At 65.7% G+C, this 55,078-nt stretch carries 60 protein-coding genes, 1 tRNA gene and 2 pseudogenes (1 of these 63 cut by a window edge); 56 read left to right on the top strand and 7 right to left on the bottom strand.

Annotated elements, in window-relative coordinates; genetic code table 11:
* From rplN to EDC62_RS08495, 19 genes are all read left to right on the top strand, one after another.
* On the top strand, window positions 1-229 hold the 3' portion of the coding sequence (gene rplN, locus EDC62_RS08585; protein WP_124222635.1) for a 50S ribosomal protein L14. The gene continues 140 nt to the left of window position 1, outside the view; the window shows 229 of its 369 coding nt (coding positions 141-369); its start codon lies beyond the left edge, outside the window; the stop codon is at window positions 227-229.
* 9 nt (window positions 230-238) lie between these two features.
* Window positions 239-559 (top strand): 50S ribosomal protein L24, encoded by a 321-nt coding sequence (gene rplX / locus EDC62_RS08580; RefSeq protein WP_124222634.1) that lies wholly within the window; start codon window positions 239-241, stop codon window positions 557-559.
* A 2-nt stretch (window positions 560-561) separates the two neighbouring features.
* Window positions 562-1,101 (top strand): 50S ribosomal protein L5, encoded by a 540-nt coding sequence (gene rplE / locus EDC62_RS08575; RefSeq protein ID WP_124222633.1) that lies wholly within the window; start codon window positions 562-564, stop codon window positions 1,099-1,101.
* Window positions 1,102-1,109: 8 nt separating this feature from the next.
* Window positions 1,110-1,415, top strand: a complete 306-nt coding sequence (rpsN, locus tag EDC62_RS08570; protein WP_124222632.1) for a 30S ribosomal protein S14 — start codon at window positions 1,110-1,112, stop codon at window positions 1,413-1,415.
* A gap of 17 nt (window positions 1,416-1,432) precedes the next feature.
* The gene (rpsH, locus tag EDC62_RS08565) at window positions 1,433-1,828 is read left to right on the top strand and encodes a 30S ribosomal protein S8 (RefSeq protein ID WP_124222631.1); all 396 of its coding nucleotides are present in this window, start codon (window positions 1,433-1,435) and stop codon (window positions 1,826-1,828) included.
* Window positions 1,829-1,853: 25 nt separating this feature from the next.
* On the top strand, window positions 1,854-2,387 hold the full coding sequence (rplF, locus tag EDC62_RS08560) for a 50S ribosomal protein L6 (protein ID WP_124222630.1): 534 nt from the start codon (window positions 1,854-1,856) through the stop codon (window positions 2,385-2,387).
* An 11-nt stretch (window positions 2,388-2,398) separates the two neighbouring features.
* Window positions 2,399-2,764 carry a 50S ribosomal protein L18 gene (gene rplR, locus EDC62_RS08555; RefSeq protein WP_124222629.1) on the top strand — a complete coding sequence of 122 codons (366 nt, stop codon included), beginning with the start codon at window positions 2,399-2,401 and terminating at the stop codon, window positions 2,762-2,764.
* Between the two features lie 16 nt (window positions 2,765-2,780).
* Window positions 2,781-3,302, top strand: a complete 522-nt coding sequence (gene rpsE, locus EDC62_RS08550; protein ID WP_124222628.1) for a 30S ribosomal protein S5 — start codon at window positions 2,781-2,783, stop codon at window positions 3,300-3,302.
* Between the two features lie 19 nt (window positions 3,303-3,321).
* A complete protein-coding gene (gene rpmD / locus EDC62_RS08545; protein WP_124222627.1) occupies window positions 3,322-3,507 on the top strand; it encodes a 50S ribosomal protein L30 in 186 nt (61 codons plus the stop codon).
* A gap of 10 nt (window positions 3,508-3,517) precedes the next feature.
* On the top strand, window positions 3,518-3,949 hold the full coding sequence (rplO, locus tag EDC62_RS08540) for a 50S ribosomal protein L15 (RefSeq protein WP_124222626.1): 432 nt from the start codon (window positions 3,518-3,520) through the stop codon (window positions 3,947-3,949).
* A gap of 17 nt (window positions 3,950-3,966) precedes the next feature.
* Window positions 3,967-5,286, top strand: coding sequence for a preprotein translocase subunit SecY (gene secY / locus EDC62_RS08535; RefSeq protein ID WP_124222625.1), 1,320 nt, complete (start codon window positions 3,967-3,969; stop codon window positions 5,284-5,286).
* A gap of 7 nt (window positions 5,287-5,293) precedes the next feature.
* A complete protein-coding gene (gene infA / locus EDC62_RS08530) occupies window positions 5,294-5,512 on the top strand; it encodes a translation initiation factor IF-1 (RefSeq protein WP_124222623.1) in 219 nt (72 codons plus the stop codon).
* Between the two features lie 39 nt (window positions 5,513-5,551).
* Window positions 5,552-5,665: a 50S ribosomal protein L36 gene (rpmJ, locus tag EDC62_RS08525; protein ID WP_124222621.1), complete on the top strand. Its 114-nt coding sequence runs from the start codon at window positions 5,552-5,554 to the stop codon at window positions 5,663-5,665.
* Between the two features lie 23 nt (window positions 5,666-5,688).
* Window positions 5,689-6,054 carry a 30S ribosomal protein S13 gene (gene rpsM, locus EDC62_RS08520; protein ID WP_124222618.1) on the top strand — a complete coding sequence of 122 codons (366 nt, stop codon included), beginning with the start codon at window positions 5,689-5,691 and terminating at the stop codon, window positions 6,052-6,054.
* Window positions 6,055-6,073: 19 nt separating this feature from the next.
* On the top strand, window positions 6,074-6,478 hold the full coding sequence (gene rpsK, locus EDC62_RS08515) for a 30S ribosomal protein S11 (protein ID WP_124222616.1): 405 nt from the start codon (window positions 6,074-6,076) through the stop codon (window positions 6,476-6,478).
* A gap of 83 nt (window positions 6,479-6,561) precedes the next feature.
* Entirely contained in the window at window positions 6,562-7,185 is a 624-nt protein-coding gene (gene rpsD, locus EDC62_RS08510; RefSeq protein WP_124222615.1) for a 30S ribosomal protein S4, read from the top strand.
* Window positions 7,186-7,297: 112 nt separating this feature from the next.
* Complete coding sequence (locus tag EDC62_RS08505; protein ID WP_124222613.1) at window positions 7,298-8,290, top strand: DNA-directed RNA polymerase subunit alpha; 993 nt, start codon at window positions 7,298-7,300, stop codon at window positions 8,288-8,290.
* A 92-nt stretch (window positions 8,291-8,382) separates the two neighbouring features.
* The gene (rplQ, locus tag EDC62_RS08500; protein WP_124222610.1) at window positions 8,383-8,778 is read left to right on the top strand and encodes a 50S ribosomal protein L17; all 396 of its coding nucleotides are present in this window, start codon (window positions 8,383-8,385) and stop codon (window positions 8,776-8,778) included.
* 16 nt (window positions 8,779-8,794) lie between these two features.
* Window positions 8,795-8,871: transfer RNA gene (locus tag EDC62_RS08495), tRNA-Met, on the top strand.
* 30 nt (window positions 8,872-8,901) lie between these two features.
* Here EDC62_RS08495 and EDC62_RS08490 read toward each other — a convergent pair.
* From EDC62_RS08490 to EDC62_RS08480, 3 genes are all read right to left on the bottom strand, one after another.
* Window positions 8,902-9,657, bottom strand: a complete 756-nt coding sequence (locus EDC62_RS08490) for an FFLEELY motif protein (protein ID WP_124222608.1) — start codon at window positions 9,655-9,657, stop codon at window positions 8,902-8,904.
* A gap of 57 nt (window positions 9,658-9,714) precedes the next feature.
* On the bottom strand, window positions 9,715-10,866 hold the full coding sequence (hppD, locus tag EDC62_RS08485; protein ID WP_124222606.1) for a 4-hydroxyphenylpyruvate dioxygenase: 1,152 nt from the start codon (window positions 10,864-10,866) through the stop codon (window positions 9,715-9,717).
* A 134-nt stretch (window positions 10,867-11,000) separates the two neighbouring features.
* Window positions 11,001-11,390 carry a lipase secretion chaperone gene (locus EDC62_RS08480; protein WP_245968814.1) on the bottom strand — a complete coding sequence of 130 codons (390 nt, stop codon included), beginning with the start codon at window positions 11,388-11,390 and terminating at the stop codon, window positions 11,001-11,003.
* Window positions 11,391-11,548: 158 nt separating this feature from the next.
* Between EDC62_RS08480 and EDC62_RS08475 the strand changes: the two genes are divergently transcribed.
* The 11 genes from EDC62_RS08475 to EDC62_RS08425 all read left to right on the top strand — a co-directional run bounded on the left by EDC62_RS08475 (window position 11,549) and on the right by EDC62_RS08425 (window position 21,904).
* Window positions 11,549-12,052, top strand: a complete 504-nt coding sequence (locus EDC62_RS08475) for an Lrp/AsnC family transcriptional regulator (RefSeq protein WP_124222604.1) — start codon at window positions 11,549-11,551, stop codon at window positions 12,050-12,052.
* A gap of 36 nt (window positions 12,053-12,088) precedes the next feature.
* The gene (locus tag EDC62_RS08470; protein ID WP_124222602.1) at window positions 12,089-12,733 is read left to right on the top strand and encodes a GNAT family N-acetyltransferase; all 645 of its coding nucleotides are present in this window, start codon (window positions 12,089-12,091) and stop codon (window positions 12,731-12,733) included.
* 93 nt (window positions 12,734-12,826) lie between these two features.
* Window positions 12,827-13,735 carry a CorC family transporter gene (locus EDC62_RS08465; RefSeq protein ID WP_124222600.1) on the top strand — a complete coding sequence of 303 codons (909 nt, stop codon included), beginning with the start codon at window positions 12,827-12,829 and terminating at the stop codon, window positions 13,733-13,735.
* On the top strand, window positions 13,710-15,335 hold the full coding sequence (gene lnt / locus EDC62_RS08460) for an apolipoprotein N-acyltransferase (protein ID WP_124222598.1): 1,626 nt from the start codon (window positions 13,710-13,712) through the stop codon (window positions 15,333-15,335). The genes EDC62_RS08465 and lnt overlap by 26 nt, the downstream gene beginning before the upstream one ends.
* A gap of 101 nt (window positions 15,336-15,436) precedes the next feature.
* Entirely contained in the window at window positions 15,437-16,363 is a 927-nt protein-coding gene (gene glyQ, locus EDC62_RS08455; protein WP_124222596.1) for a glycine--tRNA ligase subunit alpha, read from the top strand.
* 18 nt (window positions 16,364-16,381) lie between these two features.
* Window positions 16,382-18,529, top strand: a complete 2,148-nt coding sequence (gene glyS, locus EDC62_RS08450) for a glycine--tRNA ligase subunit beta (RefSeq protein WP_124222594.1) — start codon at window positions 16,382-16,384, stop codon at window positions 18,527-18,529.
* Complete coding sequence (locus EDC62_RS08445; protein ID WP_124222592.1) at window positions 18,526-19,152, top strand: hypothetical protein; 627 nt, start codon at window positions 18,526-18,528, stop codon at window positions 19,150-19,152. Before glyS ends, EDC62_RS08445 begins: the two co-directional genes overlap by 4 nt.
* 8 nt (window positions 19,153-19,160) lie before the next feature.
* Window positions 19,161-19,685 carry an HAD-IIIA family hydrolase gene (locus EDC62_RS08440; RefSeq protein WP_124222590.1) on the top strand — a complete coding sequence of 175 codons (525 nt, stop codon included), beginning with the start codon at window positions 19,161-19,163 and terminating at the stop codon, window positions 19,683-19,685.
* A gap of 28 nt (window positions 19,686-19,713) precedes the next feature.
* Entirely contained in the window at window positions 19,714-20,469 is a 756-nt protein-coding gene (locus EDC62_RS08435; protein ID WP_124222588.1) for a lysophospholipid acyltransferase family protein, read from the top strand.
* A 2-nt stretch (window positions 20,470-20,471) separates the two neighbouring features.
* A complete protein-coding gene (locus tag EDC62_RS08430; protein ID WP_124222586.1) occupies window positions 20,472-21,431 on the top strand; it encodes a M48 family metallopeptidase in 960 nt (319 codons plus the stop codon).
* A 122-nt stretch (window positions 21,432-21,553) separates the two neighbouring features.
* Window positions 21,554-21,904: a DUF3147 family protein gene (locus EDC62_RS08425; RefSeq protein ID WP_124222584.1), complete on the top strand. Its 351-nt coding sequence runs from the start codon at window positions 21,554-21,556 to the stop codon at window positions 21,902-21,904.
* Window positions 21,905-21,961: 57 nt separating this feature from the next.
* On the opposite strand, the gene EDC62_RS08420 is transcribed toward EDC62_RS08425, so the two are convergent.
* On the bottom strand, window positions 21,962-23,026 hold the full coding sequence (locus tag EDC62_RS08420; RefSeq protein WP_124222582.1) for an MBL fold metallo-hydrolase: 1,065 nt from the start codon (window positions 23,024-23,026) through the stop codon (window positions 21,962-21,964).
* A 199-nt stretch (window positions 23,027-23,225) separates the two neighbouring features.
* Between EDC62_RS08420 and EDC62_RS08415 the strand changes: the two genes are divergently transcribed.
* From EDC62_RS08415 to mgtA, 8 genes are all read left to right on the top strand, one after another.
* A complete protein-coding gene (locus EDC62_RS08415; protein WP_124222580.1) occupies window positions 23,226-23,681 on the top strand; it encodes a MerR family transcriptional regulator in 456 nt (151 codons plus the stop codon).
* Between the two features lie 14 nt (window positions 23,682-23,695).
* Entirely contained in the window at window positions 23,696-24,880 is a 1,185-nt protein-coding gene (locus EDC62_RS08410) for an isovaleryl-CoA dehydrogenase (protein ID WP_124222578.1), read from the top strand.
* A 23-nt stretch (window positions 24,881-24,903) separates the two neighbouring features.
* Entirely contained in the window at window positions 24,904-25,581 is a 678-nt protein-coding gene (gene can / locus EDC62_RS08405; RefSeq protein ID WP_124222576.1) for a carbonate dehydratase, read from the top strand.
* A 2-nt stretch (window positions 25,582-25,583) separates the two neighbouring features.
* A complete protein-coding gene (aceK, locus tag EDC62_RS08400; protein ID WP_124222574.1) occupies window positions 25,584-27,419 on the top strand; it encodes a bifunctional isocitrate dehydrogenase kinase/phosphatase in 1,836 nt (611 codons plus the stop codon).
* A gap of 80 nt (window positions 27,420-27,499) precedes the next feature.
* The gene (locus EDC62_RS08395; RefSeq protein WP_124222698.1) at window positions 27,500-28,681 is read left to right on the top strand and encodes an acetyl-CoA C-acyltransferase; all 1,182 of its coding nucleotides are present in this window, start codon (window positions 27,500-27,502) and stop codon (window positions 28,679-28,681) included.
* Between the two features lie 56 nt (window positions 28,682-28,737).
* Window positions 28,738-29,406: an SDR family oxidoreductase gene (locus EDC62_RS08390; protein ID WP_124222572.1), complete on the top strand. Its 669-nt coding sequence runs from the start codon at window positions 28,738-28,740 to the stop codon at window positions 29,404-29,406.
* A gap of 4 nt (window positions 29,407-29,410) precedes the next feature.
* The gene (locus EDC62_RS08385) at window positions 29,411-30,538 is read left to right on the top strand and encodes an acyl-CoA dehydrogenase family protein (RefSeq protein ID WP_124222570.1); all 1,128 of its coding nucleotides are present in this window, start codon (window positions 29,411-29,413) and stop codon (window positions 30,536-30,538) included.
* A 160-nt stretch (window positions 30,539-30,698) separates the two neighbouring features.
* Entirely contained in the window at window positions 30,699-33,464 is a 2,766-nt protein-coding gene (gene mgtA, locus EDC62_RS08380; protein WP_124222568.1) for a magnesium-translocating P-type ATPase, read from the top strand.
* 13 nt (window positions 33,465-33,477) lie between these two features.
* Here the strand turns inward: mgtA and EDC62_RS08375 are convergent, their stop codons facing one another.
* The gene (locus EDC62_RS08375; RefSeq protein WP_124222566.1) at window positions 33,478-34,188 is read right to left on the bottom strand and encodes a glutathione binding-like protein; all 711 of its coding nucleotides are present in this window, start codon (window positions 34,186-34,188) and stop codon (window positions 33,478-33,480) included.
* Between the two features lie 87 nt (window positions 34,189-34,275).
* On the opposite strand from EDC62_RS08375, the gene EDC62_RS13175 reads away from it, so the two are divergent.
* On the top strand, window positions 34,276-34,671 hold the full coding sequence (locus EDC62_RS13175) for a YchJ family protein (protein ID WP_124222564.1): 396 nt from the start codon (window positions 34,276-34,278) through the stop codon (window positions 34,669-34,671).
* A 97-nt stretch (window positions 34,672-34,768) separates the two neighbouring features.
* Here the strand turns inward: EDC62_RS13175 and EDC62_RS13305 are convergent.
* Window positions 34,769-35,005, bottom strand: a pseudogene (locus EDC62_RS13305) (phage integrase N-terminal SAM-like domain-containing protein); the annotation flags it as partial.
* Between the two features lie 155 nt (window positions 35,006-35,160).
* Here EDC62_RS13305 and EDC62_RS08360 point away from each other — a divergent pair.
* The 4 genes and pseudogenes from EDC62_RS08360 to EDC62_RS13240 all read left to right on the top strand — a co-directional run.
* The gene (locus EDC62_RS08360) at window positions 35,161-35,556 is read left to right on the top strand and encodes a VOC family protein (protein WP_124222562.1); all 396 of its coding nucleotides are present in this window, start codon (window positions 35,161-35,163) and stop codon (window positions 35,554-35,556) included.
* Window positions 35,557-35,656: 100 nt separating this feature from the next.
* Window positions 35,657-36,103, top strand: a complete 447-nt coding sequence (locus tag EDC62_RS13075) for a hypothetical protein (protein ID WP_211330962.1) — start codon at window positions 35,657-35,659, stop codon at window positions 36,101-36,103.
* On the top strand, window positions 36,100-36,984 hold the full coding sequence (locus tag EDC62_RS08355; protein WP_211330961.1) for a hypothetical protein: 885 nt from the start codon (window positions 36,100-36,102) through the stop codon (window positions 36,982-36,984). Before EDC62_RS13075 ends, EDC62_RS08355 begins: the two co-directional genes overlap by 4 nt.
* Before the next feature lie 91 nt (window positions 36,985-37,075).
* Window positions 37,076-37,195: pseudogene (locus EDC62_RS13240) on the top strand (YchJ family metal-binding protein); the annotation flags it as partial.
* Here EDC62_RS13240 and EDC62_RS08350 read toward each other — a convergent pair.
* Window positions 37,168-38,259, bottom strand: a complete 1,092-nt coding sequence (locus tag EDC62_RS08350; RefSeq protein ID WP_124222560.1) for an AraC family transcriptional regulator — start codon at window positions 38,257-38,259, stop codon at window positions 37,168-37,170. The pseudogene EDC62_RS13240 and the gene EDC62_RS08350 overlap by 28 nt on opposite strands.
* Before the next feature lie 103 nt (window positions 38,260-38,362).
* On the opposite strand from EDC62_RS08350, the gene EDC62_RS08345 reads away from it, so the two are divergent.
* From EDC62_RS08345 to EDC62_RS08285, 13 genes are all read left to right on the top strand, one after another.
* Entirely contained in the window at window positions 38,363-39,970 is a 1,608-nt protein-coding gene (locus EDC62_RS08345; RefSeq protein ID WP_124222558.1) for a carboxyl transferase domain-containing protein, read from the top strand.
* Window positions 39,971-40,034: 64 nt separating this feature from the next.
* Window positions 40,035-40,826, top strand: a complete 792-nt coding sequence (locus EDC62_RS08340) for an enoyl-CoA hydratase/isomerase family protein (protein ID WP_124222556.1) — start codon at window positions 40,035-40,037, stop codon at window positions 40,824-40,826.
* 53 nt (window positions 40,827-40,879) lie between these two features.
* Complete coding sequence (locus EDC62_RS08335; protein ID WP_124222554.1) at window positions 40,880-42,988, top strand: acetyl/propionyl/methylcrotonyl-CoA carboxylase subunit alpha; 2,109 nt, start codon at window positions 40,880-40,882, stop codon at window positions 42,986-42,988.
* Between the two features lie 16 nt (window positions 42,989-43,004).
* Window positions 43,005-43,913, top strand: a complete 909-nt coding sequence (locus tag EDC62_RS08330) for a hydroxymethylglutaryl-CoA lyase (RefSeq protein ID WP_124222552.1) — start codon at window positions 43,005-43,007, stop codon at window positions 43,911-43,913.
* A gap of 2 nt (window positions 43,914-43,915) precedes the next feature.
* Window positions 43,916-44,569: a LysE family transporter gene (locus EDC62_RS08325; RefSeq protein WP_124222550.1), complete on the top strand. Its 654-nt coding sequence runs from the start codon at window positions 43,916-43,918 to the stop codon at window positions 44,567-44,569.
* 138 nt (window positions 44,570-44,707) lie between these two features.
* Window positions 44,708-45,226, top strand: a complete 519-nt coding sequence (locus EDC62_RS13070) for a restriction endonuclease subunit S domain-containing protein (protein ID WP_211330959.1) — start codon at window positions 44,708-44,710, stop codon at window positions 45,224-45,226.
* Window positions 45,216-45,752, top strand: coding sequence for a hypothetical protein (locus EDC62_RS08315; protein WP_124222548.1), 537 nt, complete (start codon window positions 45,216-45,218; stop codon window positions 45,750-45,752). Before EDC62_RS13070 ends, EDC62_RS08315 begins: the two co-directional genes overlap by 11 nt.
* A 14-nt stretch (window positions 45,753-45,766) precedes the next feature.
* Window positions 45,767-46,636 (top strand): GIY-YIG nuclease family protein, encoded by an 870-nt coding sequence (locus tag EDC62_RS08310; protein ID WP_124222546.1) that lies wholly within the window; start codon window positions 45,767-45,769, stop codon window positions 46,634-46,636.
* Window positions 46,637-46,989: 353 nt separating this feature from the next.
* Window positions 46,990-47,496 (top strand): YbaK/EbsC family protein, encoded by a 507-nt coding sequence (locus EDC62_RS08305; RefSeq protein WP_124222544.1) that lies wholly within the window; start codon window positions 46,990-46,992, stop codon window positions 47,494-47,496.
* On the top strand, window positions 47,493-47,765 hold the full coding sequence (locus tag EDC62_RS08300; protein WP_124222542.1) for a DUF1289 domain-containing protein: 273 nt from the start codon (window positions 47,493-47,495) through the stop codon (window positions 47,763-47,765). The genes EDC62_RS08305 and EDC62_RS08300 overlap by 4 nt, the downstream gene beginning before the upstream one ends.
* Before the next feature lie 7 nt (window positions 47,766-47,772).
* A complete protein-coding gene (locus EDC62_RS08295) occupies window positions 47,773-48,429 on the top strand; it encodes a 2-hydroxychromene-2-carboxylate isomerase (RefSeq protein ID WP_124222540.1) in 657 nt (218 codons plus the stop codon).
* Between the two features lie 169 nt (window positions 48,430-48,598).
* Window positions 48,599-54,448 carry an excinuclease ABC subunit UvrA gene (gene uvrA / locus EDC62_RS08290; RefSeq protein WP_124222538.1) on the top strand — a complete coding sequence of 1,950 codons (5,850 nt, stop codon included), beginning with the start codon at window positions 48,599-48,601 and terminating at the stop codon, window positions 54,446-54,448.
* A 360-nt stretch (window positions 54,449-54,808) separates the two neighbouring features.
* Window positions 54,809-55,069, top strand: coding sequence for a DUF4212 domain-containing protein (locus EDC62_RS08285; RefSeq protein WP_124222536.1), 261 nt, complete (start codon window positions 54,809-54,811; stop codon window positions 55,067-55,069).
* Window positions 55,070-55,078: the final 9 nt, after the last annotated feature.

Raw genomic sequence — 55,078 nt, 5'->3', positions numbered from 1 at the left:
TCCGCGTGGGCGCGTCAAAAAAGGCGAGATCTACAACGCCGTCGTGGTGCGCACCGCCAAGGGCATCCGTCGCAACGACGGCTCCCTGGTGAAATTCGACGGCAACGCAGCTGTGTTGCTCAATGCCAAACTCGAGCCTATCGGAACCCGCATCTTCGGCCCGGTCACGCGTGAACTGCGGACCGAGAAGTTCATGAAGATCGTCTCCCTGGCTCCCGAAGTTCTGTAAGGGCGCACCATGAACAAGATTCGTAAGGGCGACCAGGTGATCGTCATCGCCGGGCGCGACAAGGGCAAGCGTGGAACCGTGACGTCCCGCGTCGACGACTCGCATCTGCTGATCGAGGGTGTGAACCTCGTCAAGAAGCACGTCAAGCCGAACCCGCTCAAGGGCACGGTTGGCGGCATCGTCGAAAAAGCCATGCCGATCCACCAGTCCAATGTGGCGATCTACAACGCTGCCACGGGCAAGGCTGACCGTGTCGGTATCAAGACTCTGCCCGACGGCTCGCGTGTGCGTGTCTTCAAGTCCACGGGCGAAGAAATCAAGGCGGCATGATCATGGCACGACTGCAAAAGCTCTATCGCGAAAAAATCGCTCCGGAACTGATGGCTAAGTTTGGCTACAAGTCCCCGATGGAAGTGCCTCGCATCACCAAGATCACGCTCAACATGGGTGTGGGTGAAGCGGTTGCCGACAAGAAGGTCATGGACAACGCGGTCAACGATCTGGCAAAGATCGCCGGTCAAAAGCCCGTCGTGACCAAGGCGCGCAAGGCCATCGCCGGCTTCAAGATCCGCGAAGGTCAGCCGATCGGCTGTATGGTGACCCTGCGTGGCGTGCGCATGTATGAATTCCTCGACCGCTTCGTCACGATTGCGCTGCCGCGTGTGCGTGACTTCCGTGGTATTTCCGGCCGTGCTTTCGACGGTCGGGGCAACTACAACATCGGGGTCAAAGAGCAGATCATCTTCCCCGAGATCGAATACGACAAGGTCGACGCGCTGCGCGGGCTGAACATCAGCATCACGACTACCGCGAAAAGCGACGACGAGTGCAAGGCGCTGTTGTCTGGCTTCCGTTTCCCGTTCAAGAACTGAGGTGACCCGTGGCAAAGAAAGCACTGATTGAGCGCGAGCTCAAACGAGAAAAACTGGTCGCCAAGTACGCCAAAAAGTACGCGGAACTCAAAGCCATTGCCGGCGACGCCAAGCGCAGCGAAGAAGAGCGTGCCGCCGCACGTCTCGAGCTGCAGAAGCTCCCGCGCAACGCCAACCCGACGCGTCAGCGCAATCGTTGCGCCATCACCGGCCGGCCGCGCGGCACCTTCCGCCAGTTTGGTCTTGCCCGCACCAAGATCCGTGAGCTCGCGTTCGCGGGCGACATCCCGGGCGTCATCAAGGCTAGCTGGTAAACGGCAGGAGATTTGACATGAGCATGAGTGATCCCATTGCCGACCTGTTGACCCGCATCCGCAATGCGCAGATGGTGTCGAAGGCGACGGTCCAGATTCCTTCTTCCAAAGTGAAAGTGGCGATTGCCAAGGTTCTCAAGGACGAAGGCTATATCGAGGACTACAAGGTCAAGAGCGAAGGCGGCAAAGCCGAGCTCGAAATCGCCCTCAAGTACTACGACGGCAAGCCCGTCATCGAGCGCATCGAGCGCGTCAGCCGTCCTGGGCTGCGCGTTTACAAAGGCCGCGACGAGATCCCCTCCGTGATGAACGGTCTGGGTGTTGCCATCGTCACGACCCCCAAAGGCGTCATGACCGATCGCAAAGCGCGCGCCACCGGCGTCGGCGGCGAAGTTCTTTGTTACGTCGCCTGATCGCGGACTCCCGGAAGGAATAGAAATGTCCCGTGTAGCAAAAATGCCGGTCACCGTTCCCGCAGGTGTGGACGTGACCGTGAACCCGGAGGTCGTCAGCGTCAAGGGCGCTGGCGGCACCCTGAGCCTGGCCTGCCATCCGCTGGTTCGTATCCAGCTCGAGGCCGGAAAGATCACCTTCGCGCCGGCGAATGCTTCGCGCGAAGCCGATGCGATGAGCGGCACGATGCGTCAGCTCGTCAACAACATGGTCGTCGGCGTCAGCAAAGGCTTCGAGAAAAAGCTCAGCCTCGTGGGCGTGGGCTACAAGGCGCAGGCGCAAGGCAACAAGCTCAACCTGTCCGTGGGCTTCTCGCACCCGGTCGACAAGCTGATGCCCGAGGGCATCACGGTGGCGACGCCGGCTCCGACCGAGATCGTGATCAAGGGCGCGGACCGTCAACGCGTCGGCCAAATTGCCGCCGAGATTCGCGCGATCCGTCCCCCCGAGCCCTACAAGGGCAAGGGCATCCGTTACGCGGATGAGAAGATCGTCATCAAAGAGACGAAGAAGAAATAAGGAGCGGCACCATGTTGACCAAAAAAGAGCAACGTCTTCGCCGTGCGCGTCAGACCCGCATCCGCATTGCGGAGCAGGGTGTGGCTCGACTGACCGTCAATCGGACCAATCTGCACATGTACGCCAGCGTCATCTCCGGCGACGGCAAGCGTGTCCTGGCTTCGGCATCCACCGTCGAGCCGGAAGTTCGCGCCGAAATCGGAGCCGGCGGCAAGGGTGCAACCACCAACGCAGCCGCCTTGATTGGCAAGCGCATCGCCGAGAAGGCCAAGGCCGCCGGGATCGAAAAGGTTGCCTTCGACCGCAGCGGCTTTGCCTATCACGGTCGCGTGAAGGCTTTGGCTGAAGCGGCTCGCGAAGCCGGTCTGCAGTTCTAACGGATGGGATACAGCAATGGCTACTAAATTTCAGGCGAGAACCCAAGGCGACGGTCCCGAGGATGGGTTGCGCGAGAAGATGATCGCGGTCAACCGCGTCACCAAAGTCGTCAAGGGCGGCCGTATTCTCGGCTTCGCGGCCTTGACCGTCGTGGGTGATGGCGATGGCGGCGTCGGCATGGGCAAAGGCAAGTCGAAGGAAGTGCCTGTCGCCGTGCAGAAAGCGATGGAAGAGGCGCGCCGCAACCTCAAGAAGATCGAGCTTCGCAACGGGACGATCCATCACACGGTGTTTGGCCAGCACGGCGCTGCCAAAGTCATGATGGTGCCGGCCCCCAAGGGTACGGGCATCATCGCGGGCGGCCCGATGCGCGCCGTCTTCGAAGTGATGGGGATTACCGACATCGTGGCCAAGAGCCACGGCTCTTCCAACCCTTACAACATGGTTCGCGCCACGCTCGACGCGCTCCGCCACTGCAGCACCCCGTCCAAGGTGGCGGCCAAGCGCGGCAAGTCGGTCGAAGACCTGTTCGCCTGAACACGAGGGGATACGAAAAATGACGACGACACAACAAACCGTGAAGGTGCAGCTCGTGCGCAGCCCCATCGGCTGCAAAGAGTCGCACCGCGCGACGGTTCGGGGTCTGGGTCTGCGCCGCCTCAACAGCGTTCGCGAGCTCAAGGACACCCCCGAAGTGCGCGGGATGATCAACAAGATCAGCTATCTGGTCAAGGTTCTTTGAGAGGCTGAACATGGAACTCAATAGCATCAAGCCCGCCGAGGGCGCGCGTCACGCCAAGCGTCGCGTGGGCCGCGGTATCGGCTCCGGCCTGGGCAAGACCGCTGGCCGCGGCCACAAGGGGCAAAAGTCCCGCGCGGGCGGCTATCACAAAGTCGGCTTCGAAGGCGGTCAGATGCCGCTGCAGCGTCGGCTCCCCAAGCGTGGCTTCAAGTCGCAATCGCTGAAGTTCAATGCCGAGGTCACGCTCACGACGCTCGAGCGACTCGGCCTGGCCGAGGTGGACATGCTCGCCCTCAAGCAGGCAGGTGCCGTCAACGCCATCGCCAAGGTCGTTAAGGTGATCAAGTCCGGCACGCTCACTCGTCCGGTGAAATTGATCGGTATCGGCGCCACTGCGGGTGCCAAGGCGGCAATCGAAGCTGCCGGCGGTCAGGTCGCCTAATCGGGATCGGCTCCATCGTGGCGACTTCTTCCGCACAGCTCGCGAAAACCGGCAAGTACGGCGATCTTCGTCGTCGTTTGGTTTTCCTGTTGCTGGCCCTCGTGGTCTACCGGATCGGTGCGCACATTCCGGTCCCGGGGATCAATCCCGATCAGCTGGCGCAGCTGTTCAAGGGGCAGCAGGGCGGCATCCTGAGCCTGTTCAACATGTTCTCGGGTGGCGCGCTGTCGCGTTTCACGGTGTTCGCGTTGGGGATCATGCCGTACATCTCGGCATCGATCATCATGCAGCTGTTGACCTATGTCGTGCCCACGTTCGAGCAGCTCAAGAAAGAAGGCGAGGCCGGCCGTCGCAAGATCACGCAGTACACCCGCTACGGCACGCTCGCGTTGGCGCTGTTTCAGTCCTTTGGGATTGCGGTCGCGCTCGAGGCTTCGCCTGGCTTGGTGATCGACCCGGGGCTCGGGTTCCGGTTGACGGCGGTGGTCAGCCTGACGGCGGGGACCATGTTCCTGATGTGGCTGGGCGAGCAGATTACCGAGCGCGGGTTGGGCAACGGGATCTCGATCCTGATCTTCGCTGGCATCGCTGCGGGCTTGCCGAACGCGATCGGGGGCTTGCTGGAATTGGTCCGAACCGGTGCGATGAGCATCCTTGCGGCCATCTTCATTGTCGCGATCGTTTTCCTGGTGACTTGGTTCGTGGTGTTCGTTGAGCGCGGCCAGCGCAAGATCCTCGTGAACTACGCACGCCGCCAGGTGGGCAATCGTGTTTATGGGGGGCAGGCGTCTCACCTACCGCTGAAGCTCAACATGGCCGGTGTGATTCCGCCGATTTTTGCGTCGTCGATCATTTTGTTGCCGGCCACGGTGGTGAACTGGTTCAGCGCGGGCGAGTCGATGCGGTGGCTGAAAGATATCGCAGCGGCCCTGGCGCCCGGGCAGCCGGTGTATGTGACGCTCTATGCGGCCGCGATCGTGTTCTTCTGCTTCTTCTACACGGCGTTGGTGTTCAACAGCCGCGAGACCGCAGACAACCTCAAGAAGAGCGGCGCCTTCGTTCCTGGGATTCGGCCGGGCGAGCAAACGGCCAAGTACATCGACAAGATCCTGGCCCGATTGACGCTGGCGGGGGCGATTTACATCACCTTCGTCTGCCTGTTGCCAGAGTTTCTGATCCTCAAGTACAACGTGCCGTTCTATTTTGGCGGGACTTCGCTCCTGATCATCGTCGTGGTGACGATGGACTTCATGGCCCAAGTTCAAAACTACCTGATGTCGCAGCAGTACGAGTCCTTGCTCAAGAAGGCTAATTTCAAAACATCGCTCGGTGGTTGAAGCGCGTATGGCGAAGGACGACGTCATCCAGATGCAGGGGGAGGTCATCGAGAACCTCCCGAACGCCACGTTCCGAGTGAAGTTGGAAAATGGCCATGTGGTGCTGGCGCACATTTCGGGCAAGATGCGGATGCACTACATCCGCATCCTTCCGGGAGACAAGGTCACCGTGGAGCTCACGCCATATGACTTGTCGCGGGCGCGCATCGTGTTCAGGGCCCGTTGAGGTGCCGCAGATTCAATTTGAAGGTTCTAGGAGAAGAAAATGAGAGTTTCGGCTTCGGTGAAGAAAATTTGCCGCAACTGCAAGATCATCAAGCGCAAAGGCGTGGTGCGAGTCATCTGCTCGGATCCGCGTCATAAGCAGCGCCAAGGCTGATCATTAGGCATTGAAGGACGAACATGGCACGTATTGCTGGTATCAACATCCCGCCGCACAAGCACGCCGAAATCGGTCTGACGGCCATCTATGGCATCGGCCGCACCCGTGCGCGGAAAATCTGCGACGCCGCCGGCGTCGCCTACTCGAAGAAGATCAAAGATCTGACCGACGCTGAAATCGAGAAGATCCGCGATCAGGTTTCGCAGTTCACCATCGAAGGGGATCTGCGCCGCGAAACGACGATGAACATCAAGCGTTTGATGGACATCGGCTGCTATCGCGGTTTCCGTCATCGCCGCGGCCTGCCGGTTCGCGGCCAGCGCACGCGCACCAACGCCCGGACGCGCAAGGGTCCGCGCAAGGGCGCCGCTGCACTCAAGAAGTAATTCGGTTTGAAAGGCAATCATGGCTAAATCCCCCTCCAGCAGCGCGGCGGCTCGGGTTCGCAAAAAGGTTCGCAAGAACGTTGCGGATGGCATCGCGCACGTGCACGCATCCTTCAACAACACGATCATCACCATCACCGATCGCCAGGGCAACGCTTTGTCCTGGGCATCCTCCGGTGGTCAGGGCTTCAAAGGGTCGCGGAAGTCCACGCCCTTTGCCGCCCAGGTGGCATCGGAAGTGGCTGGACGCGCCGCGATGGAGCAGGGCATCAAGAATCTCGACGTCGAGATCAAGGGTCCCGGTCCTGGCCGCGAGTCTTCGGTTCGCGCCCTGGCCGCACTCGGGATCCGGATTTCCTCGATTTCCGACGTGACGCCGATCCCGCACAACGGCTGCCGTCCGCAGAAGCGGCGCCGGATTTGATTCTTCACACAAGTCCACCGCCAGGTCCGATCGGGCCTGGCTCCCGCGGCTGTCGTCGCGGCAGATGAACAAAGGAAAAGCAAGTGGCACGTTTCATTGGTCCTAAGGGCAAACTTTCCCGGCGCGAAGGCGCCGATCTGTTCCTCAAGAGCGCGCGTCGCTCGATCGGGGATAAGTGCAAGTTCGATTCCAAGCCCGGTCAGCACGGCCGTACCTCCGGGCAGCGGACTTCGGACTTCGGGCGGCAGTTGCGCGAGAAGCAAAAAGTCAAGCGCATGTATGGCGTCCTGGAACGGCAGTTCCGCCGCTATTTCGCCGAAGCCGACCGCCGTCGGGGCAACACGGGTTCGAACCTGTTGCAGCTGCTCGAGAGCCGTCTCGACAACGTCGTCTACCGCATGGGCTTTGGCTCGACGCGAGCCGAGGCTCGGCAGCTGGTCTCGCACAAGGCCATTTCGGTCAACGGTCAGACGGTCAACATCCCGTCGTACATGGTCAAGCCCGGCGACGTGATTGCGGTGCGCGAAAAAGCCGCCAAGCAGACGCGTGTCGTCGAGGCACTGCAGCTCGCGCAGCAGGTCGGTCTCCCGGCCTGGGTGGAAGTCGATGTCGCGAAGGCCCAAGGTGTTTTCAAGAAGGTGCCGGACCGCGATGAGTTCGGCGCCGACATCAACGAATCGCTGATCGTCGAGTTGTATTCGCGTTGATCCTCGCGTTCAACCGATCCGGTTGCACAGGGCCCTGGCGCATGCCTTGGCCCTGTGCGTGTTAGTCAGCCTTACCGGTGTAACGAGCCGGGGGTATTGAGAGGAAGATTGAATGCAAACCAATTTGCTGAAGCCCAAAACGATCAACGTCGAGCAGCTCGGCGGCCATCGCGCCAAAGTCACGCTCGAACCTTTCGAGCGGGGCTATGGCCACACGCTGGGCAATGCCTTGCGTCGCGTGTTGCTGTCGTCGATGGTGGGCTACGCCCCGACCGAAGTGACGATCGCGGGCGTGCTGCACGAGTACTCGTCGATCGACGGCGTGCAAGAGGATGTGGTCAACATCCTGTTGAACCTCAAAGGCGTGGTGTTCAAGCTCCACAACCGCGATGAGGTGACCTTGAGTCTGCGCAAGGACACCGAAGGCGTGGTGACCGCAGCCGACATCCAAACCCCGCACGACGTCGAAATCGTCAATCCCGATCAGGTCATTGCGACCCTGTCGCAGGGCGGCAAACTCGACATGCAGATCAAGGTCGAGAAGGGCCGCGGCTACGTCCCCGGCAACCTGCGTCGCTACGGCGATGAAGCGCCGAAGGTCATGGGGCGCCTGTTGTTGGATGCCTCGTTTTCGCCGGTCAAGCGGGTCAGCTACACCGTCGAGAGTGCGCGCGTCGAGCAACGTACCGATCTCGATCGTCTGGTGCTGGAAATCGAGACGAACGGCGCGATCAGTGCAGAGGACGCTGTGCGCGCGTCGGCCAAGATTCTGGTCGAGCAACTCGCGGTGTTTGCACAGCTCGAGGGCGGCGCTCTCAGCGCCTTCGAAGCGCCGGCTCAGCGCAGCGCTTCGGCCGCATTCGACCCAATTCTGCTGCGTCCGGTCGACGAACTGGAACTGACGGTACGCTCGGCGAACTGCCTCAAGGCCGAGAACATTTATTACATCGGGGATTTGATTCAGCGCACCGAGAATGAGCTGCTCAAGACCCCGAACCTTGGGCGCAAGTCGCTCAACGAAATCAAGGAAGTGCTCGCCTCACGCGGGCTGACCTTGGGGATGAAGCTGGAAAACTGGCCGCCTGCGGGTCTGGACCGGCGTTGATGTCGAAATCGTCCGGGCCGTAGGCCCGGGCGCGTCGCGGTACCTGATACGGCCGCGGTGAAAATAAAACCACTCGATTGAAAGGATCAAACATGCGTCACGGACACGGACTCCGAAAACTCAACCGCACTTCCGAGCACCGCCAAGCGATGCTGCGGAACATGATGAACTCGCTGCTGGAGCACGAAGTCATCAAAACGACCGTGCCGAAGGCTAAAGAACTGCGCCGCGTCGTCGAGCCGCTGATCACCTTGGCCAAGGAATCGAGCGTTGCGAACCGCCGCTTGGCCTTCAGCCGGCTTCGGAACCGCGAAATGGTCACCAAGCTGTTCGATGAACTGGGCCCGCGCTACAAGGCTCGTCCGGGTGGTTACACCCGCATCCTGAAGATGGGCTTCCGCGTCGGTGACAACGCGCCGATGGCCTTGGTGGAACTGGTGGATCGTCCCGAAACCGCCGCCGGGTCTGCCGAGAACGCCAGCGCGTGATATAATATTAGCCTATCGCGCGATGGAGCAGTCTGGTAGCTCGTTGGGCTCATAACCCAAAGGTCGGAGGTTCAAATCCTCCTCGCGCAACCAAATTCAAAAACCGACTTCGAGTCGGCTTTTTCAATTCTGGGTTGGCGCTTCGGTCGCCTGGATCGCGGGCGTGAGCACGGCAATGGCCTCGGTCTTCGGCCACTCGAACAAACGGGTGAGCCATTCCCGTTCCCGGTGCTCGATGACGTCGAGGAAGCGCTCGGCGCGGCCCCGCACCAATGCGAGGTCTTTGAAGGTGTGAAAGCCGGTTTCCAGAAAGCTTTGCAAGGCAGCCAGACCAGCCATTTTCGCGGGGCCGCGCATCGCTTTGAGCAGCAACAGGAGGCCCGGCGTCTGGGTGAGGCCGATGAGTTCGCGACCCAGCGCGAGTACCAGTTCGAGCTGGTGCCCGCGCTCGTGGGGTGCGCTGACGCGGCGCCAGGCTTCGACGTAGCGTTCCGCGGCCGGGGTGGTGTCCGATTGTTGTAACCACGCCAGGGCCATTTCGTGGTCGAGTCGCTCGCTGAGGCCATGGAGTTCGGCCAGTGCGACGGCGGTTTCGGTGGCCGCGGGCGGCAGCCACCGCTCCAGCGCGCCGGCGATGCGCCCGAACTGGAGATCACGCTCCCGGAAGTCCCGGTCGGCGTAGAGCTCGGTCAAGAAAAATGAGACTGCGGGCGCGTAGACAGGGTCGGCGGCAAGGTCGGCATAGGTGTGGGCAAAACGCCGGGCCTGCAGGCCTTTGATGGCGTGGATGGCCTCCCCGAGCGCCGGGGACAGGACGTGCGCCTCGCGCAGGCTCATGACGCCCGCGATGGCGGCGCGGATCTGCTCAGCGGCATGCATGGACCTGGAGTGTACGGCCCCCCGAGACGAGCCTGGCCCGCCAGCGGTGGCCATCGCTCAGGACGAAGGGGTGTCTGGTGCCAGCACACCGCGGCGGATTTGGTCGAGTTCCATGGTTTCGAAAAGGGCTTTGAAGTTTCCTTCGCCGAAGCCCTCGTTGCCTTTGCGCTGGATGAACTCGAAGAAGATCGGGCCGAGCAGGTTTTCGCTGAAGATCTGCAACAAAAGGGCGCCGCGTTTCCCGTCGACGAGGATGTTGCGCTGGCGCAGGGCTTGCAGGTCCTCGCCGTGGTTCGGGATGCGCCGCTCGAGGAGTTCGTAATAGGTTTCGCTCGTCTCGAGCAGCCGGATGCCCTGCATTTGCAGCGCATCGACCGAGGCATAGAGGTCGTCGCTGGCCAGCGCGACATGTTGGATGCCTTCGCCGTGGTAACGGTCGAGGTATTCCTGCACCTGCCCCGGGGTGTCGTTCCCTTCCTCATTGATGGGGATGCGGATCTTGCCGCAGGGGCTGGTCATCGCGCGGCTCTTGATTCCGGTCTTTTGACCCTCGAGATCGAAATAGCGGACTTCCCGGAAATTGAAAATCCGCTCGTAGAACTCGGCCCATTCGGCCATGCGGCCGCGATGGACGTTGTGGGTGAGGTGGTCGATGTGCGTGAGGCCGTGGCCGCGCGGCGACAGCGTTTGCGCGCCGTGCGTCCTGGGCAGGGGCTCGAAATCGACGTCGTAAAAGCCGATGTTGCCGATGTCGCCCGGTTGGGCGCCACCTTTGCCGCGCCAGCGATCGACGAGGTAGATCAGGCTGTCACCGATGCCCTTGATGGCGGGGATGTTGAGTTCGCCCGGCCCGGCTTGGCCCGCGTAGCCCCAGGCGCCGAGGTCGAGGGCTCTTTCGTAGGCCCGCTTGGCGTCTTCGACTCGGAACGCGATGGCGCAGATGCTGGGCCCGTGCAGGCGGGCGAAGCGCTGGGCGAAGGAGTCTGCTTCGGCGTTGATGATGAAGTTGATGTCACCCTGCCGGTAGAGCGTGACGTTCTTATGGCGGTGTCGCGCGACCGGTGCGAAACCCATGCGCTCGAACAACTGACCCATCGCCAGCGGGTCGGGCGCCGCGAACTCGATGAATTCGAAGCCGGCGGTTCCCATGGGGTTGTCCCAGGACGCGTCGGTGCGGGGGGCAGGGGCAAGGGGTGTGGCGGAATTCATGGCGACTCCTCAGTGTGTGGCGCAGCGTACGCCTCGTACTGTAGGCGGCAGTGCGAACAGGATGGCGGCGTCTGTGTGGCTTGTCGCGCGTCGTGACGCAGGAAAGCTGCGCGTCCCCTGCAGCAAGCGCGCGGTCAATGTTGGCTGCGCGCTGAGAGCGCCGCTTCCAGACGCAGCCGTTCCTCGGGCGTAAACCAATGTTCCTGCAGTCGGGCGCGTTCCTGCTCGGTGCGCGCGGACGGCAGGGCGGCTGCGTAGGCATCGAGCCGCCGGTTCCAGTCCTGCTCTTCTTCGTCCAGGCGCATCAATCGGGTCGCGACCTCGACGCCAAACCTTGCCGCGCGTTGCTCGAAGCGCTCTTGCGGACTGGCCCGCTGCGCGCGCAGCGATTGTTCGAGTGACAGCACCTCCAGATGCCGTACCGACTCGGCGCGGCCTGCACGCAGCGGCTCGGGAAGATCGGCTTCGAGCTCTGCGAGCGCGCGCTGCCGAGCTTCGGGCTCGAGATTGGGGTGTCGCAGCAGTTCCAGCCGTGCGAGCAGGTTGGCGTCGAGCTCCTCCTGGTGCGCGAACAGTGTCGCCGAGATGCGTGCCCAGGCGAGCCGAGCATGTCGGTACCAGCCCGTCGTTGGCTTCGCCGAAGACCTGCCCGCAGCGCCGCGCTTCCCGTAAGATGGATTGCATGAGCGAGTTTCAACCGCCGGACCGACTGGACCGGGCCATCCTGGAGTGGCTCCAGCGCGACGGACGCGCCACCTTTGAAACCCTCGGCACGCGCGTGGGTTTGTCGGCCAGTGCGGTCTTGCGCCGTGTGCACCGCCTCGAGGCGATGGGGGTGATCGAGCGCTACGCGGCCCTCCTGCGGGCCGAGCGGCTCGGCTTGGGCTTGACGGCGTACGTGCAGGTGCGTCTCGAAAAACAGGCGGTGCCCGCGGCCCACACGCCGATGGAGGCTTTCCGGGCCAGCGTCGCGGCTTGGCCCGAGGTCGTCGAGTGCGTGGCTTTGGCGGGGGAAGTCGATGTCTTGCTCAAACTCGTGGTGCCGGACATGGCGGCGTACTCGCGGTTCATGATGGACGCGCTGTTGCGACATCCGAGCGTCCAGGACTGCAAGACGGGCTTCGTCATCGACCGGATCAAAGGGCCTGCCGAAATCCCCCTCTCCGGCCTTGGATTCGGGAATTAGGCCGCGCTGCCTAGGGTTTTCCCTTATTCTTGCGCCATGTCCGATCCTTTGCTTTCCGCAGCTCCCCACGTCGCCGATGCTCTGGCCCCGGCGGCTTCGCGCGCGGCTTGGCCGATCCGGGCGCTCCATGAAGAAGATCGACCGGCGCTGCTGCGGCACTTGCTGGCCCTCGGCGCGCAGGATCGGTATCTGCGCTTCGGGTATCCGGCGACCGACGCGCATATCGGTGCGTATGTGGCGGGCCTTGATTTCGGGCGTGACGAGGTCTATGGCGTCGAAGGGCCCGACCTCGAAATCATCGCGATGGCGCACTTGGCGTATCTGTACCAGCGCTCGGGTGGGCTCGCGGTCGAATACGGCGTGTCGGTGGCCGCCGAGGCGCGAGGGCAGGGGCTGGGCAAGCGGCTGTTCGAGCGCGCGGTCGTCCATGCGCGCACGCAAGGGGCCCAGCGGATGTTGATCCACGCGCTGTCGGAAAACGCGCCCATGCTGCACATTGCCCGAAGTGCGGGCGCACGGGTGGTGCGCGACGGCTCCGAGAGCGAGGCCATGCTCGAGTTGCCACCGGCCCGTTTCGAGGACGAGTTTGCCGACCGCGTCGCCGAGCAGCGGGGCCGACTGCGGCATTGGTGGGCCGCGGCTTGGAGCGCGGTGCGCCGGCGATTCCCTCTCAGCCTCTGAGGCGTCTCCCCGGCTGCGCGCCCCGTGGCACCGGTCGGTGATTGCGCTATCCTAAGCGCCGTCGCAACAACCGCAGGTCCTGCACCCCCATCCGTGTCCGATCCGCACCCCGAGCGCTCGCCCCAACGGGAAGACAAGCGCTCGTTTCTGCAGCGTTTGGCTGAATTCATCCACCCGGGCCCGGACTCTCCTGAGGAACTGATCGAGACCTTGGCCGAGGCCGAGGAGAACCGCGTGATCAACGCCGAGAGTCGGGCCATGCTCGAAGGCGTGATCCGCATGGCGTCGATGACGGCGGGCGAGGTGATGGTGGCTGCGCCGCGGATGGATTTGCTCGACATCGACGCGCCGTTCGATGAACTGTTGCATCAGGTGATCGACACGGGGCATTCGCGCTTCCCGGTTTTCGAGGGCGAGCGTGAAAACATCATCGGCATCTTGATGGCCAAAGACCTGCTGAAGCTGCAGCGCGCGCCAGAGCTCAGCTTGCGGGCGCTGCTGCGGCCCGCGCTGTTCATCCCGGAAACCAAGGGGCTCAACGACTTGCTGCGGGATTTTCGGCACAACCGCAACCACTTGGCGATGGTGGTCGACGAGTTTGGCCGCACTTCGGGCTTGATCACGATCGAGGACGTGCTCGAGCAGATCGTCGGCGAGATCGAGGATGAATTCGACGAGGCCGACGACGAGACGGTCGACATCTACGCGATGGCCGACGGCAGTTCGCGCGTCAACGGAGACACGCCGGTCGAGCGCGTCGAGGAGGCCTTTGGCGTGACGTTGCAAGATCCCGATGCGGATGACCGTTTCGAGACGATCGGGGGGCTGATCGCGCATGAAATGGGCCACGTTCCACGTCGCGGGGAGCGGTTTGAGCGTTCAGGCCTGCGCTTTACCGTGCTGCACACGCGCGGCGGTGCGGTGCGGTGGTTCAAGGTCAGCCCGGTGACCTCTGCCGCGGGTGCGGCTGCGAGCCATGAGCACCGGCGGGCGGGTCGCTGAAGGCGCCGTCGGCCGCGGGCTGAGCCCCGGCGTTCTGGCGTGGGCAGCCGGTGCCGGCTGCTTGCATGCGTGGTCGCTTGCGGTGCCGGGGCTCGGTCAGCCGGTTTGGGGCTTGCAGCTCGTCGCCCTCGGTTGGCTCGTCGATCGCTTGCGCGGCGTGTCGACGCCGGATGCGGACCAGGCCCCGGCGGGGTGGGTGCGGGCCGCGGCGCGGGGGGCGCTGCTTGCCTGGGTGTTTGCCACTTCGGCGCTGGCAGCGACTTTCTGGTGGCTGTTCATCTCCATGCATGTGTATGGTGGCCTTGCGGCGCCGCTGGCGGTCGCCGCCGTTGGGGCGCTCGCGGGCGGCCTGGCGCTGTATTACGCGCTCGCCGGCGCGGTCGTTTCCGTGTGTTTTTGGCGGTTTCCCGGCATGAAATGGAGCGGTGCTGCTCTCATTTTTGCGGCCGCCTGGACCTTGGCCGAACTCGCCCGCGGGCGGCTGTTGACGGGTTTTCCTTGGGGCGCGGGTGGCTATGCGCATGTGGATGGGCCGCTGGCCGGCTATGCGCCGTGGCTTGGGGTTTACGGCATGGGCGCGCTCGCGGCGGTGGTGGCGACGCTCTTGGCGGGCGCGATCCGCGCGGGCCGGGGGGGCGGCGTGGGCACGGCGGTTCGGCTGCTGGCCGGGGTCGCCGCGGTGGCGCTGCTGCCGATGGCAAGCCCGGCGTTCACGCGTTCGGCGGGCGAGATGTCGGTCGCGCTGCTGCAAGGCAACATCGAGCAGGGTGAGAAGTTCGAGCCCGCGCGCGGCATTGTCGATGCCTTGCAGTGGTACGGCGAGCGGCTGCGCGACAGCCGCGCGTCGCTGGTGGTGGCGCCCGAGACGGCCCTCCCGCTCTTGCCGGAGCAGTTGCCGCCGGGCTACTTCGACGCGCTCGAGCGGCGCTTTGCCGAGGGCGAGCAGGCCGCGCTGATCGGGCTCCCGCTGGGCAATCCGGTCGAGGGTTATACGAACTCGGCGCTGGGTCTTGCTCCCGGCCGGGCGCAGCCTTACCGCTACGACAAGCATCACCTGGTGCCGTTTGGCGAGTTCATCCCGCCGATGTTCCGCTGGTTCGTCGATCTCATGCACATCCCGCTGGGTGACTTCCGGCGCGGGCCCTTGCAGGCGAGCGCCTTCGAGTGGGAGGGTCAGAGACTCGCGCCCAACATTTGTTACGAGGATTTGTTTGGTGAGGAACTCGCGGTGCGCTTTGCGCGCGCGGACGCGGCCCCGACGGCGCTCGTGAACCTCAGCAACATCGCCTGGTTTGGCGACACCGTGGCGCTGGCCCAGCATCTGCAGATTTCGCGGCTGCGCGCGCTCGAACTCGAGCGTCCCATGTTGCGCGCGACGAATACCGGCGTCACGGCCGTCATCGACCACCGCGGGCGCGTGCAGGCGATGCTCGAGCCGCTGACCCGCGGCGTGCTCGAGGCGCGCTTCGACGGCCGCGTGGGGCGCACGCCCTATGCGCGCTGGGTTGCGGCCTGGGGTTTGTGGCCGCTGGCGCTGGTGTGCTTCGGGGTGTTGCTCGCGGTCGCCCTGTGGAGCCGCCGCCCCCGGGGTGTCGCCTAAAATTCGAGCCTTCGACCGCCGCGATGTCGGGCGCTGGCGGATTCCAACGGATCATCTCCCCAATTGAGACGGCCCCTGCGCGGGGTGCGTCCTTCGTCACCATGCTCACCTTCCAGCAACTCATCTTGAAACTGCAGTCCTACTGGGGCGAGCAGGGCTGCGCGCTGCTGCAGCCGTACGACATGGAAGTCGGCGCGGGCACGAGCCACACCGCGACTTTCTTGCGCGCGATCGGACCCGAGCCCTGGCGCGCGGCCTATGTGCAGCCGAGCCGTCGCCCGAAAGACGGCCGCTATGGCGAGAACCCCAACCGGCTGCAGCATTACTACCAATATCAAGTGGTGCTCAAGCCCGCGCCGTCCAACATTCTCGAGCTCTACCTGGGCTCGCTCGAGGCGCTGGGTTTCGATCTGAAGAAGAACGACATCCGCTTCGTCGAGGACGACTGGGAGAACCCCACGCTCGGCGCCTGGGGTCTGGGCTGGGAGGTCTGGCTCAACGGCATGGAGGTCACCCAGTTCACCTATTTCCAGCAAGTGGGCGGCATCGATTGCCGGCCCATCACGGGTGAGATCACCTACGGCCTCGAGCGGCTCGCGATGTATCTGCAGGGCGTGGACAATGTCTACGACCTGGTGTGGACCGAGGGTCCGGACGGACGGCGTCTGACCTATGGCGACGTTTACCTCCAAAACGAGCAGGAACAGTCGGCCTACAACTTCGAGCACTCCGACGTCGACTTCCTGTTTTCGGCCTTTGCCGCGCACGAGAAGCAGGCCAAGTACCTGATGGAACAGCGCCTGGCGTTGCCCGCCTACGAGCAGGTGCTCAAAGCCGCGCACACCTTCAACTTGCTCGACGCCCGCGGCGCGATTTCGGTGACCGAACGCGCCGCCTACATCGGCCGTATCCGCAACCTGGCGCGCAGCGTGGCGCAGAGCTACTACGAGAGCCGAGAGCGCCTGGACTTCCCGATGGCGCCGCGCGAATGGGTGGCGCAGCTGCCCAAAAAAGAACACGCCGCCTGAGCGGCAGGACCGAACACCATGACCACCGAAAACCTACTCGTCGAGTTGTTCGTCGAAGAACTCCCACCGAAGGCCCTGCGCCGGCTGGGCGTAGCCTTTGCCGCAGGGTTGCGCGACGCGCTGGGCAAGCAAGGGCTGCTGGCCGAAGACTCGGTCACCACGCCCTTCGCGTCGCCGCGCCGGCTGGCCGCGCACATCACGCATGTCTTTCGCAAGGCGGCCGACCAGCCCGTGCAGCAAAAGCTCATGCCCGTCTCGGTCGGGCTCGATGCTGCGGGTCGGCCGACGCCCGCGCTGCTGAAAAAGCTCGCCGCACTCGGCGTCGATGTCAGCGAGCCCGAGCGCGTGCTGAACCTGCTGCGGCGTGCCAGCGACGGCAAGGCCGAGGCGCTGTATTACGACAGCCTCGTCACCGGCGCCTCGCTCGACGTCGGTTTGCAAAAGGCGCTCAACGAGGCCATCGCGAATTTGCCGATCCCTAAAGTCATGAGCTATCAGCTCGAGCGCGACTGCGCCTTGCCGGGCTGGAGCACGGTGCATTTCGTTCGCCCCGCGCACGGACTCGTCGCCCTGCACGGCGATGCGGTCGTGCCCGTGCAGGCGCTGGGCCTGACGGCGGGGCGGCACACGCACGGGCACCGCTTCGAGGCGGCGGTCGATCCGGTCGAACTGCCCCATGCCGACGCTTATGCCGAAACCCTGTTGCGCGACGGGGCGGTGATCGCCCGCTTCGACGACCGGCGCTTTGCCATCACGCAGCAGCTCGCCCGCGCGGCCGAGCAGCTCGGGCCGAACTTTGAGGTGTTGATGGACGAAGCCCTGCTCGAAGAAGTGACCGGTTTGGTCGAGCGGCCCAACGTGCTCGTCTGCGGCTTCGATGAGGCCTTCCTCGAAGTGCCGCAAGAGTGCCTCATCCTCACGATGAAGGCGAACCAGAAATACTTTCCGTTGGTCGACGGGGAGCAGCGCCTGACGAACCGTTTTCTGGTGGTCAGCAACATCACGCCCGACGATCCGAGCGCCGTCATCGGCGGCAACGAGCGGGTCGTTCGGCCGCGGCTGGCAGACGCCAAGTTCTTCTTCGAGCAGGACCGTCGCATGCCGCTGGCGGCCCGGGTGCCGGGCCTGGCCAAGGTGGTCTACCACAACCAGCTCGGCACGCAGGGGCAGCGGGTGGAGCGCGTGCGCGCGATTGCCGCAGGAGTGGCGGCGCAGCTCGGCCTCGACGCCGACACCACCGGCGCGATCGACACCGCCGCCCAACTGGCCAAGGCCGATTTGTTGACCGACATGGTCGGCGAGTTCCCCGAGTTGCAAGGCACGATGGGCCGCTACTACGCGCTCGCCGATGGGCTGGGTGAGACGGTGGCCGACGCGATCGAGGACCATTACCGCCCGCGGTTTGCGGGCGACGCCTTGCCGCGCAACACCGTGGGCACTGTGGTGGCGCTGGCCGACAAGCTCGAGACGCTCTCGGGCATGTTTGGCATCGGCAATCTGCCCACGGGCGAGAAAGACCCCTACGCCTTGCGGCGCCATGCGCTCGGCGTCGTGCGGATGCTGACCGAGAAGGCGCTGCCGCTGGCGCTCGACGCCTTGCTGGATGCGGCGGCGCGCGTGTTCGCCGGCATCGAAGGGTTTGACCGCAGCCGGGCCACGGTCGAGCTCGAGACCTTCATCTTCGAGCGCATCGCCGGGTTGCTGCGCGAGCAGGGCTACCGCAGCAGCGAAGTGGATGCGGTGCTGGCGCTGCGGCCCCAGCGGCTGGCCGAGATTCCGGGGCGGCTCGCTGCGGTGCGGGCGTTTGCCGCCATGCCCGAGGCAGCGGCGCTGGCAGCGGCCAACAAGCGCATCGCCAACATCCTCAAGAAGGCGGGCGATGTCGATCCGCATGTGAACCCGGCCTTGCTGCAGGAGGACGCCGAGCGCGCGCTCTACGAGGTGATGCTGCGGCTCGAGCCCGAAGCACGCGCTCTGTTCGAAGCGGGCGACTACACCGGCGCCTTGCGCACGCTCGCGGCGCTGCGCGGGCCGGTCGACGCCTTCTTCGACGATGTGATGGTCAACGCCGAGGCCTTGGACTTGCGGCTCAACCGGCAGGGGCTGCTCAAGCGGCTGCATCAGGCGATGAACCAGGTCGCCGATCTCTCCCGTTTGGCCGCGTGAGCGCCGACGCACGGGGCGGGGAAGGGCTGCGTTCGCGCGCCCTGTGGCTGGCTCTGTTGCCGCCGCTGGTGTTCATGGCGGTGCGCTGGGGTCTGCGTGTCGACGATGGCGCGGCGGCGGCCGAGCCGCTGTGGCCGCTCGAGCCCGCGCCCGTCGTCGAAAGGGTTGCGGACGTCTGGGCTTACTTCGCGCCGTGGCTGCTCACGCCCGTAGGCTTGATCGCGCTGGCCTGGATCGCCAAGCGACGTGGCTGGCTGGCGCGTGGGTTGGCTGGGATTTGGGTGGTGCTGTGGCTAGGCGGCGCCGCGGCGATGGCGGCGCGCGAGTTCAACCGGGCGCAGCTCGAACCCGTGCCGGCGGTGCAGGCGGAACTGCTGGCCGCGCGGCCGGTGGCGCCGAGCACGCGCAGCGCCGGTGGCGTCGACTGGTATCTGCGGCTTGCCGGCGAGTCGCGGCCCTACCGGATGCGGGTTGATGACCCGGCCGCTGCCGGCGTGCCGGTGGGTGCGCAGCTGTCGCTGCAGCGGGTGCGCGGGCGGTGGTGGGGCGTGTTCGTGCGCGGCTACACGGTGGAGCGCTTGCCTCTGCCTGGCCCGGCTGCAGCGGCGGCGGGGTTGCCATAATCAGCGGCATGAAGCTCATCGTTCTCGAGCGCGACGGGGTCTTGTGCTCGCCGGTCGAGGAACCGACCGGGGGCGTTGCGGCGTGGCAGGCCTTGCCGGGGGCGCTCGAAGCGGCGGCCCGGCTGCACCATGCCGGCTATCGGGTGGCGCTGGCGCTCGAGCTCTCAGGCCTCGGGCGCGGCCTGTTCGACATGGGCAGCGTGCAGGCGATGCATGCGCAGATCCTGGGCCGGTTGGCCGCTTTGGGCGGGCGGATCGACGCCATTTTCTTTTGCCCGCACGCCCCAGAGGACGATTGCGATTGCGCCTTCCCGTCGGGCGGTCTGTTTCGCGACCTCGTCGAGCGCTATGCGCTCGAGCCCGAGGACGTCAACGTCGTCTCGTCGACCGAGCGCCACGCGCAGGCGGCGGCTGCCGCGGGCTTGCGGGTCCACGGCGTGTGGCACGCGGACGGAGCGGCGCCGATCGACGCGACACGTTTCGACAGCCTCGAGGCGGTGGTCAATCATTTGCTGGCGGCCACTGGCCGCTGAGCGTTCCCGGTTTTGAGGAGTTTTCGGCATGGCTTTGATACGTTCCTTGATCCACGCCGTTTGGATGTTCGTGACCGTGATTCCGTATGCGCTCGTGATCCTTGCGGGCGCGGCCGTGGGCGTGCGGGGCCTGCCGCTGTACCGGGTGGCTCGCGCGTGGTTGCGGCTGGTGATCGTCGGGGCGCGGGTGATCTGCGGCATCCGCTGGCGCGTGCACGGCATGGAACACCTGCCCACGGGCGAGACGAGCCCGGCGATCCTGCTGGTCAAGCACCAGTCGACTTATGAGACCTTTTTGTTGCCGGTCATCATGCCCCACCCGCTGGCCTTCGTGTTCAAGAAGGAACTGCTCTACGTACCGTTCTTCGGCTGGGCGATCGGCCGGCTCGACATGATTCACATCGATCGTGGACAGCGTGCGCAGGCCTTCCGCAAGGTGGTCGAACAGGGGCAGAAGCTGCTCGCGCAAGGCATCTGGATCATCATGTTCCCCGAGGGCACCCGCATCCCCCGCGGCCAGAAGGGCCAGTACAAGAGCGGCGGCACGCGGCTGGCGGTGGCCACGGGCGCGCCGGTGATTCCGATCGCGGTCAACTCGGCGAAGGTGTGGCCGCGCAAGGCGTTCATCAAACGGCCCGGCCTCGTCGATGTCTCCATCGGCGCGCCGATCCCGAGCGTCGGCCGCGACCCGGAGGAGCTGCTGCAGGAGGTCGAGACCTGGATCGAGACCGAGATGCGCCGCATTGACCCCGAAGCCTACGGCCTGCCGCCGGCTCAAGCCTGACGATGCACAACCCGCTGCAACGCGCGCTGGACTGGCTCGTGGGCGAACCGCTGGCGGCGCCTCGGGGGCTGCCGGATTTTGGGGAAAAACCGCAGGATGCCGGCGTCAAAACCTCGTTTCTTGCTCCTGAAAAAGAAGCGTTGATTGCGTCCGAAGCGCTCGTGCCGGGCGCGCGCCTGGTGCTGCTCGAAGGGCGCCCCGTGGCCTATGTGCTCGAGCGCGCGCGGCGGCGCAGCATCGGCTTGAGCCTGAGCCCGCAGGGTCTGCGCGTGCGCGCGCCGATTGGGGTGTCGCTGGCGCAGGTCGAAGCGGTGTTGCAGGACAAGGCGCACTGGATTTTGCGCAAGCAGGTCGAGGTGCAGGCTCGCCAGACCGAGCGCAACGCCGCGCGACAAACATGGTGCGATGGCGCACCGCTGCCGCTGTTGGGCGATGCAGTCGCGCTCGACTGCGACCGGCGCGCGTCCGTGGGCGCGCGGCGCGTGCCGGTGTGGCTCGCCGCCCCTGGAGGCTGCCCGCCCACGGCGGGGCTGGCGGCGACGCTAGAGACGGCCCGCGCCCACGGCGAGCGCGCCCGCTTGTGCGTGGGGCTGCCGCCCGAAGTCGAGCCCGCGCGGCTGCAAGCCGTGGTGCAGCGCTGGCTGCAGCAACAGGCGCGGCTGCATTTCACCGAGCGGCTGGCGCACTTCGCGCCGCAGCTGGGCGTGCGGCCGACGCGCCTGGCGCTATCGAATGCCGCCACGCGCTGGGGCAGCGCGAGCGCCGACGGCAGCATCCGGCTGCATTGGCGCCTCATCCAACTGCGGCCCGCGCTGATCGACTATGTGGTGGTGCATGAACTCAGCCACCTGCGGCACATGGATCACAGCCCGCGCTTCTGGGCGGTCGTCGCTTCGGTGCTGCCCGAGCACCGCGCTTTGCGCGCCGAACTGCGGCGGCAGGCGGTGGTGATGGAAGATTGAGGCAGCCGATTGCTCCGGCACGAACCAGTTTCAAGCCGCATCGCGCACGATGGGGTCTGGGAAACCCGACATTGCGTTCGAGAGGGACGGGTTTCGCGTTGCCTTACACCTTTGGAGGAGTCGTGGCCTGGATCATCACAAAATATCTGCTTTCGGCCGCAGTCGTTGTGCTCGTCTCAGAGCTTGCGAAGCGCAGCGACAAACTCGGTGGCTTGGTCGCGGCGCTGCCGCTTGTGACGATTCTTGCGCTGATCTGGCTGTACCTTGAAGGCCAGCCCCAAGAAAAAATCGCCAACCATGCGTGGTACACGTTTTGGTATGTCGTCCCGACATTGCCCATGTTCCTCGCATTTCCGGTACTCCTGCCGCGCATCGGTTTCTGGCCCTCGTTGTTGGCCTGCGTCATCATCACCGTGGTTTGCTTCGGCTTGTTCGCGCTCGCGGTTCGCCGCTTTGGCGTGGAGTTGCTCTAGCGAGCAGGTTTGAGGCAAGGTTGAACGAGTCGCTCGCGCGCCATCGCTGGAACTGATTCAGCTCGCGCCGGTGGCATGAAAGCGCCACACGCCGTCGGCTCCGCGCACGCGCTGCAGGTCGCCGGCGAACCACAGCGCATGCAGATGCGCGATCGCCTCGCCCATCGCGAAGGTGGTCTGGTGCAGGTCGAGGGTGCGGGGGAACAGCACCGGGAGGATGTCGGCGGCGCTCATAGCGCCTTGCGCGCAGGCGGCCCGCACTTCGGCCAATCGGGCATGGTGGTGGGTGTGCAACTGGTCGATGCGGGTGTGCAGGCCGATGAAGGGTTTGCCGTGCGAGGGCAGCGTGAGCGTGTCCGCGGGCAGGGCGCGGAACTTGTCGATGGAGGCGAGGAACAGCGGCAGCGGGTTGGCCTCGGGTTCGAGGTCGTAGACGGCGACGTTGGTGGAGATGCGTGGCAGCACCATGTCGCCCGAGATCAGTAGGCCGCGGGCTTCGCAGTAGAGCGCCATGTGCTCGGGCGCGTGACCGTAGCCGCTGATGCAGCGCCAACGGTGCCCCCCAATCGAGAGCGACTGGCCGTCGAGCAAGCGGTGGTAGCTCGGCGGCACCTGCGGCACGAGGTTCGGGTAATAGTGGCTGCGGGCGCGGATCTGGGCCTGGGCCTCGGGGTCGCGCAGGCCATGCTGGGTGAAGAACTGCGCCGCGCGGTCGCCGCCGAAGCCCGTGGTTTGCTGCGAGGCCAGCCGCCCCATGCAGTAGTCGGCGGCGCTGATCCACAGCTCGCAGCCAAAGCGTTCGCACAACCACCAGGCCATGCCCAGGTGATCGGGGTGCATGTGGGTGGCGACGACGCGCACGATGGGCAGGCCGTCGAGTTCGTGCGCGATGACCGCTTCCCACTGCGCTCTTGTCTCGTCGCGGCTGATGCAGCAGTCCACCACGGTCCAGCCCTCGCGGCCGTCGAGCGCATCGCGCAACAGCCAGAGGTTGATGTGATCGAGCGCGAACGGCAGCCCCATGCGCACCCATTTCACGCCGGGTTGCAGCTCGATGGCGCGGCCCGGCGCGGGCAGAGTGTCGCCCAGTGGGTAGTGGAGCTGGCGTTCGAGTTCGTTCATCGGTGGGCGGCGGGTCAGGGTGAGGATGCGGCCAGGGACTCGGCAGCGGCGGTGTTGTGGGTCATAATTGACGTTTACGTAAACGTCAACGCAACGAGAACGCGGATTCTAGGAGTGTTCGGCTGCGGGGACTGTCCCGCGTTTGCCTCGTCCCGCGGGGCAACCCGACGTTCCTGACAGCCGGTTTTGCACAGCGATCATGGCCACGAACCCGAACACCTACAGCATCAGCGATCTCGCGCGCGAGTTCGACCTGACCACGCGCGCCATCCGCTTCTATGAAGACATGGGCCTGCTGCGGCCCAGCCGCAGCGGCCCCGGCGGGCGCAACCGCGTCTACTCGGCGCGCGACCGCACGCGGCTCAAGCTCACGCTGCGCGCCAAGCGCCTGGGCCTGTCGCTGACCGAGGCCAAAGAAATCATCGACATGTACGACAGCCCGCGCGACACCGGGCCGCAGCTGCGCAAGTTCCTCGCGGTGCTCGCCGAGCACAAGCGCCAGCTGGAGGAGCAACTCGCCGAGGTGCAAGCCAACCTCGACGAGGTCAAGGCGCACGAGAAAGAGGCGCGTGCTTTGCTCGCGCGGCTCGAAAAAAACCCCTTGCCCCAAGAGCTGGGCTCCAACGCCATGCCTGCCTTGGAATCACGACCCTGAGAGGAGACCTTCCCATGACCACCCCAATGCCCGGCCTCAATTTTCAACTCGGTGAGGACATCGACGCCCTGCGCGACGCGGTGCGCGACTTCGCACAGGCCGAGATCGCCCCGCGCGCCGCCGAGATCGACCGCAGCGACCAGTTTCCGATGGACCTCTGGCCCAAGATGGGCGAACTCGGCCTGCTCGGCATCACCGTGCCCGAAGCCTACGGCGGCGCGGGCATGGGCTACCTCGCGCACATGGTGGCGATGGAGGAAATCAGCCGGGCGAGCGCTTCGGTGGGCCTGAGCTACGGCGCGCACAGCAACCTGTGCGTGAACCAGATCAACCGCAACGGCAACGAGGCGCAGAAGGCCAAGTACCTGCCCAAGCTGATTTCCGGCGAACACGTGGGCGCGCTGGCCATGAGCGAGCCGGGCGCCGGCTCCGACGTCATGGGCATGAAGTTGCGCGCCGAGGACAAAGGCGGCTATTACCTGCTCAACGGCAGCAAGATGTGGATCACCAACGGGCCCGATGCCGACACGCTGGTGGTCTACGCCAAGACCGAGCCCGAACTCGGCGCGCGGGGCGTCACCGCCTTCCTGATCGAAAAGGGCATGAAGGGGTTTTCGGTGGCGCAAAAGCTCGACAAGCTCGGGATGCGCGGCAGCCACACGGGCGAGCTGGTGTTCCAAGACGTCGAAGTGCCGGCCGAGAACGTGCTCGGCGGCGTGAACAACGGCGCCCGGGTGCTCATGAGCGGGCTGGACTATGAGCGCGCCGTGCTCTCGGGCGGGCCGCTCGGGATCATGCAGGCGGTGATGGACAACGTCATTCCCTACATCCACGAGCGCAAGCAGTTCGGCCAGAGCATCGGCGAATTCCAGCTCATCCAGGGCAAGGTGGCCGACATGTACACCGTGCTGCAGGCCGCGCGCAGTTTCGCCTATACGGTGGCGAAGAACCTCGACCTGCTGGGCAGCCAGCATGTGCGCCAGGTGCGCAAGGACTGCGCGAGCGTCATCCTTTGGACGGCCGAAAAAGCCACCTGGATGGCGGGCGAAGGCATCCAGATTTTTGGCGGCAACGGCTACATCAACGACTACCCGATGGGTCGGCTGTGGCGCGACGCGAAGCTGTATGAAATCGGCGCCGGCACCAGCGAAATCCGCCGCATGCTCATCGGCCGCGAGCTGTTTGCGGAGACGATGTGAGGTGCCGCGGCTAGACTGTCGGCATGACTTCCGATCTTTCCACGCTGTTCCAAAACAACCGGGCCTGGGCCGAGCGCATCGAGCGCGAGCGCCCGGGGTTTTTTGCGCGCTTGGCGCGTCAGCAAAGCCCGAAATACCTCTGGATCGGCTGCTCCGATAGCCGCGTGCCGGCCAATGAAATCATCGGGCTCGACCCGGGCGAGGTGTTCGTGCACCGCAACGTCGCCAACGTGGTGGTGCACTCGGACCTCAACGCGCTGTCGGTGATCCAGTTCGCGGTCGACCATTTGCGGGTCGAGCACATCATGGTCGTCGGCCACTATGGCTGTGGCGGCGTGCGCGCGACGCTCCAGGGCACGCGCTTGGGGCTGGTCGACAACTGGCTGCGCCATGTGCACGACGTCAAGCTGCGCCATCGGCGCCGGCTCGACCATCTGGCGCCCGCGCAGCAGGAAGATGCGCTCATCGAGATGAACGTGATCGAGCAAGTCGGCAACGTGGCCTTGTCGAACGTGCTGCAGGACGCCTGGGCGCGCGGCCAGCGGGTGGCCGTGCATGGGCTGGTCTACGGCCTGGCCGATGGACGCCTCAAAGACCTCGGCGTGAGCATGCAGCATGCGGGCGAAGTGGTCGATGTGTTCCGTGCCGCCATCAAGCGCTACCCGCGCGGCGAGGCGCTGACCCTGACGGCGGGGGGGTGAAGATGTTGCTGAAGAAACTCGACTCGCCGCTCGCCTTCGACATCGCCAAGGCGATGATCGACGGCTTTAACCGCCACTACACGCTGTTTCGCACCGAGAGCGCACGCGCCAAGCACCGCTTCGAGACGCAGGACTGGCACGGCCAGCAGCGCGCGCAGCGCGAACGCATCGAGTTCTACGATCTGCGCGTGCGCGAGTGTTCACGTCGGCTCGAGCGCGAATTCAAGGCGCATGAGCAGCCGATGGAAGTGTGGGAGCAGGTCAAGCTGCTCTACATCGGCCTCTTGGTCAACCACCGCCAGCCCGAGCTGGCCGAGACCTTCTTCAACTCGGTCACCACCAAGATCCTGCACCGCAGCTACTTCCAGAACGACTTCATCTTCGTGCGCCCGGCGATCAGCACCGAGTACATCGAGAGCGAAGACCCACGCCGCACCGACACCACCTTCCGCTCTTACTACCCGCAGCGCGAAACCATCGTCTCCGAGCTGCGCCGCATGATCGAGGACTTCGGGCTGCGGGTGCCGTTCGAGGATCTCGACCGCGACATCCATTTCGTGTTCGAGGCGATCCGCCCGCTGTTCGACCATGTGCATCTGCGCGCGAATTTTCAGGTTCAGGTGCTTTCGAGCCTGTTCTACCGGAACAAAGGCGCGTATGTGGTCGGCAAAGTCATCAACGGCTTTCAGGAGCTGCCGTTTGCGCTGCCCATCCTGCACAACGCGCAGGGCCAGCTCGTGATCGACGCGCTGCTGCACGGCGAGGACGACCTGCTCATGCTGTTCTCCTTCGCCCGCGCCTACTTCATGGTGGACATGGAAATCCCCTCGGCCTATGTGCAGTTCCTGCGCAGCATGATGCCGCGAAAGCCGCGCGCCGAGTTCTACAACGCGCTGGGTCTGGCCAAGCAGGGCAAAACGCTGTTCTACCGCGACTTCCTCTACCACATGCGGCACAGCACCGACCGCTTCCGCATCGCGCCGGGCATCAAGGGCATGGTGATGCTGGTGTTCGACCTGCCGAGCTTTCCCTTCGTGTTCAAGCTCATCAAGGACTATTACCCGCCGCAGAAAGACACCACGCGCGAGCAGATCCGCGGCAAATACCTGCTGGTCAAGCAACACGACCGCGTGGGCCGCATGGCCGACACGCTGGAGTTCTCCGAGGTGGCCTTCCCGCGCGAGCGCTTCACCGATGAGCTGATCGCCGAGATCGAAAAATTCGCGCCCAGCCAGCTCGAAATCTCCGACCGCGACGGTGACGGACGCACCGAAGTCATCCTGAAACACGTCTACATCGAGCGGCGCATGATCCCGCTCAACATCTACCTGCAAGAAGCCTTCGACGCGCTGCAAAAAGACCCGAACGACGCGCGCGCGCGGCGCCAGCTCGAACACGCCGTCATCGACTACGGCAATGCCATCAAAGACCTGGTCGCGGCCAACATCTTCCCCGGCGACATGCTGTGGAAGAACTTCGGCATCACGCGGCACGGCAAGGTGGTGTTCTACGACTACGACGAAATCGAGTACGTCACCGACTGCAACTTCCGCCGCGTGCCGCCGCCGCGCAACGAAGACGACGAGATGAGCGGCGAAATCTGGTACAGCGTCGGCCCGCACGATGTGTTCCCCGAGACCTTCGGGCCCTTTCTGCTGGGCAACCCGCTCGTGCGCGAGGTGTTCATGAAGCACCACGCCGACCTGCTCGACGTGGAGTTCTGGCAAAGCCACAAGGAACGCATCCTCGAGGGCCATGTGTACGACGTCTTCCCTTACGACCCAGAGCGACGCTTCCGCCGCGAGGCCACCGACGCGCGCGTGAGTACCTCGATATAACTCCTTTGTCGATAGCAAGAAAGTACCGTTTCACGCCGGCAAACGCCGATTTTTATCTATAGACCATGAAAGGAACCGCCATGAACGACCCCATCGTCATCGTCAGCGCTGCCCGCACCCCCATGGGCAGCTTCCAGGGCGACTTTGCCAGCCTCGCCGCGCACGACCTCGGCGGCGCGGCCATTGCCGCGGCGGTTGCGCGCGCGGGCATCGCGCCCGAGCTCGTCGAGGAAGTCATCTTCGGCAACTGCCTCATGGCCGGCCAGGGCCAGGCGCCGGCGCGTCAAGCGCTGCTCAAGGGCGGGCTGCCCGAGAGCACGGGCGCGGTCACGATGAGCAAGATGTGCGGCTCGGGCATGCGCGCAGCGATGTTCGCGCACGACATGCTGCTCGCCGGCAGCGCCGAAGTCATGGTCGCCGGCGGCATGGAGAGCATGACCAACGCGCCCTACTTGCTGCAAAAAGCCCGCGGCGGCTACCGCATCGGCCATGACCGCATCTACGACCACATGATGCTCGACGGGCTGGAAGACGCCTACGAGCCCGGCCGCGCCATGGGCACCTTTGGCGAAGACTGCGCGGCCAAGTACGGCTTCACGCGCGAGCAGCAGGACGCTTTTGCGATGGAAAGCGTGCGCCGCGCCAAGGCGGCCACCGAGTCGGGTGCCTTCGCTGCCGAGATCACGCCGGTCACCGTCAAAGACCGCAGCGGTGAGCGCGTGGTCAGCATCGACGAAGGCCCGGGCCGCGTGAAGATCGACAAAATCCCCACGCTCAAGCCTGCGTTCAAGAAAGACGGCACCATCACCGCCGCCAGCAGCTCGAGCATCAACGACGGCGCCGCCGCGCTCGTGATGATGCGCGCCTCGATGGCCGAAAAGCTCGGCTGCCAGCCGCTCGCGCGGCTGGTGAGTCACGCGGTGCACGCCCAGGCGCCGGGCTGGTTCACCACCGCGCCGATCGGCGCGACGCAAAAGGCGCTGGCCAAAGCGGGCTGGACGGTGGCTGACGTCGACCTCTGGGAAGTCAACGAGGCCTTCGCCGTCGTGCCCATGGCGCTCATGCACGACCTTGGCGTGCCGCATGAAAAACTCAACGTCCACGGCGGCGCTTGCGCGCTCGGACACCCGATCGGCTGCAGCGGCGCGCGCATCATGGTCACGCTGATGTATGCGCTCAAGCAACGCGGCTTGAAGCGCGGCGTCGCCACGCTGTGCATCGGCGGCGGCGAGGGCACCGCCGTCGCTCTCGAGATGCTCTAACTTATATAGCGTCATATGACCATTTCACGCTGGGGTACAGGCAGAAAGGCTGCAAAGTGGCGACGGTACTGATCCTCGGCGCCTCGCGTGGCATTGGGGCGGCGCTGGTGGCGCGCCACCTCGACCAGGGCGACCGCGTCATCGCCACCGCGCGCGACGACGCCGCGCTCGCGCGGCTGCGTGCCGCCGGCGCCGAGGCGCTGCCGCTCGATGTGGCCGATCCGCAGAGCGTGAGCGCGCTGGCCTGGCGGCTCGATGGCGAAAAGCTCGACATCGCCTGGTACGTCGCGGGCGTGATGGACCGCGCCGATGCCCACACGCCACCCACGCGCGAGGCCTTCGACCGCGTGATGCACACCAATGTGCTGGGCGCGATGCAGGTCATCCCGCAGGTCGCGCCGCTGGTGGCGGCGGCGCGTGGGCGCATGGCCTTCCTCTCCAGCGTCATGGGGCGCATCGCCGAGGTGTCGGGCAGCAACGCCTGGCTTTACCGCGTCAGCAAGGCGGCGCTCAACATGGCGGTGGCTTCGGCGCAAACCGCCTACCCCGACGCGATCCTGGTCGCGGTGCATCCCGGCTGGGTGCAGACCGACATGGGGGGTGCTGCCGCGCCGCTGTCGGTCGAACAAAGCGCGGCCGACCTCGTCGCGCTCGCCGGGCGGCTCGGCCCGGCCGACCGCGGCGCTTTTCTCAACCACGATGGAACCCGCTTCGCGGGCTGGTAACCCCATGCTCTTGACCGCCGAACAGGAAATGATCCGCGACGCCGTGCGCGCCTACGCCCAGCAGGAGCTCTGGCCCCACGCCGCGCGCTGGGACCGCGAGCACATCTTCCCGCGCGAGGCGCACCGCGGGCTCGCCGCACTGGGGGCCTACGGCATCTGCGTGCCCGAGTCGCTCGGCGGCGCGGGGCTCGACTACCTCACGCTCGCGCTGGTGCTCGAGGAAATCGCCGCGGGCGACGGCGGCACCAGCACCGCGATCTCGGTCACCAACTGCCCGTACAACGCGATTCTGATGATGTACGGCACGCCCGAGCAGCAGCAGCGCTTCCTTGCGCCCGCCGCGCGCGGCGACATCCTCGGCGCGTTCTGCCTCACCGAGCCGCATGTGGGCAGCGACGCCTCGGCCCTGCGCACCACCGCCGTGCGCGAGGGCGACCAATACGTGCTCAACGGCGTCAAGCAGTTCATCACCAGCGGCAAGAACGGCCAGGTGGCCATCGTCATTGCCGTCACCGACAAGAGCGCGGGCAAGCGCGGCATGAGCGCCTTTCTCGTGCCCACCGACACGCCGGGCTACATCGTCGCACGGCTCGAGGACAAGGTGGGCCAGCACAGCAGCGACACCGCGCAGATTCAGCTCGAGAACTGCCGCATTCCGGTGGAGAACCGCATCGGCGAAGAGGGCGAGGGCTACCGCATCGCGCTCTCGGCGCTCGAGGGCGGGCGCATTGGCATCGCCGCGCAAAGCGTGGGCATGGCGCGCAGCGCGCTCGAGGTGGCGATTGCCTACGCCAAGGAACGCGAGAGCTTCGGCCAGCCGATCTTCAACCACCAGGCGGTGGGCTTTCGCCTCGCCGACTGCGCCACCCGGCTCGAAGCCGCGCGCCAGCTCGTCTGGCATGCCGCCGCGCTGCGCGATGCTGGCCGGCCGTGTCTGAAGGAAGCGGCGATGGCCAAACTGTTCGCCAGCGAAACCGCCGAAGCGGTCTGCAGCGCCGCCATCCAGACACTCGGCGGCTACGGCTACGTCAGCGACTTCCCGGTCGAACGCATCTGGCGCGACGTGCGCGTCTGCCAGATTTATGAAGGCACGAGCGACGTGCAGAAAATCCTGATTCAACGCGCGCTTTGAGCGTCCTCGAGCGCCGGGCTGCCGCGCGGGACCGACGCGGTAAGCCGCTGCTTGTTTGCACGCGCTGGCCGTCATGGCCGTCACGGAAGTCGGGTAAACGTTGCCTGGCTGAGCGCGGCTTCATCGGGTTGAAGCGCTCGGGCGAGGGCTGGAGAACCCATTGGACATCACACTGCTGAAAGAACGATTCGCCGCCTTCCTGCGCAGCCGTCACCTGGGCCGGCATTTCCGTCGCCTGGCTTTGCTGGACACCCTGGCCCAGACCGGCGTGAGCCGCGAAGTGCCGCCGACGCTGACCCAAACCCTGGTCCGCGCCGCCACCGCGGACCCGGATGATTTGCTGCGCCAGTTGGGCAGTCATCGCGATGGTTTGACCGAGGCCGAAGCAGCCGCCATTCGCGCCCGTGTCGGCCTCAACGAGGTCGAGCACGAGAAGCCGCTGCCCTGGTGGGCGCACCTGTGGCACTGCTACAAGAATCCCTTCAACCTGCTGCTGACGCTGCTGGCCGTCATCTCCTATCTCACCGAGGACATGAAGGCCACGGTCGTGATCGGCACGATGGTGCTGCTGTCCACCCTGCTGCGCTTCTGGCAGGAAGCGAAGTCCAACAAGGCCGCCGACGCACTCAAGGCGATGGTCAGCAACACGGCCACCGTCCTCCGGCGTGACCTGTCCGAGGAGGCCGCACCGATCTTCGAGCAGTACTACGGCGCGCATCTGCATGTGAAGCACGGCAAGCCGGTTGAAGTGCCGATCAAGCTGCTGGTGCCCGGCGATGTGATCGTGCTGTCGGCGGGCGACATGATCCCGGCCGACTGCCGAGTGCTCAGCGCCAAAGACCTGTTCGTGGCCCAGGCGGCGATGACCGGCGAGTCGATGCCGGTGGAGAAGTTCGCCGTCCAGCGCTTGGCCTCGGCGATCAACCCGCTGGAGCTCGACAACATCCTGTTCATGGGCACCAACGTGGTGTCTGGTTCGGCGACCGCCGTGGTCCTCGCCACCGGCAATGCCACCTATTTCGGTGCGCTGGCCAGCCGCGTCACCGCCACCGACCGCGCGCCCACGGCCTTCCAGGCCGGTGTGAACAAGGTGAGCTGGCTGCTGATCCGTTTCATGGCGGTCATGGTCCCGCTGGTGCTGCTGATCAATGGCTTCACCAAGGGCGACTGGCTGGAGGCACTGCTGTTTGCGCTGTCTATCGCCGTGGGCCTGACACCCGAGATGCTGCCGATGATCGTCACCTCGACGCTGGCCAAAGGCGCGGTGTTCCTTTCGCGCAAAAAGGTCATCGTCAAGCGGCTGGATGCCATCCAGAACTTCGGCGCGATGGACGTGCTGTGCACCGACAAGACCGGCACGCTGACGCAGGACAAGATTTTCCTCGCGCGCCATGTCGATGTCTGGGGTGAAGAGTCCGACGAGGTGCTGGCGATGGCCTACCTCAACAGCTACTACCAGACCGGCCTGAAAAACCTGCTGGACGTGGCGGTGCTCGAACACGTGGATGTCCACCAGAAACTGAACCCGGCCAACAACTACCGCAAGGTCGATGAGATCCCGTTCGACTTCAACCGCCGCCGCATGTCGGTGGTGGTGAGTGAGCGCGAGGACCACCACGAGCTGATCTGCAAGGGCGCGGTCGAGGAAGTCCTCGCCGTCTGCTCGCGCGTGCGCCACGGTGACGCCATCGAGCCGCTGACGCCGGAACTGCTGGCCCGCATCCGCGAAGTGACCGCCGAGCTGAACGAAGAGGGCCTGCGCGTGGTGGCCGTGGCCGCCAAGGAAGTGCCGCCGAGCAAGGAGGTCTACAGCGTGGCCGACGAGTCGGACCTGACGCTGATCGGCTACGTCGCCTTCCTCGACCCGCCCAAGGAGTCCACCGCGCCCGCCCTCAAGGCGCTGGCCGAGCACGGTGTGGCGGTCAAGGTGCTCACCGGCGACAACGAGCGGGTGACGGCCAAGATCTGCCGCGAAGTCGGGCTCGAACAGCAAGGTGTGCTTCTGGGTGGCGATGTCGAACGGATGAGCGACCCCGAGCTGGCCCAGGCGGTGGAACACCACAACGTCTTTGCCAAGCTCACCCCCGCGCACAAGGAGCGCATCGTGCGCCTCTTGAAGGCCAACGGTCACGTGGTCGGCTTCATGGGCGATGGCATCAACGACGCCCCGGCACTGCGCACCGCGGACATCGGCATCTCGGTCGATACGGCGGTGGACATCGCCAAGGAAGCCGCCGACATCATCCTGCTGGAAAAGAGCCTGATGGTGCTGGACGAGGGGGTGCAGGAGGGCCGCCGCACCTTCGCCAACATGCTCAAGTACATCAAGATGACGGCCAGCTCCAACTTCGGCAATGTGTTCTCGGTGCTGGTGGCCTCGGCCTTCATCCCCTTCCTGCCGATGCTGCCGATGCATCTGCTGGTGCAGAACCTGCTGTACGACGTGTCGCAAACCGCCATTCCCTTCGACAACGTCGATGAAGAACTGCTCAAACAACCGCAGCGCTGGAACCCCGCCGACATCGGCCGCTTCATGGCGTTCTTCGGCCCCATCAGCTCGGTTTTCGACATCCTGACCTATGCGCTGATGTGGTTCGTGTTCGGCGCCAACACCGTGGCCCAGCAAACCCTTTTCCAGTCGGGCTGGTTCGTCGAGGGGCTGCTGACGCAGACCCTCATCGTGCACATGATCCGCACGCCGAAGATTCCCTTCATTCAAAGCCGCGCCGCCGCGCCCCTCATGGCGATGACGGTGGCCATCATCGCGATCGGCATCTTCCTGCCGATGGGGCCGCTGGCGCACTACTTCAAGCTGCAGCCACTGCCGCCGCTGTATTTCGTTTTCCTGCCGCTGATCCTGCTGGCGTATATGGCCTTGACGCAGGCGGTCAAGGGCTACTACGTCCGCCGCTGGGGCTGGCAGTGAAGAGGCGCAGCGTTCAGGGCAACGCGGAATCAGGGACTGCGATGCCGCGTTGCACCGCGGGCCGCGCCATGAAGGCGGTCAGCACCCGCTGCACTTCGGGGAAGTCGGCCCAGCCCACGAGGTCGGCGGCGCGGTAGCGCTCGATGAGGTTGCGCACCCAGGGAAAGATGGCGATGTCCGCAATGCTGTAGTCCTCCCCCATCACCCAGGCGCGGCCCGAGAGGCGCTGGTTGAGCACGCCAAGCAGCCGGCGCGACTCAGCCGCATAGCGATCGCGCGGGCGTTTGTCCTCATAGTCCTTGCCGGCGAAGATCGTGAAAAAGCCGAGCTGCCCGAACATCGGACCGATGCCGCCCATCTGGAACATCAGCCACTGCAGGGTTTCGTAACGGCGTGCAGGCACCGTGGGCAGGAAGCGCCCGGTCTTCTCCGCCAGGTAGATGAGGATGGCGCCAGACTCCCACAGCGGCAGCGGCTCGCCACCCGGGCCGTTCGCGTCGAGGATGGCGGGGATCTTGTTGTTCGGGTTGAGCGAAAGAAACTCGGGCGTGAATTGGTCGTTCGTCTCGAAATTCACGCGATGCGCCTCGTAGGGCAGGCCGCATTCCTCCAGCATGATCGACACCTTCAAGCCGTTGGGCGTGGGCAGGCTGTAGAGCTGCAGCCGGTCCGGATGTCGTGCGGGCCAGCGGCGGGTGATGGGAAAGGCGGACAGGTCGGTCATCAGGCGCTCCTTGGATGCACAGGTTTCGCTACCATAACCCCTTTCCGCGGCCAGCCCGTGGCCGCGCGCCCCGCCACGCCAGACCCCATGAGCCTGACTTGCCCTTGCGGCCGCACCGATGCGCGCGGCCGGCCCCGAATGTTGGCCGATTGTTGCGGGCGCTATCTCGGCACCGGCCTGCCCGCGCCCGACGCCGAATCGCTCATGCGTTCGCGCTACAGCGCCTATGCGCTCGGCCACACCGAGCATCTGCGCGCCACCTGGCACCCCAGCACCCGCCCCGACGATCTGAGCCTGGAGCCCGGCCTGAAGTGGCTCGGCCTCGAGGTCAAGCACGCGCGCCCCATCGACGCCGACCACGCGGAAGTCGAATTCGTCGCCCGCTCCCGTCTCGCCGGTCGCGGGCAGCGCCTGCACGAACGCAGCCGCTTCGTGCGCGAGGAGGGGCACTGGTTCTACGTCGATGGGGATCTGCTGGCTTGAGGGCTGGCCGCTTCGCCCGCGTCCACTCGGAAAGCCAGGGCAGATCGACGCCCAGGACCTCCTTATACAGGAACAGCAAAGCCGACAAGGCCTGCGTCTGCGTCGAAGCGGCGACATGACGTTCGACGGCCAAGTGGGTCAAAAAGGCCTCCACCTCCGCCTTGCCCATCTCGGCAGGGTGGCGTTTGCCGTGGAACAGGATGTATCGTTTCACCCAGTGGACATAAGCCTGCTCGGTGCGTAGGCTGTAATGCCTGAGCGGGAAACGGTCACGCAACTGGGCCAACAACCTGGGCGGCTGTGCAGCAGAGACGATCTGGAAGGGGGAGGACATGCGGTTGACGAGGTTATCGGACAGGTTGAGCCTTGTGAAACATGGGGTTAGCACGGGTTTCCGGATTATTGGGCATGGCCTATAAAGCATTTACGGAGACACTTGGTGTCGAATTTACGTTGGGCGGACTGATACATCACGGGAGGAACCCTTTCATGAGCGACTCTGTGACAGCCAACTTTGGGCTGGTTCAAATCGGGCAAATTGCCGTCCCGGTCAGCGATATCGAGCGAGCAGTCGCCTTCTACCGCGATACTCTGGGAATGCGTTTCCTTTTTCAGGCGCCACCAGGTCTCGGCTTCTTCGACTGCGCCGGTGTCCGGCTTATGCTGGATGCTCCTGCCAAGGCCCAGGCCGAAAACTACAGTTCAGTCATCTACTACAAGGTCCCGGACCTGCACGCGGCTTTCGAAACGTTGTCGGCACGGGGCGTTCTTTTCGAAGCAAAGCCTCATCTCATCGCGAAGCTACCCGACCATGAATTGTGGATGGCGTTTTTCCGCGATCCGGACCGAAACCTTCTTGCCCTCATGAGCGAGGTTCGGCCGTGATGTTCAATGGTGCCGCCCAACAACCGGTTGCAGCGGACGGCGCTGCGCGCCGCCGCTGAACCGGAACGTTAGCTCTATCCAATTGCCATTGAGGCCATCCATGCCGAAGAAAACAGATCTAGCCGTAACCTTCCCTAACGATCATGGTGACTTGATGTCGCCTGAGGAAGCATCGTTGGTTTCGAAGGAAATCGTAAATGTCCGGGAAGAAGTGCGTGACTGCCCCTACTTGGCAGAAGCCCTTCGTGTGCTTACGGTCAAAGGATATAGAAGCGCGATTGGGTCGTATTGGAATGCCGTTATTGACGACATCCGACAAAAAATCATTCATCGAAGTCTCGACCTTTTCAACAAGGAAATTAACCCAAAGCGGAAAATTGAGAAATACGAAGATTTTCAAGATCATGTGACAGACCATGACTTGATTGAAGGCGCATACAAGATTGGAGTGTTTAGCTGGGAAGCACGGAAGATGATGCACCAAGCTCGGGAGACCAGAAACCTATTCGATGGGCACCCCAAGAGTTCAGACCCCGGTTTGTTGTGAAGGTGCTGAACCTGATTTCGGACTGCAACAAATACGTCTTGTCCCAAGAGTACCCCGCCTCAATTATCGATATATCTGCCTACCTGACACTTATGGACTCGGCAGACTTTGCAAGAAATCACATTGCCGTAGATCAGGCATTTGTTGACCTCCCCGCCGTTTACAAGTCGGAACTGTCGAATCGCTTTTACTCAACCTACATTAGCGACGTCATATCCAGTGACCTTCGAGGCAACATTGAATTCTGTGCTCCCATCCTGTGGGGATCGCTTACAAAAGAAGACAAAAAACAAATCGGAAAGCGATTCGACAAAGAGATAGTGGAGGGGGATGCAAAGAAGATTCAGCGCGCCCTCACCTACATACAGATTGTTGGCGGAATGATGTACGTTAGCGGGGCTAGCAGAAAAATTATCGTTGAGCCCCTGGTTAATGCAATGAGCGAATCTCTGGATGATTGGGACAAAGAACGTTCGTTTGCGAAGCAGTTACAACCATTTGCTCGGTTCATGCCATCCGAATTGCTTCCTAAGTTTGTCGAGGCAATCACCAGAACGTATGTTGGTTATAAAGGGTCTAGTTACAGCTATGCTCGGAAGAACTATTACTCCTACGGCGCAGCTCACTACATCAAAGAAATGTTTGAGTCCTTTGACTCCGAGGCAACCGACTGCTTCGTTGAGGTTGTAAAGACAGACACGACCCTTCGCCCCCGGATTTCCGAGAAAGATCAATTGGACAGACTCCGTGTGTTGGGAAATATCTTGCTTGAAAGCGAAATTGCAAGCGCCGACGCAGCGAAGTTCTTGGAGAGGCTGTGCGATGAAGAAAACACCGAAGAGTTCCTTACAAAAGTTCTTCCGAAGCTCAAGAAGAGCTAACCCGGCAGTCCACACGGACGCTGCGCGATAAAGCCGCGCAGCGCCGGCGACTTCTACGTTACCGTGAACGCCAGTGATGCCGGGACACAAGGAGGTCGAATTCGTCGCCCGCTCCCGTCTCGCCGGTCGCGGGCAGCGCCTGCACGAACGCAGCCGCTTCGTGCGCGAGGAGGGGTACTGGTTCTACGTCGATGGGGATCTGCTGGCTTGAGGGCTGGCGGGCGCGCAAGACCGCGCCCGCCACGCACCGGGCGTCATGCCCGTCCAGCCTCGGAATGCGCGGACGAAGCTTTTTTCGTTTTGAAAGCCCGCGGCTTCGGCCACCTGTTTGAGCGGCTTGTCGCTGCGCTGCAACAGCGTGAGGGCGCGGTCGCGGCGCACTTCGTCCTTCAAGGCCTGCAGCGTCGCGCCTTCTTCCTTCAATTGGCGGTGCAGGCTGCGCGCCGAGAGGTGCAGCAGCGCGGCGAGCGCATCGGCGTTCCGGGTGTGCTGGGGCTGCGTTTGCAGCAGTTGCCGCACGCGCTGCACCAGCAGTCGGTCGCGCCGATAGGGGCGCACCTGGAGCGGCAGGGCGCGCTGCAGCATCTGATTCATCGCCGCTTCGTCGCGCTTGATGGGTAGATCGAGGTAGCGCGCATCGAAGCGGATGGCGGTTTGCTCGGCGTCGAAACGGGTGGGGCCGTCGAACAGCACGGCATAAGCCTGGGCATGGGGCGGGGCGGCAAAGGCAAAGCTCGCGCCGCGCAGCGGAATGCGGGAATCGACGAACCAGCAAGCCAGGCCGTGGATGTTGCGCAGCACCGAGACGCAGCAGAACTCGCGCAGGCTGCCGTCGCCGCCCGGTGCCTGGTGCTCGGTCCAGACGATCGACGCGGTGTCGCCCTGCACCTGAACCGCGAGGGTGATGTCGCTCGTGAGCAAGCCGTGGTGCCGGCACCAGCGCTTGAGCGCGACGCCGAGCGTCGGGGCGCTGAGCGACGCGCGCGCGAGCATGCCGTAGCTGCCCCAGGGCAGGCGGCGGCTGAACCAGCCGAGCGCTTCGTCGTTGAGCTCGCGCATGGCGTGGCCGCAGAGCCGCTCGAACGCGTCGGCCGTGGTGTATCCCACGCCGGCATTGGCCGCCTCGGGCGCGATTTGTGCGGCTTGCAGCGCCGCTTCGGGTGAGCGCTGGGCGCGTGCGTAGGCGGCGCAGACCGCTTGCACGAAAGCCATCGGCGTGGCGGCGGGTGCGCGTGGACGATCCGGGGCGGGCGTTTGGGCGTGAGCCTGAGGCATGGTTGGAGTTTGCGGATCCTTGGCAGGATTTGCAACCCAAATGGCAAACCCGGTTCCGGTTGGCTGCGCGACAATGGGCCGCCCCGTCGTTCGGAGATTGCCCATGCCTGTTCTGCAAAGCCAGCTCAACCCCCGCAGCGCCGATTTCCAGGCCAACGCCGCCGCCATGCGTGCGCTCGTCGATGATCTGCAGGCGCAAATCGCGCGGGTGCAGTTGGGCGGCGGCGAGGCCGCGCGGGCCAAGCACACCGCGCGCGGCAAGCTGCTGCCGCGCGAACGGGTGCAGCGGCTGCTGGATCCGGGTACGCCGTTTCTCGAACTCGCGCCGCTCGCCGCGCTCGGTCTCTACAACGACGAAGCCCCCAGCGCCGGTTTGATCGCCGGTATCGGCCGCGTCAGCGGCGTCGACTGCATGATCGTCTGCAACGACGCCACGGTGAAGGGCGGCACGTACTACCCGATGACGGTCAAGAAGCACCTGCGGGCGCAGGAGGTGGCGCAGCAGAACGGCCTGCCCTGCATCTACTTGGTCGATTCGGGCGGCGCCAACCTGCCCAACCAGGACGAGGTCTTCCCCGACCGCGACCATTTCGGCCGCATCTTCTACAACCAGGCGAACATGAGCGCGCAGGGCATCGCGCAAATCGCCGTGGTCATGGGTTCGTGCACCGCGGGCGGCGCCTATGTGCCGGCCATGAGCGACGAGACCATCATCGTCAAGAACCAGGGCACCATCTTCCTCGGCGGCCCGCCGCTCGTGAAGGCCGCCACGGGCGAAGTGGTGAGCGCCGAGGAACTCGGGGGCGGCGATGTGCACACGCGGCTCTCGGGCGTCGCGGACCACCTGGCGCAAAACGACCTGCACGCACTCGCGCTGGCGCGCGCGGCGGTTGCCAATTTGAACCAAAAAGGCCGCAAGCCCAGCGTGGAATGGACACCGGTTGCTCCGAAATATGAAGCAATTGAGCTCTACGGCGTCATTCCCACCGACACCCGCAAGCCCTTCGACGTGCGCGAGATCATCGCCCGCATCGTCGACGGCAGCGAGTTCGACGAATTCAAGGCGCGCTTTGGCACCACCCTGGTGTGCGGCTTCGCGCGCATCGAAGGCATGCCCGTGGGCATCATCGCCAACAACGGCATCCTGTTCAGCGAGTCGGCGCTCAAGGGCGCGCACTTCATCGAGCTGTGCTGCCAGCGGAAAATCCCGCTGGTGTTCCTGCAGAACATCACCGGCTTCATGGTCGGGCGCAAGTACGAAAACGAAGGCATTGCGCGCCATGGCGCCAAGATGGTGACGGCGGTCGCCACCGCCGCGGTGCCGAAGTTCACCGTCATCATCGGCGGCAGTTTCGGCGCGGGCAACTACGGCATGTGTGGCCGCGCGTATTCGCCGCGTTTCCTCTGGATGTGGCCCAACGCGCGCATCTCGGTCATGGGCGGCGAGCAGGCCGCGAGCGTGCTCGCCACCGTCAAGCGCGACGGCATCGAGGCCAAGGGCGGCACTTGGAGCGCCGAGGAAGAAGCCGCCTTCAAGGCCCCGATCAAAGCGCAATACGAAGCCCAGGGCCACCCGTATTACGCGACCGCGCGGCTGTGGGACGACGGCATCATCGACCCGGCTGACACCCGCCGCGTGCTGGCGCTCGGCCTCTCGGCGGCGCGCAACACGCCGATCGCCGACACCCGCTTCGGCCTGTTCCGCATGTGAGCACCCGGGACATGCACGCCCGCGCCCGCCGCTTGTCACTGCCCGCACACCAGGAGGCTTTGCGATGAACGCATCGAGACACTTGAACATCGGCGTCGAGGGAGCCGTCGCCACCGTCACGCTCGCGCGGCCCGAGCTGCGCAATGCCTTTAACGACGAGGTGATTGCCGAACTCCGCGCAGCCTTCGTCGCGCTGGGCAAGCGTGAGGACGTGCGGGCCATCGTGCTGGCCGCCGAGGGCCCAGCCTTTTGCGCCGGCGCCGACCTGAACTGGATGCGCCGCATGGCTGGCTACACGCGCGAGGAGAACCTGGCCGATGCCGCCGCGCTGGCCGAGATGCTGCGCACGATCGACCAATGTCCCAAGCCCACCGTCGCGCGCATTCAGGGCGATGTATATGCCGGCGGCATGGGGCTCGTCGCCGCGTGCGACATCGCGGTCGCGGTGGACACGGCGGGCTTTTGCCTGAGCGAAGTGCGCCTGGGGCTCATTCCCGCCACCATCAGCCCGTATGTGATCCGCGCCATGGGTCCTCGCGCCGCGCAGCGCTACTTCCTCACCGCCGAGCGCTTCGACGCTGCCGAGGCGCTGCGCATCGGCTTCGTCCACGCGGTCGTGGCGCCCGAGGCGCTCGATGTGCACGTGCAAGGCATCGTGCGCGCCCTCACCGGTGCGGGCCCGGCGGCCGTGCGCGCGTGCAAGGCGCTGGTGCGCCGCGTGGCGGCGCAACCGATCGACGACGCGCTCATTGCCGCCACGGTCGAATCGATCGCCGACATCCGCGCCAGCGCCGAAGGCCGTGAGGGTGTGCAGGCATTTCTCGACAAGCGTCAACCCGCCTGGCTGGCCGGTTGACCCCAGCCGATGGCTGTCTTTATGGCAACGCCCCTGAAGCCCAAGGAACACCGATGTTTCAAAAAATCCTGATCGCCAACCGCGGGGAAATTGCCTGCCGCGTGGCCGCCACTGCGCGGCGCATGGGTGTGCGCACCGTGGCCGTGTATTCGGACGCCGATGCCCAGGCCAAGCATGTCGCCGCTTGCGATGAGGCGGTGCACATCGGCGGCAGCGCCCCGCAGGAGAGCTATCTGCAGTGGCAGCGCATCATCGACGCGGCGCGCGCCACCGGTGCGCAGGCCATCCATCCCGGCTACGGCTTCTTGAGTGAAAACGCCGCCTTCGCGCGGGCCTGCGCCGCAGCCGGCCTGGTGTTCATCGGGCCGCCGCCCGAGGCGATCGAGGCCATGGGCCTCAAGGCCGAGTCCAAGCGGCTGATGGAGGCCGCCGGCGTGCCGCTGGTGCCGGGCTACCACGGCGCGAACCAGGACGCCGCGCTGCTGCAAGCCGAGGCCGACGCGATGGGGTACCCCGTCATCATCAAGGCCAGCGCTGGCGGTGGCGGCAAGGGCATGCGGGTGGTCGAGCGCGCCGAGGACTTCGCCGCGGCGCTCGCGAGTTGCCAGCGCGAGGCCCGCAGCAGCTTTGGCAGCGATGCGGTGCTGATCGAGAAATACGTGCAGCGCCCGCGGCACATCGAAATCCAGGTCTTTGGCGACGCCCACGGCCACTATGTCTATCTGTTCGAGCGCGACTGCTCGGTGCAGCGCCGGCATCAAAAGCTGCTCGAAGAAGCCCCCGCGCCCGGCATGACGGCCGAGCTGCGCCAGCAAATGGGCCTGGCGGCGGTGGCCGCAGCCCGCGCTGTGGGCTATGTCGGTGCGGGTACGGTCGAGTTCATCGTCGAGCAGCCCGGGGGCTACGGTCTCGAGGACGGCCGAGTCGAAGAGGGTATGAGCGCCGCCGCGCCGTCCCAAGGCGCGAAGGCCCCCTCGGGGGGCGTGGGCGCCCGATTCTTTTTCATGGAGATGAACACCCGGCTGCAGGTCGAGCATCCCGTGACCGAGGCCATCACCGGGCTGGACCTGGTCGAGTGGCAGTTGCGCGTGGCCGCGGGCGAGCCGCTGCCGCGCCAGCAGGAGGAGCTGCGCATCCACGGCCATGCGATCGAGGCGCGCCTGTGCGCCGAAAACCCGGACCGGCAGTTCCTGCCGGCCACCGGCCGGCTCGAGGTCTACCGTGGTCCGGAATCGGTGGCGTTTCAGCCGCCGGTGGGCGCGGCGGCGCTCGGGGTGCAGCCGGTGCGGATCGATTCGGGCGTGCGCGAAGGCGATGTCGTCAGCCCCTATTACGACTCGATGCTGGCGAAGCTCATCGTGCACGGCGCCACGCGCGACGAGGCGCTCGCGCGGCTCGATGCAGCGCTTGCGGCCACGCACATCGTGGGGGTGGCGACCAACGTGCCGTTTCTGCGCCTCGTGGCTGCCAGCGCGTCCTTCCGCCGGGCCGAGCTCGACACCGCGCTGATTGCGCGCGAGGCCGAGCATTTGTTCGGCCAGGAGCGGGTCGGCGCGACCCGGGCCGTGGCCGCCGCGGTGGCGCACACGCTGCGCCGCGAGGCCGCGCTCGAAGACCACGACCCGTTCAGCCGACGCGACGGTTGGCGCGCCTGGGGTGAGTGGCAGCGCTCGATCCGCTTTGTTTTTGGCGAGGCCACGCTCGATGCGACGCTGCACGACCACCACGACGGATCGCACAGCCTCGCGTTGGGCGAGCTGCGCGACCGGCTGGAAGTCGCGCCCGCCGGCGGCGATGCGCTCGACATCCGCTATGCGGGCGAGCGGCGCCGCTACTGGGTCTATGGCCGCGATGAAACCCTGCATGTGTTTTGCGACCTCGGCGCCACGCAGATCGTCGAAATCGACGCGCTCGCCCATGCCGGCGAAGGCCCGAGCGAAGGCGGGCGGCTGAGCGCGCCGATGCCGGGCAAGGTGGTGTCGTTTGCGGTGCAGCCGGGCGACACCGTGCGCCAAGGCCAGACGCTCGCCGTGATGGAGGCGATGAAGATGGAGCACACGCTGACCGCGCCCGCCGACGGCGTCGTCGTCGAACTGCTCTACGCGCCCGGCGATCAGGTGGCCGAGGGCGCGGAATTGCTGCGACTGCAAACCCCAAGCTGACCCCGGAGGTCCCGCCATGTCCTTGCCCAGCCACGTCCGCCTCATCGACGTCGGCCCGCGTGACGGCCTGCAAAACGAAAAGCAGCCCGTCCCCGCCGCCGTCAAGATCGAACTCGTGCATCGCTTGCAGGCTGCGGGCCTGAAGGAAATCGAGGTCACGAGTTACGTCAGCCCCAAGTGGGTGCCGCAGATGGCCGACAACCACGAAGTCATGCAGGGCCTGCGGCGCGCGCCGGGGGTACGCTACTCGGTGCTCACGCCCAACCTCAAGGGCTTTGAGGCGGCGCTGCGCGACCGGCCCGACGAAATCGTCGTCTTCGGCGCGGCAAGCGAGGCCTTCAGTCAGAAGAACATCAATTGCTCGATCGCCGAGAGCATCGAGCGTTTTGCGTCGGTCGTGGCCGCCGCCAAGGCCGCCGGCATCGCGGTGCGCGGCGCCATGAGCTGCACCGTTGGCTGCCCCTACGAGGGCGCGATCGCGCCCGAGCGCGTCGCCTACCTTGCCGGCCTCATGAAAGGCATCGGCGTCGAGCGGGTGGACGTGGCCGACACCATCGGCGTGGGCACGCCGCGGCAGGTGCAGGCGGCGATCGAAGCCACGCTCGCGCACTACGACATCGACCACATCAGCGGCCACTTCCACGACACCTACGGCCAGGCGCTGGCCAATACGCTCGCGGCCCTGCAAATGGGCGTGTGGAATTTCCAGGCCTCGGTCGCAGGGCTCGGGGGCTGCCCCTACGCCAAGGGCGCGACCGGCAACGTCGCCACCGAAGACGTGGTCTACATGCTGCACGGCATGGGCATCGAAACCGGCATCGACCTCGACGCACTGGTCGACGCCGGCGCCTACATCAGCGAGCAGCTCGGGCGGCCCAGCGGCTCGCGTGTGGCGCGCGCGCTGCTGGCCAAGCGGGCGGGGTGACGATGGATCTGCACGTCTGGCTCGCCTACTTTGCCGCCGCCTGGGCGATCGCGCTCTCGCCCGGCTCGGGCGCCGTGTTGTCCATGACGCACGGCCTGGCCTACGGCGTGCGCGGCGCCAGCGCCACCATCCTCGGCCTGCAATTAGGTGTGGCCACCATCTTGTTGATCGCAGGCATAGGCGTCGGCGCGGTGCTCATCGCTTCCGCCACGGCGTTCACCGTGGTGAAGGTCGTGGGCGCGTGTTACCTCATCTGGCTGGGCTGGCGTCAGTGGCGCAGCCCGGTGGAGGGCGGTGCAGCGCCCGGCACCCTGGCCAGCACCGCAGCCAGTGGCAAGGGCCTGCCGTCGGTGAGGGAGCGGGTGCTGCTCGGCTACTTCACCAACGTCACCAACCCCAAGGGCATCGTCTTCGTGGTGGCCGTGCTGCCGCAGTTCATCGACCCGGCGCGCGCGTTGTGGCCGCAGCTGCTCATCCTGCTGTGCACCACCCTGTTCACCGACGTGATCGTCATGCACGGCTACGCCTTCCTCGCCTCGCGCGCGCAGCGCTGGCTGGCCACCGCCCAGGCCCGGCGCGCGCAAAACCGAGTGCTCGGCGGCGTTCTCATCGCCATGGGGGCGGGGCTGTTCATGGTCAAGCGGACGGCAGGCTGAACGGCGTGGGGCTGGCGGTGCGCCCCGAAGAGCCTGTCGGACTTGGGCGTCGATTGCGAGACAGAGCCCTGCAGACGATCCGCAACTCTGACAGGCTCCTAGAATGCAACGAGAGGAAGCAAAGACACCACCCGCCGCATGACGCACGAGGCCCACCGCCGCCAGACCATCGACCCGGTGCTCACCGCGGCCGGCTGGCATGTATGCGATGTGGACAGCGCCAACCTCCGCGCGGCCACGGGCGTCGCTATCCGCGAATTCCTGCTCAACGCCGGCTCGGGCTTCGCCGACTACCTGCTCTGCGTCAAAGGCAAGGCCTGCGGCGTTATCGAAGCCAAAAAAAGCGCCAACTACAAAGAGATGCGCAAGGTGTCTTCTGGCGGTGTGCAGCCAAACCTCAACTTGCGCCTGGTTCGCGCTGTCTGCGTTCCACTGCCGCCCGTTGCGGAACAAATGCGAATCACTGCTGCAGTCGACCGACAAATGCCCATCCTGCATGGCGTCGAGGCTGATGTAGATGCCAATCTTCAGAGTGCTCAGGCACTGCGCCAGTCCACGCTATCGAAGGCCTTTGTCCCAGGCGGCTATGGGTGCAGAGGAGCGGTGACATCTCGCATCCCCAAGGTCATAAAAGAGGAGGGATTTCATGCGTTTTGAAGTGGTTGGGCCGTTTTTTGTTCGGACACCCAGGATCATCAAGGTGGATCACATCAGGGAACTGAAGGCGTCCATCGAGGGGGACGAAACGGTCTCTGGCCTACTGTCAGCACCCGGCTGTTATGTCTTCGGCGTCAAGTCGACAGGCGCTAAGCGCGTGGTGCCTTGGTACGTTGGCAAGGCAGAAAAGCAGTCGGTCTTCAAGGAGGCCACCAATGCGGCGCACCTGCAGTTGTTCAACGAAATTCTGGATAAGTACGAGAAGGGCCACCCGGCATTGATCTTCTTGCCGCAAGTGACTGAAACCGGTCGCCCAGCCAAGGTGGCCAAGGGCGAGGGCAAGAAGCCGGCGGTGGACTTTCTGGAGGACTGGTTGATTGCCGCAGCACTCAAGTCAAACCCAAATCTCTACAACATCAAAAAGACTAAGATGCTCAACGAGTTGTGGGTCCGGGGTCTGTTCAACCCCACGGCTGGAGACAGCTCAACGGCTTCAAGGGCTCTCAAGGCTTCTTTGAAGCTGTGACGCAGCGCACCGCCATGAACACGCCGTTCTCCCTCCGCATCTTCGTCGCCGACGGCGACCCCGACGGCTTGCGTATCGTCGAAAAATCCAACTGGATCGGTAAAGCGCTGGTGTTTCCCCGTGCGCTACTGCCGCAGGTGAAGGCGCGGCCCGAGCTGGCGCAGACCGGCGTCTACCTGCTGCTGGGGCCGCGGCCAGACGGCGAGGGCGAGATGCTCTACGTGGGCGAGGGTGACCCTATCTTGCCGCGCCTGCAGGACCACCAAGCGAAGAAGGATTTCTGGACCCGCGCCATCGGCTTCACCACGGCCACGGCCGGGCAGCTGAACAAAGCGCATGTGCAGTTTCTGGAGGCGCGGCTGATCGCGCTGGCCCGCGCGGCCAAGCGCATGCCGCTGGACAATGCCAACCAGCCCGCCGAACCCAGTCTGAGCGAGGCCGATCGGGCGGAAATGGAGGTGTTCTTGGCCCACATGCTGGGCGTGTTGCCGGTGTTGGGGGTGCATGCTTTTGAACAGGCGCCAGCACCCACGGCCAAGGCCAATCCGCTGCTGACCTGCAAGGGCAAGGGTGTGGTGGCCATGGGTTATGAGGCAACGCAGGGCTTTGTGGTCAAGGCCGGTTCGCAGGCGGTGGCCGAAACGGTCCCGTCGATGGCGCAGCACGTGCGCGGCATGTACGACCTTCGGCAGGAGCTGATCGCCAACGGCGTGTTGGAGTTGGATGCAGGCCTGTATCGCTTCACGCAGGACTACAGCTTCAGCTCACCCAGCACGGCGGCGGCGGTGGTGCTGGGCCGCAGCGCGAACGGGCGCATCGAGTGGAAAGACGCCCAGGGGCGGACCTTGAAGGCGTTGCAGGAGGCGGAGGCCGGGGCCTCTTGATTCCGCTGGGTAATTGCCCGCTGACGGGCAGTTCTGTGTATTCAACATCCGCAAATCGCGAACGTTGAATACATGCAGCTCAAGCCCCAAGGCTTTCTCGTTGCCCTCAAACTGATCGCCTGGGGGGAACAGCGCTGGACGTATGCACGGCTGGCGCAAGAACTGGGGCTGAGCGCCTCCGAGGCGCATGCCGCAGTGAAGCGGGGACTGCAGGCTGGGTTGCTGTTGCAGAACCGGGCGACCGTAGCTCCGGTTGCCGAAGCGTCCAGCGCTGAGGCGCCGCCGAGGGCACCGCGGCAGATGCCTGACCGCAGTTTCGACAGGGGCTGTCCGCCACCGCTACCATCCACCCCATGAGCGAAACCACCACTGAATCCTTGCCCACTGGCGTGCAGCGCGTGCGCGCGGTGCTGGCCGAGCGGGGCCATCCGCATGCGCCGGTCATGCTGAGTGATGCGGCGCGCACGGCGCAGCAGGCGGCGGACGCGCTGGGTGTCGCGCTTGGGCAGATTGCCAAGAGCATCGTCTTTCGGCGCAAGAGCGATGGCGCGGCGGTGTTGGTCATCACCTCGGGCGACCGGCGGGTGGATGAAAAGAAGGTCGCCGCGCGCGTGGGTGCGCTGGGCCGGGCGGATGCGGATTTCGTCAAGACGCAAACCGGGTTTTCCATCGGCGGCGTCTCGCCGCTGGGCCATGTGCAGCCGCCGGTGGCGCTGATCGACCGCGAGCTGTTTCGCTTCGAGGAAATCTGGGCGGCCGCGGGGCATCCGCACGCGGTGTTCCGGCTGAGCCCATCCGACCTCGAGCGCCTCACGGGTGCGCCCGTGGCCGACGTGACCGTCGCGCCGGAGGCGGAATGATCGATCCTGAATCCATAGCAAAGAAAGTCCAGTTGACGCTGGCGAACGGCGATTTTTCCGCTTCGCCTTGCATTTCGGTCTGCCGCATGGATGCGCAGACCGGTTGGTGTGAGGGCTGCTTGCGCCGGCTCGAGGAGATCGCGGCCTGGTCGACGATGGACGCAGACGCACGCCGCGCGGTCTGGCTGCGCATCGGCGAGCGTGTGCAAAGCCTGCGAAGCCTGCAATGGCAGCCGTGCACCGCCGCGCAACCCGATCCGACACCGTGAGGCCGAGATGAAAACCCTCACCTTCTGGTTCGACCCGATTTCGCCGTTCGCGTATCTCGCGTTCGAGCGGCTGCCGCAGGCGCTCGAAGGTTTGAACTACTGCGTGCGCTACCGGCCGGTTTTGTTCGGGGCGCTGCTGCAGCACCACGGCCAGCTCGGGCCGGCGGAGATCGCGTCCAAGCGCGCCTGGACCTACCGCCAGGTGCTGTGGCTGGCCCGCAGCCACGGCGTGCCGATCGATCTGCCCGCGGCACACCCCTTCAACCCCTTGCCGCTGCTGCGTCTGGCGGTGGCCTGTGGGCGCGACGGCGAGCCCAACCGCTGGGTGTGTGAGACGGTGCTGCGTCATGTCTGGCGTTCCGGCGGGGCCGACGCGAGCGACCCCGAACGGCTGGCCGCGCTGGCCGCGCAGCTCGAGCCGCAGCGCCGGCTCGACGACGCGGCCGCGCGCGAGCGGCTGCGCGCCCATACCGCCGAGGCGCTGGAGCGCGGCGTGTTTGGCGTGCCGACTTGCGAAGTCGATGGCCGGCTGTTCTGGGGTTTCGATGCGCTGCCGATGCTGCGCCAGCAACTCGCGGGCGTAGCGCCCCTGCCCGATGCGCTGTGGGATGCGGCCGAAGGCTGGCCGGTGGGCGTGCAGCGCACGCAGCGGCCGGTGCCCTGAGCGGCGATGCGCCCGCGCCGTTCGGCGCGAGTCACTGGCGCGAATCACCAGCGCAGATCACCAGCGCGAACAGGCGGCGCCAATCACCCGCACGAATATCCGGCGCGAGGCGCGGCGTCACGCGTCTCCGTAGAATGCCTCGCCTCCCCCGCCACCGGCACCCTCCGCCATGTCTCAAGGCTCCATCCGCATCCGCGGCGCACGTCAGCACAACCTCCAAAACCTCGATCTCGACCTGAACATCGGTGAGCTCACCGTGGTGACCGGCCCCAGCGGCTCGGGCAAGTCGAGCCTGGTGTTCGACACCTTGTTCGCCGAGGGGCAGCGGCGCTATGTCGAAACCTTCAGCGCCTACGCGCGGCAGTTTCTCGACCGCATGGACAAACCGGCGGTCGACAAGGTCGAGGGCGTGCCGCCGGCGATCGCGATCGACCAGACCAACCCGGTGCGTTCGTCGCGCTCGACGGTGGGCACGATGACTGAGCTCAACGACCATCTGAAGCTGCTGTTCGCGCGCGCGGCCACCCTGTTCGACCGCGACACCGCGCTGCCCGTGCGGCACGACACGCCCGAGTCCATCGTGGCGGAATTGCAGCGGCGGGTGCAGGCCAGCGGGCCGGACGAGCCGCGTCTGGTGCTGACCTTTCCGGTCGAGTTGCCGGCCAGCGCGAGCGCCGAGGACATCGCGCAATGGTTGTCGCTGTCGGGCTACACCCGCGTACAGGCCGAGCGCGTGGTCGAGCGCCCCATCGTCGAGGCCTCGGACGCGCCCGCCGCGAAGAAGAAAAAGCCAGCCCGCGCGGCGCCGTCCGCTCCACCGCGCCGCGTGAAGCAGCTCGATGTGGTGGTCGACCGCTTCCGGCTCAGCCAGGCCGAGCCTGCGCGCGTGATGGAGGCGGTGGAAGCTGGCCTCAAGCGCGGCGGCGGGCAGCTCACGGTGTATGTGTTGCGCGCGGGTGCTGCGGACGACGCCGCGCCCGAGATCTGGCGTTTTTCCACTGGGCTGCACTGCCCCGAGAGCGACCGGCACTATGCCGAGCCCACGCCGTCGATGTTCTCGTTCAACTCGGCCGTGGGTGCGTGCGAGACCTGCCGCGGCTTTGGCCGCGTCATCGGGGTCGATTGGGGGCTGGTGATTCCCGACGAAAAGCGCACGCTGCGCGCCGGTGCCATCAAGCCCATCCAGACGCCGGCCTGGAAGGAGTGCCAGGACGACTTGATGCGCCACGCCGAGGCCGCAGGCATTCCCCGCGACACGCCGTGGATGCGCCTCACCCCGGAGCAGCAGCGCTGGGTCATCGAAGGCTCGCCGAACTGGAACGGCCAGTGGAACCAGCAGTGGTACGGCATCCGCCGATTTTTCGAGTATCTCGAGAGCAAGGCGTACAAAATGCACATCCGGGTGCTGCTCTCGCGCTACCGCAGCTACACGCCGTGCCCGGCTTGCGGCGGCGCGCGGCTCAAGACCGAGAGCCTGCTGTGGCGCATCGGCAGCAAGGCGGATGCGGACGCCGTGCTCGAGCCTGCGGCGCGCTTCCTGCCGCAGGGCGTGGGCTACGGCCGCGCGCAGCTCGAGGCGCTGCCCGGCCTGTGCCTGCACGACCTGATGCTGCTGCCCATCGAGCGGCTGCGCCGGTTCTTCGACCGGCTGGCCGCCGCACCCGAGGCGCAGGAGCCCGCGCGCAAGCTGCTGTATGAGGAGATCGGCACGCGGCTGCGGTACCTCTGCGACGTGGGGCTGGGTTACCTCACGCTCGACCGGCAAAGCCGCACCCTCTCGGGCGGCGAAGTGCAGCGCATCAACCTCACCACGGCGCTGGGCACTTCGCTCGTCAACACCTTGTTCGTGCTCGACGAGCCGAGCATCGGCTTGCATCCGCGCGATATGGACCGCATCAACCGCGCGATGCGTCGGCTGGTCGACGCGGGCAACACCTTGGTCGTGGTCGAGCACGATCCGGCGGTGATGCTCGAAGCCGACCGCATCCTCGACATGGGCCCGGGGCCGGGCGCGCGCGGCGGGCGCATCGTGTTCGACGGCACGCCCGAGGCGCTGCGCGGCGCCGACACGCTCACCGGCGTCTACCTCGGCGGGCGGCGGCAGATCAGCATGGGCATCAAGCGGCTCGTGAGCGCGGCGACGCCGCGGCTCATCCTCGAAGGCGCGCGCGAGCACAACCTGCGCGCTCTGACGGTGGAGTTTCCCTTGCAGCGGCTGGTGAGCGTCACCGGCGTTTCCGGTTCGGGCAAGTCCACGCTGATTCAGGATGTGCTCGCGCCGGCCTTGCTGCGCCACTTCGGCCGTGCCACCGAGGCGCCCGGCGCGCACGACCGGCTGCTCGGCGCCGATCACCTCGGCGACGTGGTGTTCGTCGACCAGTCGCCGATCGGCAAAACCGCGCGCTCCAACCCGGTGAGCTACGTCGGCGCGTGGGATGCGATCCGCAGCCTGTTTGCGGAGGCGCCGCTGGCCCGGCAGCGCGGCTACACGGCTGCCAAGTTCAGCTTCAACTCGGGCGATGGCCGCTGCCCGACCTGCGGCGGCTCGGGGTACGAGCATGTCGAGATGCAGTTCCTCAGCGACGTGTATCTGCGCTGCCCCGACTGCGACGGCAAGCGCTATCGGCCCGAGGTGCTCGAGGTGCGCATCGAGCGCGGCGGCCGCTGGCTCAACGTGGCCGAGGTGCTCGAACTCACCGTCAGCGAGGCGGTTGAGTGTTTCCAGGCCGACCGCGAGGTGATCCGCGCGCTGCAGCCCATCGTCGATGTGGGCCTCGAATACATCCAGCTCGGCCAGAGCGTGCCCACGCTCTCGGGCGGCGAGGCGCAGCGGCTCAAGCTCGCCGGGCACTTGGCCGAGGCGATGAAGACCGCCGCGGCGAGCCGCCAGCCGCTGGCGCGCAAGGGCACGCTGTTCCTGTTCGACGAACCGACCACCGGCCTGCACTTCGACGACATCGCCAAGCTGATGAAGAGCTTTCGCAAGCTGCTCGACGCGGGGCATTCGGTCATCGTCATCGAACACAACCTCGACGTCATCCGGGCCAGCGACTGGGTCATCGACCTCGGCCCCGAGGGGGGCGAGGCCGGCGGTCAACTCATCGCGGCCTGCTCGCCCGAGGAGCTGCGTCGGCATCCGCACTCGCACACGGGCGCGGCGCTCGCGGCCTACGAGCGCGCCCTGGGGCTGGGCACGGGCGTCGCAACCGAGGCGTCGGCACTTCAAAAATATGAGCAAGAGGTTGGCGAATCACGCCGGCGTCTGGGCAAAAAGGCCAAAGAATCGGCGCCAGAGCAGATCTCCGTCGTGCACGCGCGCGAGCACAACCTGAAAAACCTCAGTGTCGACATCCCCCGCGGGCGTTTCAACGTCATTACCGGGGTCAGCGGCTCGGGCAAGTCCACGCTGGCCTTCGACATCGTGTTCAACGAAGGCCAGCGCCGCTACCTGGAGAGCCTCAACGCCTACGCGCGCTCGATCGTGCAGCCCGCAGGCCGGCCCGAGGTGGATGCGGTCTACGGTATTCCGCCTTCGGTGGCGATCGAACAGCGGCTCTCGCGCGGCGGCGCCAAGAGCACGGTGGGCACGGTCACGGAGATCTGGCACTTCCTGCGGCTCTTGTGGGTCAAGCTCGGCGTGCAGCACTGCGTGCACGACGGCGCGGCGGTGCAGCCGCAGACGCCCGAGCGCATCGCGGCGCAGCTGCTGCAGGCGCACCGCGGCCAGACCATCGGTCTGCTCGCGCCGCTGGTGGTCAACCGCAAGGGCGTCTACACCGAACTCGCCGACTGGGCGCGTGGCCGCGGGCACACGCACCTGCGGGTCGACGGCGCGTTCCTGCCGACCACGGGTTTTCCGCGGCTGGACCGCTACCAGGAGCACACGGTCGAACTGCCGGTGCTGAGCCTCGCCGTGACGCCCGAAAACGAGCCCCTGCTGCGCGAGGGCCTGGCGCGCGCGCTCGAACTCGGCAAGGGCGTGGTGCATGTTCTGAGCGCGCTCGACGGCCTGGCCGAGGCCCTGGCCGCCGGCGGTGACGGCGCGGGCATCGGGCGGCTCGAGGTGTTCTCGGCGCGGCGTGCTTGCCCGGTTTGCGCCACTTCCTACCCCGAGCTCGATCCCCGGCTCTTTTCCTACAACAGCAAGCACGGCTGGTGTCCGGATTGCGTGGGCACGGGCCTGGCGCTGACCGCCGCGCAGCGCCGCGCGCTCGACGACACCCCGCGCGACGACGACGCCCGCGGCCGCGAACAGACCTTCGTCGAACCCGAGCCCGACGACCTGCCAGGCACCGCCTGCCCGAGCTGCGGCGGCACCCGGCTCAACGCCACGGCGCGCGCGGTGCGGCTGCATGCGGGCGACGCCTCCTGGGCCATCACCGATGTGGCGGCGCTGCCGGTGTCGGCGGTGCGGCAATGGGTCGATGCGCTGGCCTTCACCGGGCGCGAGGCCGAGATCGCGCGCGACCTGCTGCCCGAAATCCGCAGCCGGCTCGCCTTCCTCGAACAGGTCGGGCTCGCCTACCTCACGCTCGACCGCGGCGCGCCCACGCTCTCGGGCGGTGAGGCGCAGCGCATCCGGCTGGCCGCGCAGCTCGGCTCGAACCTGCAAGGCGTGTGTTACGTGCTCGACGAGCCCACGATCGGACTGCACGCGCGCGACAACCGCATCCTGCTCGACGCGCTGCAGGCCTTGAGCGCGCAGGGCAACACGCTGCTCGTCGTCGAGCACGATGCCGACACCATCCGTCGCGCCGAGCACCTGATCGACATCGGCCCCGGCGCGGGCACGCGCGGCGGGCAGCTGGTGGCCCAGGGCAGCGCCGAAGACCTCATGGCCGCGCCGGAGTCGCTGACCGGCCGCTATCTGCGCGAGGCGATCCGCCACCCGTTGGGCGCACGCCGGCCGGTGCGGCCCGCGGACCGTGGCGGGGCGGGCGGCGGGGCTGAACCCACGCACTGGCTCACGCTGCACGGCGCGTCGCTGCACAACCTGCAAAACCTCACGGTGTCAGTGCCGCTCACGCGGCTCGTCGCCATCACCGGCGTGTCGGGCTCGGGCAAGTCCACGCTGGCGCGCGACGTGTTGCTCACGAATGTGCAGGCCTGGGTGCAGCAGCGCAGCACGCGCGAGGGTCGCGCCGCGCTGGACGCGGGCCGCGCGCCGCCGCTCGTGGGCTGCGCGGGGCTCTCGGGCTTCGAGACGATCGAGCGCGTCCTCGAGGTCGACCAGACCCCCATCGGCAAAACGCCGCGCTCCTGCCCCGCGACCTATGTCGGCTTTTGGGACGCCATTCGCAAGCTCTACGCCGAGATGCTCGAGGCCCGCTCGCGCGGCTGGGGTCCGGCGCGCTTTTCCTTCAACACCGGCGAGGGGCGCTGCCCGGCCTGCGAAGGGCAGGGCATGCGCACCATCGCCATGAGCTTCCTGCCCGATGTGAAGGTGCCGTGTGAAGCCTGCCACGGTGCGCGCTTCAATGCCGAGACGCTCGCCGTCACCTGGCGCGGCAAACATGTGGGCGATGTGCTGCGCATGGAGGTCGACGAGGCGGTGGAATTCTTCGCCGCCATGCCCGCCATCGCGCATCCGCTGCGGCTGCTGCAGGACGTGGGCCTGGGCTATCTCACGCTCGGCCAGCCCTCGCCCACCCTCAGCGGCGGCGAAGCGCAGCGCATCAAGCTCGTGACGGAGCTCTCCAAGGTGCGCGACGACGTCGCGCGTCGCGGCAGCCGCGCCCCGCACACGCTCTATGTGCTCGACGAGCCGACCGTGGGCCTGCACATGGCCGACGTGGAGCGGCTCATCCGGGTGCTGCACCGGCTCACCGACGCGGGCCACAGCGTCATCGTGATCGAGCACGACCTCGACCTCATCGCCGAGGCCGACTGGATCATCGACCTCGGCCCCGAAGGTGGCGCGGGCGGCGGGCGCATCGTCGCCACCGGCACGCCGGAAACCGTCGCTGCGGGCGAGGGCGCGACGGCCGAAGCCCTGCGTTCCCTGCTCGGGCCGCGTTGAAGGTCACCGGGCGCTGGGGCAACGCTGAATAAGTTCCCGTGATGGCGCGCGCCCGGCCGCGGGATGGGATGCGAGGCGCAAACCGCAGCCATAGCCGCAGCTATGGCGAGGATTTGCAACGAAGCAGACCGCCCGCAGCCGGGATGCGCGACGCGCGAGGGACTTGTTCAGCGTTGCCCTAGGTGTTTTCCCGAGGTTGGCGTGGATTCGAGGCCGCTAGGCCCGCGCTATCAGTTCGTTGTAAGCCTGCGCCGTGAGAGTCGCGCCCCGCAAGGCAAGGATTCCCGGGAATTCCTTGCGTGTGCAATGCCTGCGCTCGGCAGGGGTTGCGAAATCCGTTGATTCAATCGAGGAGACCTCATGAAGCATGACTATGACAGTCAGGCCTACTGGAAGGAAACACTCAAGCTGCTGAGGAATGTGCTCATCCTCTGGTTCTTGGTGTCCTACGGGGCCGGCATTTTGTTCGTGGACTTTTTCAACCAGTTCCATCTCGGCGGTTATCCGCTGGGTTTCTGGTTTGCCCATCAGGGGTCCATGTATTTCTTCGTGGCGCAGATCTTCTACTACGCCTGGCGCATGAACAACCTGGACGTCAAGTTCGACGTTCATGAAGACTGAGGGCCGAGA

The organism is Tibeticola sediminis (assembly GCF_003843835.1).
Taxonomy (GTDB): domain Bacteria; phylum Pseudomonadota; class Gammaproteobacteria; order Burkholderiales; family Burkholderiaceae_C; genus Tibeticola; species Tibeticola sediminis.
This window is presented reverse-complemented; position numbering and strand designations above follow the sequence as displayed.

Bases quoted from the DNA above. Each gene is read 5' to 3' on its own strand.
- rplX (WP_124222634.1), top strand. From the start codon at position 239: ATGAACAAGATTCGTAAGGGCGACCAGGTGATCGTCATCGCCGGGCGC.
- rplE (WP_124222633.1), top strand. From the start codon at position 562: ATGGCACGACTGCAAAAGCTCTATCGCGAAAAAATCGCTCCGGAACTG.
- rpsH (WP_124222631.1), top strand. From the start codon at position 1,433: ATGAGCATGAGTGATCCCATTGCCGACCTGTTGACCCGCATCCGCAAT.
- rplF (WP_124222630.1), top strand. From the start codon at position 1,854: ATGTCCCGTGTAGCAAAAATGCCGGTCACCGTTCCCGCAGGTGTGGAC.
- rplR (WP_124222629.1), top strand. From the start codon at position 2,399: ATGTTGACCAAAAAAGAGCAACGTCTTCGCCGTGCGCGTCAGACCCGC.
- rpsE (WP_124222628.1), top strand. From the start codon at position 2,781: ATGGCTACTAAATTTCAGGCGAGAACCCAAGGCGACGGTCCCGAGGAT.
- rpmD (WP_124222627.1), top strand. From the start codon at position 3,322: ATGACGACGACACAACAAACCGTGAAGGTGCAGCTCGTGCGCAGCCCC.
- rplO (WP_124222626.1), top strand. From the start codon at position 3,518: ATGGAACTCAATAGCATCAAGCCCGCCGAGGGCGCGCGTCACGCCAAG.
- infA (WP_124222623.1), top strand. From the start codon at position 5,294: ATGGCGAAGGACGACGTCATCCAGATGCAGGGGGAGGTCATCGAGAAC.
- rpmJ (WP_124222621.1), top strand. From the start codon at position 5,552: ATGAGAGTTTCGGCTTCGGTGAAGAAAATTTGCCGCAACTGCAAGATC.
- rpsM (WP_124222618.1), top strand. From the start codon at position 5,689: ATGGCACGTATTGCTGGTATCAACATCCCGCCGCACAAGCACGCCGAA.
- rpsK (WP_124222616.1), top strand. From the start codon at position 6,074: ATGGCTAAATCCCCCTCCAGCAGCGCGGCGGCTCGGGTTCGCAAAAAG.
- EDC62_RS08505 (WP_124222613.1), top strand. From the start codon at position 7,298: ATGCAAACCAATTTGCTGAAGCCCAAAACGATCAACGTCGAGCAGCTC.
- rplQ (WP_124222610.1), top strand. From the start codon at position 8,383: ATGCGTCACGGACACGGACTCCGAAAACTCAACCGCACTTCCGAGCAC.
- EDC62_RS08490 (WP_124222608.1), bottom strand. From the start codon at position 9,657: ATGCATGCCGCTGAGCAGATCCGCGCCGCCATCGCGGGCGTCATGAGC.
- hppD (WP_124222606.1), bottom strand. From the start codon at position 10,866: ATGAATTCCGCCACACCCCTTGCCCCTGCCCCCCGCACCGACGCGTCC.
- EDC62_RS08475 (WP_124222604.1), top strand. From the start codon at position 11,549: ATGAGCGAGTTTCAACCGCCGGACCGACTGGACCGGGCCATCCTGGAG.
- EDC62_RS08470 (WP_124222602.1), top strand. From the start codon at position 12,089: ATGTCCGATCCTTTGCTTTCCGCAGCTCCCCACGTCGCCGATGCTCTG.
- lnt (WP_124222598.1), top strand. From the start codon at position 13,710: ATGAGCACCGGCGGGCGGGTCGCTGAAGGCGCCGTCGGCCGCGGGCTG.
- glyQ (WP_124222596.1), top strand. From the start codon at position 15,437: ATGCTCACCTTCCAGCAACTCATCTTGAAACTGCAGTCCTACTGGGGC.
- glyS (WP_124222594.1), top strand. From the start codon at position 16,382: ATGACCACCGAAAACCTACTCGTCGAGTTGTTCGTCGAAGAACTCCCA.
- EDC62_RS08440 (WP_124222590.1), top strand. From the start codon at position 19,161: ATGAAGCTCATCGTTCTCGAGCGCGACGGGGTCTTGTGCTCGCCGGTC.
- EDC62_RS08435 (WP_124222588.1), top strand. From the start codon at position 19,714: ATGGCTTTGATACGTTCCTTGATCCACGCCGTTTGGATGTTCGTGACC.
- EDC62_RS08430 (WP_124222586.1), top strand. From the start codon at position 20,472: ATGCACAACCCGCTGCAACGCGCGCTGGACTGGCTCGTGGGCGAACCG.
- EDC62_RS08420 (WP_124222582.1), bottom strand. From the start codon at position 23,026: ATGAACGAACTCGAACGCCAGCTCCACTACCCACTGGGCGACACTCTG.
- EDC62_RS08415 (WP_124222580.1), top strand. From the start codon at position 23,226: ATGGCCACGAACCCGAACACCTACAGCATCAGCGATCTCGCGCGCGAG.
- EDC62_RS08410 (WP_124222578.1), top strand. From the start codon at position 23,696: ATGACCACCCCAATGCCCGGCCTCAATTTTCAACTCGGTGAGGACATC.
- can (WP_124222576.1), top strand. From the start codon at position 24,904: ATGACTTCCGATCTTTCCACGCTGTTCCAAAACAACCGGGCCTGGGCC.
- aceK (WP_124222574.1), top strand. From the start codon at position 25,584: ATGTTGCTGAAGAAACTCGACTCGCCGCTCGCCTTCGACATCGCCAAG.
- EDC62_RS08395 (WP_124222698.1), top strand. From the start codon at position 27,500: ATGAACGACCCCATCGTCATCGTCAGCGCTGCCCGCACCCCCATGGGC.
- EDC62_RS08385 (WP_124222570.1), top strand. From the start codon at position 29,411: ATGCTCTTGACCGCCGAACAGGAAATGATCCGCGACGCCGTGCGCGCC.
- EDC62_RS08375 (WP_124222566.1), bottom strand. From the start codon at position 34,188: ATGACCGACCTGTCCGCCTTTCCCATCACCCGCCGCTGGCCCGCACGA.
- EDC62_RS13175 (WP_124222564.1), top strand. From the start codon at position 34,276: ATGAGCCTGACTTGCCCTTGCGGCCGCACCGATGCGCGCGGCCGGCCC.
- EDC62_RS08360 (WP_124222562.1), top strand. From the start codon at position 35,161: ATGAGCGACTCTGTGACAGCCAACTTTGGGCTGGTTCAAATCGGGCAA.
- EDC62_RS13075 (WP_211330962.1), top strand. From the start codon at position 35,657: ATGCCGAAGAAAACAGATCTAGCCGTAACCTTCCCTAACGATCATGGT.
- EDC62_RS08350 (WP_124222560.1), bottom strand. From the start codon at position 38,259: ATGCCTCAGGCTCACGCCCAAACGCCCGCCCCGGATCGTCCACGCGCA.
- EDC62_RS08345 (WP_124222558.1), top strand. From the start codon at position 38,363: ATGCCTGTTCTGCAAAGCCAGCTCAACCCCCGCAGCGCCGATTTCCAG.
- EDC62_RS08340 (WP_124222556.1), top strand. From the start codon at position 40,035: ATGAACGCATCGAGACACTTGAACATCGGCGTCGAGGGAGCCGTCGCC.
- EDC62_RS08335 (WP_124222554.1), top strand. From the start codon at position 40,880: ATGTTTCAAAAAATCCTGATCGCCAACCGCGGGGAAATTGCCTGCCGC.
- EDC62_RS08330 (WP_124222552.1), top strand. From the start codon at position 43,005: ATGTCCTTGCCCAGCCACGTCCGCCTCATCGACGTCGGCCCGCGTGAC.
- EDC62_RS08325 (WP_124222550.1), top strand. From the start codon at position 43,916: ATGGATCTGCACGTCTGGCTCGCCTACTTTGCCGCCGCCTGGGCGATC.
- EDC62_RS13070 (WP_211330959.1), top strand. From the start codon at position 44,708: ATGACGCACGAGGCCCACCGCCGCCAGACCATCGACCCGGTGCTCACC.
- EDC62_RS08315 (WP_124222548.1), top strand. From the start codon at position 45,216: ATGCGTTTTGAAGTGGTTGGGCCGTTTTTTGTTCGGACACCCAGGATC.
- EDC62_RS08310 (WP_124222546.1), top strand. From the start codon at position 45,767: ATGAACACGCCGTTCTCCCTCCGCATCTTCGTCGCCGACGGCGACCCC.
- EDC62_RS08305 (WP_124222544.1), top strand. From the start codon at position 46,990: ATGAGCGAAACCACCACTGAATCCTTGCCCACTGGCGTGCAGCGCGTG.
- EDC62_RS08300 (WP_124222542.1), top strand. From the start codon at position 47,493: ATGATCGATCCTGAATCCATAGCAAAGAAAGTCCAGTTGACGCTGGCG.
- EDC62_RS08295 (WP_124222540.1), top strand. From the start codon at position 47,773: ATGAAAACCCTCACCTTCTGGTTCGACCCGATTTCGCCGTTCGCGTAT.
- uvrA (WP_124222538.1), top strand. From the start codon at position 48,599: ATGTCTCAAGGCTCCATCCGCATCCGCGGCGCACGTCAGCACAACCTC.
- EDC62_RS08285 (WP_124222536.1), top strand. From the start codon at position 54,809: ATGAAGCATGACTATGACAGTCAGGCCTACTGGAAGGAAACACTCAAG.